At 49.5% G+C, this 57,671-nt stretch carries 33 protein-coding genes (2 of these 33 only partly in view); 18 read left to right on the top strand and 15 right to left on the bottom strand.

All coding sequences use genetic code 11. The features are described from left to right. From pruA to CXL14_RS01705, 4 genes are all read left to right on the top strand, one after another. Nucleotides 1-1,135 carry the 3' portion of an L-glutamate gamma-semialdehyde dehydrogenase gene (gene pruA, locus CXL14_RS01720; RefSeq protein ID WP_101287641.1) on the top strand. It extends 413 nt beyond the left edge of the window, so 1,135 of the gene's 1,548 nt are visible here — the last part of the coding sequence; the start codon falls outside the window, past its left edge; the stop codon is at nt 1,133-1,135. 124 nt (nt 1,136-1,259) lie between these two features. Continuing rightward, nucleotides 1,260-2,681 (top strand): sodium/proline symporter PutP, encoded by a 1,422-nt coding sequence (gene putP / locus CXL14_RS01715; protein WP_230113424.1) that lies wholly within the window; start codon nt 1,260-1,262, stop codon nt 2,679-2,681. 157 nt (nt 2,682-2,838) lie between these two features. Continuing rightward, on the top strand, nt 2,839-4,074 hold the full coding sequence (locus CXL14_RS01710) for a proline utilization transcriptional regulator PutR (RefSeq protein WP_003156600.1): 1,236 nt from the start codon (nt 2,839-2,841) through the stop codon (nt 4,072-4,074). 198 nt (nt 4,075-4,272) lie between these two features. After that, entirely contained in the window at nt 4,273-5,283 is a 1,011-nt protein-coding gene (locus tag CXL14_RS01705) for an NAD(P)/FAD-dependent oxidoreductase (RefSeq protein ID WP_014416863.1), read from the top strand. A gap of 54 nt (nt 5,284-5,337) precedes the next feature. On the opposite strand, the gene cobA is transcribed toward CXL14_RS01705, so the two are convergent. The 5 genes from cobA to nirB all read right to left on the bottom strand — a co-directional run bounded on the left by cobA (nt 5,338) and on the right by nirB (nt 14,174). Next, the gene (cobA, locus tag CXL14_RS01700) at nt 5,338-6,777 is read right to left on the bottom strand and encodes a uroporphyrinogen-III C-methyltransferase (protein ID WP_014416864.1); all 1,440 of its coding nucleotides are present in this window, start codon (nt 6,775-6,777) and stop codon (nt 5,338-5,340) included. Nucleotides 6,778-6,843: 66 nt separating this feature from the next. Further along, complete coding sequence (nirD, locus tag CXL14_RS01695; RefSeq protein ID WP_014416865.1) at nt 6,844-7,164, bottom strand: nitrite reductase small subunit NirD; 321 nt, start codon at nt 7,162-7,164, stop codon at nt 6,844-6,846. Between the two features lie 20 nt (nt 7,165-7,184). After that, the gene (gene nasD, locus CXL14_RS01690) at nt 7,185-9,602 is read right to left on the bottom strand and encodes an NADPH-nitrite reductase (RefSeq protein ID WP_014416866.1); all 2,418 of its coding nucleotides are present in this window, start codon (nt 9,600-9,602) and stop codon (nt 7,185-7,187) included. A gap of 119 nt (nt 9,603-9,721) precedes the next feature. Next, nucleotides 9,722-11,854, bottom strand: coding sequence for an assimilatory nitrate reductase catalytic subunit NasC (nasC, locus tag CXL14_RS01685; protein WP_014416867.1), 2,133 nt, complete (start codon nt 11,852-11,854; stop codon nt 9,722-9,724). Continuing rightward, on the bottom strand, nt 11,847-14,174 hold the full coding sequence (nirB, locus tag CXL14_RS01680; protein WP_014416868.1) for a nitrite reductase large subunit NirB: 2,328 nt from the start codon (nt 14,172-14,174) through the stop codon (nt 11,847-11,849). The genes nasC and nirB overlap by 8 nt, the downstream gene beginning before the upstream one ends. A 181-nt stretch (nt 14,175-14,355) precedes the next feature. Here nirB and CXL14_RS01675 point away from each other — a divergent pair, with 181 nt between their 5' ends. The 6 genes from CXL14_RS01675 (at nt 14,356) to CXL14_RS01650 (ending at nt 20,538) form a co-directional block, all read left to right on the top strand. Then, on the top strand, nt 14,356-15,561 hold the full coding sequence (locus CXL14_RS01675; protein WP_014416869.1) for an MFS transporter: 1,206 nt from the start codon (nt 14,356-14,358) through the stop codon (nt 15,559-15,561). A gap of 189 nt (nt 15,562-15,750) precedes the next feature. After that, nucleotides 15,751-16,953: a GTP-binding protein gene (locus tag CXL14_RS01670; RefSeq protein ID WP_014416870.1), complete on the top strand. Its 1,203-nt coding sequence runs from the start codon at nt 15,751-15,753 to the stop codon at nt 16,951-16,953. A gap of 64 nt (nt 16,954-17,017) precedes the next feature. Beyond that, complete coding sequence (locus CXL14_RS01665; protein WP_007609290.1) at nt 17,018-18,154, top strand: zinc-dependent alcohol dehydrogenase; 1,137 nt, start codon at nt 17,018-17,020, stop codon at nt 18,152-18,154. Between the two features lie 14 nt (nt 18,155-18,168). Beyond that, the gene (locus tag CXL14_RS01660; protein WP_014416871.1) at nt 18,169-18,603 is read left to right on the top strand and encodes an RDD family protein; all 435 of its coding nucleotides are present in this window, start codon (nt 18,169-18,171) and stop codon (nt 18,601-18,603) included. A gap of 116 nt (nt 18,604-18,719) precedes the next feature. Continuing rightward, nucleotides 18,720-18,998, top strand: coding sequence for a YckD family protein (locus tag CXL14_RS01655; RefSeq protein ID WP_263612330.1), 279 nt, complete (start codon nt 18,720-18,722; stop codon nt 18,996-18,998). Nucleotides 18,999-19,101: 103 nt separating this feature from the next. Beyond that, nucleotides 19,102-20,538 carry a glycoside hydrolase family 1 protein gene (locus CXL14_RS01650; protein ID WP_014416872.1) on the top strand — a complete coding sequence of 479 codons (1,437 nt, stop codon included), beginning with the start codon at nt 19,102-19,104 and terminating at the stop codon, nt 20,536-20,538. A 40-nt stretch (nt 20,539-20,578) separates the two neighbouring features. On the opposite strand, the gene CXL14_RS01645 is transcribed toward CXL14_RS01650, so the two are convergent. The 4 genes from CXL14_RS01645 to hxlA form a co-directional block, all read right to left on the bottom strand. Continuing rightward, complete coding sequence (locus tag CXL14_RS01645; protein WP_014416873.1) at nt 20,579-20,977, bottom strand: competence protein ComJ; 399 nt, start codon at nt 20,975-20,977, stop codon at nt 20,579-20,581. Between the two features lie 20 nt (nt 20,978-20,997). Then, nucleotides 20,998-21,435, bottom strand: a complete 438-nt coding sequence (locus CXL14_RS01640; RefSeq protein ID WP_003156588.1) for a NucA/NucB deoxyribonuclease domain-containing protein — start codon at nt 21,433-21,435, stop codon at nt 20,998-21,000. 330 nt (nt 21,436-21,765) lie between these two features. Beyond that, entirely contained in the window at nt 21,766-22,323 is a 558-nt protein-coding gene (gene hxlB, locus CXL14_RS01635) for a 6-phospho-3-hexuloisomerase (protein ID WP_014416874.1), read from the bottom strand. After that, the gene (gene hxlA, locus CXL14_RS01630; RefSeq protein WP_014416875.1) at nt 22,320-22,955 is read right to left on the bottom strand and encodes a 3-hexulose-6-phosphate synthase; all 636 of its coding nucleotides are present in this window, start codon (nt 22,953-22,955) and stop codon (nt 22,320-22,322) included. The genes hxlB and hxlA overlap by 4 nt, the downstream gene beginning before the upstream one ends. Before the next feature lie 231 nt (nt 22,956-23,186). On the opposite strand from hxlA, the gene CXL14_RS01625 reads away from it, so the two are divergent. The 6 genes from CXL14_RS01625 (at nt 23,187) to CXL14_RS01595 (ending at nt 51,731) form a co-directional block, all read left to right on the top strand. Next, nucleotides 23,187-23,549 (top strand): transcriptional activator HxlR, encoded by a 363-nt coding sequence (locus tag CXL14_RS01625; RefSeq protein WP_007409352.1) that lies wholly within the window; start codon nt 23,187-23,189, stop codon nt 23,547-23,549. A gap of 591 nt (nt 23,550-24,140) precedes the next feature. Further along, entirely contained in the window at nt 24,141-34,895 is a 10,755-nt protein-coding gene (gene srfAA / locus CXL14_RS01615) for a surfactin non-ribosomal peptide synthetase SrfAA (protein WP_101287640.1), read from the top strand. Between the two features lie 21 nt (nt 34,896-34,916). Then, nucleotides 34,917-45,677 carry a surfactin non-ribosomal peptide synthetase SrfAB gene (gene srfAB, locus CXL14_RS20490; RefSeq protein ID WP_101287638.1) on the top strand — a complete coding sequence of 3,587 codons (10,761 nt, stop codon included), beginning with the start codon at nt 34,917-34,919 and terminating at the stop codon, nt 45,675-45,677. A gap of 34 nt (nt 45,678-45,711) precedes the next feature. Beyond that, the gene (gene srfAC / locus CXL14_RS01605; protein WP_094296371.1) at nt 45,712-49,548 is read left to right on the top strand and encodes a surfactin non-ribosomal peptide synthetase SrfAC; all 3,837 of its coding nucleotides are present in this window, start codon (nt 45,712-45,714) and stop codon (nt 49,546-49,548) included. Nucleotides 49,549-49,567: 19 nt separating this feature from the next. Further along, nucleotides 49,568-50,299: a surfactin biosynthesis thioesterase SrfAD gene (gene srfAD, locus CXL14_RS01600; RefSeq protein ID WP_014416878.1), complete on the top strand. Its 732-nt coding sequence runs from the start codon at nt 49,568-49,570 to the stop codon at nt 50,297-50,299. A 121-nt stretch (nt 50,300-50,420) separates the two neighbouring features. Next, entirely contained in the window at nt 50,421-51,731 is a 1,311-nt protein-coding gene (locus CXL14_RS01595; protein ID WP_014416879.1) for an aminotransferase class I/II-fold pyridoxal phosphate-dependent enzyme, read from the top strand. Between the two features lie 35 nt (nt 51,732-51,766). On the opposite strand, the gene CXL14_RS01590 is transcribed toward CXL14_RS01595, so the two are convergent. The 6 genes from CXL14_RS01590 to CXL14_RS01565 form a co-directional block, all read right to left on the bottom strand. Continuing rightward, a complete protein-coding gene (locus CXL14_RS01590) occupies nt 51,767-52,441 on the bottom strand; it encodes a 4'-phosphopantetheinyl transferase family protein (protein WP_014416880.1) in 675 nt (224 codons plus the stop codon). A 98-nt stretch (nt 52,442-52,539) separates the two neighbouring features. Next, on the bottom strand, nt 52,540-53,169 hold the full coding sequence (locus CXL14_RS01585; protein WP_017419384.1) for a YczE/YyaS/YitT family protein: 630 nt from the start codon (nt 53,167-53,169) through the stop codon (nt 52,540-52,542). 99 nt (nt 53,170-53,268) lie between these two features. Continuing rightward, the gene (gene tcyC, locus CXL14_RS01580; RefSeq protein ID WP_014416882.1) at nt 53,269-54,012 is read right to left on the bottom strand and encodes a cystine ABC transporter ATP-binding protein TcyC; all 744 of its coding nucleotides are present in this window, start codon (nt 54,010-54,012) and stop codon (nt 53,269-53,271) included. 12 nt (nt 54,013-54,024) lie between these two features. Beyond that, nucleotides 54,025-54,729 (bottom strand): amino acid ABC transporter permease, encoded by a 705-nt coding sequence (locus CXL14_RS01575; RefSeq protein WP_003156375.1) that lies wholly within the window; start codon nt 54,727-54,729, stop codon nt 54,025-54,027. After that, the gene (gene tcyA, locus CXL14_RS01570; RefSeq protein ID WP_014416883.1) at nt 54,716-55,513 is read right to left on the bottom strand and encodes a cystine ABC transporter substrate-binding lipoprotein TcyA; all 798 of its coding nucleotides are present in this window, start codon (nt 55,511-55,513) and stop codon (nt 54,716-54,718) included. Before tcyA ends, CXL14_RS01575 begins: the two co-directional genes overlap by 14 nt. Before the next feature lie 129 nt (nt 55,514-55,642). Next, the gene (locus tag CXL14_RS01565; protein ID WP_014416884.1) at nt 55,643-56,515 is read right to left on the bottom strand and encodes a LysR family transcriptional regulator; all 873 of its coding nucleotides are present in this window, start codon (nt 56,513-56,515) and stop codon (nt 55,643-55,645) included. Nucleotides 56,516-56,606: 91 nt separating this feature from the next. On the opposite strand from CXL14_RS01565, the gene CXL14_RS01560 reads away from it, so the two are divergent. Together CXL14_RS01560 and bsdC are read left to right on the top strand one after the other, a co-directional pair. After that, nucleotides 56,607-57,221, top strand: a complete 615-nt coding sequence (locus tag CXL14_RS01560; RefSeq protein ID WP_088005476.1) for a non-oxidative hydroxyarylic acid decarboxylases subunit B — start codon at nt 56,607-56,609, stop codon at nt 57,219-57,221. A 2-nt stretch (nt 57,222-57,223) separates the two neighbouring features. Next, on the top strand, nt 57,224-57,671 hold the beginning of the coding sequence (bsdC, locus tag CXL14_RS01555) for a phenolic acid decarboxylase BsdC (protein WP_003156369.1). The gene runs 974 nt beyond the window's last position; 448 of the gene's 1,422 nt are visible here — the first part of the coding sequence; its start codon is at nt 57,224-57,226; its stop codon lies beyond the right edge, outside the window.

Raw genomic sequence — 57,671 nt, 5'->3', positions numbered from 1 at the left:
CGACTTTATGGAATACTACGCGCGCCAAATGGTTGAATTGGCAAAAGGCAAGCCGGTCAACAGCCGCGAAGGCGAGAAAAACCAATATGTATACACGCCGACTGGAGTGACAGTTGTTATTCCGCCGTGGAACTTCTTGTTTGCGATCATGGCAGGAACAACAGTGGCGCCGATCGTTACTGGAAACACAGTGGTTCTAAAACCTGCGAGTGCTACACCTGTTATTGCAGCAAAATTTGTTGAGGTGCTTGAAGAGTCCGGATTGCCAAAAGGCGTAGTCAACTTTGTGCCGGGAAGCGGAGCAGAAGTAGGCGATTATCTTGTTGACCATCCGAAAACAAGCCTTATCACATTTACGGGATCACGTGAAGTCGGTACGAGAATTTTCGAACGCGCGGCGAAAGTGCAGCCGGGACAGCAGCATCTGAAACGCGTCATTGCAGAAATGGGCGGTAAAGATACGGTTGTCGTTGACGAAGATGCGGACATTGAATTGGCGGCTCAATCCATCTTTACATCAGCATTCGGCTTCGCGGGACAAAAATGTTCTGCAGGTTCACGTGCAGTTGTCCATGAAAAAGTGTATGATCAAGTATTAGAGCGCGTCATCGAAATCACTGAATCAAAAGTGACGGCAAGCCCTGACAGCGCTGACGTGTATATGGGACCTGTCATCGACCAAGGTTCTTACGACAAGATCATGAGCTACATTGAAATCGGAAAAGAAGAAGGCCGTTTAGTAAGCGGCGGCACCGGAGATGATTCAAAAGGCTACTTTATTAAGCCGACGATCTTCGCTGACCTTGATCCGAAAGCCAGACTCATGCAGGAAGAAATTTTCGGGCCTGTCGTTGCATTTTCTAAAGTGTCAAACTTTGATGAAGCTTTAGAAGTGGCAAATAATACTGAATATGGTCTGACAGGCGCGGTCATTACAAACAACCGCAAACATATTGAACGGGCGAAACAGGAATTCCATGTCGGCAACCTGTACTTCAACCGCAATTGTACGGGAGCGATTGTCGGCTACCATCCGTTCGGAGGCTTCAAAATGTCCGGTACTGATTCAAAAGCGGGCGGCCCGGATTATTTGGCCCTCCACATGCAGGCGAAAACAATCAGTGAAACGTTTTAAGAGGGACTGAATGGGCATCCTCCTCGCGGGGGGTGTCCATTTCACCATAAACATATAAAGCGGAGGAGGAAATGCCATAGCAAACATTCAGTTGATTATTTCCATTTGTATTTATATGGCGGGCATGCTGTTTATCGGTTATTTCGCCTACAGACGGACGTCAAATCTGACGGATTACATGCTCGGGGGGCGTTCTTTAGGCCCTGCCGTCACAGCGCTCAGCGCGGGAGCGGCGGATATGAGCGGATGGCTCTTGATGGGGCTTCCGGGTGCTATGTTCTCGACAGGATTAAGCGGCGCTTGGATTGTGCTCGGGCTTGTGCTCGGGGCGTGGGCGAACTGGCTTTTCGTGGCGCCGAGACTGAGAACGTATACCGAAAAAGCGGGGAATTCCATCACCATTCCGGGTTTCCTTGAAAATCGTTTCGGTGATCATACGAAGCTTCTCAGACTGTTTTCGGGTCTTGTCATTCTCGTCTTTTTCACATTTTACGTATCATCCGGCATGGTCTCAGGAGGCGTCTTATTCAACAGCATTTTAGGGTTGAATTACCACACGGGACTGTGGGTCGTGACAGGCGTCGTTGTCGCCTACACCTTGTTCGGGGGCTTTTTGGCGGTAAGCTGGACGGACTTTGTTCAAGGGATCATTATGTTTGCGGCGCTTATTCTCGTGCCGATTGTGACGATTTTCCATACGGGCGGCCCGGGGGAAACCGTTGCCGATATCCGTTCCGTCAACCCGGAACTGTTTAACATGTTCAAAGGGACGACCGTCCTTGGCATTATTTCTTTATTTGCGTGGGGGCTCGGCTATTTCGGGCAGCCGCATATTATTGTGCGCTTTATGGCGATCACATCTGTGAAAGAAATCAAACGCGCCAGACGGATCGGAATGGGATGGATGATTTTGTCTGCACTAGGCGCGCTGTTTACGGGTCTTGCGGGAATCGCGTATTACCACCAGCACGGACTGAAGCTGGCTGATCCGGAAACCATTTTTATTCAGCTCGGCAACATTCTGTTCCACCCGATTATTACGGGATTTCTCATTTCTGCGATTTTAGCGGCCATTATGAGTACGATTTCGTCTCAGCTGCTCGTTACGTCCAGTTCTTTAGTGGAGGACTTGTATAAGTCCATGTTCAGGCGTTCGGCTTCTGATAAGGAACTCGTATTTCTGGGGAGAATGGCAGTGCTTGCGGTGTCAATCATCGCTTTGGTGCTCGCCTGGGAGAAAAACAACACGATACTTGGTCTTGTCAGCTATGCATGGGCGGGATTCGGCGCGTCATTCGGGCCGGTCGTACTGCTCAGTTTATTTTGGAAACGGATGACGAAATGGGGGGCACTCGCCGGCATGATTGCGGGAGCGATTACCGTAATCATTTGGGCGAATGCCGGTCTTTCAGACTTTTTGTACGAAATCATTCCGGGCTTTGCTGTAAGCCTTGCCGCTGTATTTGTCGTCAGCTTATTGACACAGGCTCCGTCAAAAGATGTCACAGATCAGTTTCATGATTACCGTGATACACTTTCTCAATAAAAGCAAGGAACGAGAGGAAGAAGGGACCGCCCTTTTTCCTCTTTTCACGATACAGGCTTTCGGATCGTTCCGTTTTGGGAATATGTGAATTTTTTTCTATACAAAAAGTCACCCCGCAGAGTATGATAAAGATAAAAAGAGCATAGGAGAAATAGGTATGGAAGAGCTTTTAGAGAGAGTTTTTTCATTTACGGACATTGATAAATTAATTGATTTCATCAGTTATGAATTGCAGAAGCCCGTTATTCTGGAAAGCGCGGATTTCTTTTTGCTTGCCTATAATTCTTATTACATTAATCACTTCGACTCCGCCAACCAGCAGACGATATTTTCAAAAAAATGCCCCGTGCAGATTTTTGAAAGGTTTCTGAAAGACGGGGTGATCGAAAAGCTGAAAACCGTTCCTGAACCGTTCCGTGTCGAAAAAATAGACAGTATCGGACTGAATCAGAGAGTGGTTGTAAGCGCAAAACATAAAGGGGAAGTGATGGGCTACATCTGGATTCAGGAGCTCGACCGAAACTTGACGGACGAGGAGCTCGATTTTTTATATGAAACTTCATTCCATGTCGGAAAAATCATCTATAAAACGAACCGGCTGAAACAGGAAAAAGAAGAGAGAGCGGAAGACCTGGTGAAACGGGCGATCTTTCAGCAATTCTCCTCTGAAAAGGAGTTCAGGCGGGAAGCGGAAAAGATGAACGCCGTGCTGCCGTCGGTTTTTTCAGTAGTCGTCCTGCACGCCGCAAATGGGGATGGGGAGGCAGTCGAAGATGTGAAGGAAAATATCAAATCGTACTTGAATTTGCGGGATAAAGTCAGTCACGTCTTAACCATTGATTCCAATATTGTCATCGTCGTCGCAAGCTTCTCGCAAAAAAGCTCCGGCACTTCGGCAGCATCTGAATTCATCCACAAACTGCTGACTCATTTTCACTTTCAGAAGATCCCCACTCCCATCTATATCGGAATCGGCAATGAATACAGCAGCATCCTGAAGCTCGGCAAAAGTTATATAGAGGCCCTTGAAGTCATAAAGGCCGCCGAAATTACCGGAAACCAGGAAAATATCCCGTATGAATACAGTAAGCTCGGGATTTACCGCTATCTTGAAAGCATCGAAGAAAAAAACGCCTCACTGGAATATGTAAACGATGATTTAGCGTTATTAAAAGCCAAAGACAGAGAAAGCAGTACCGAACTGCTGAAAACGTTAGAAATCTATCTCCTCAATAACTGCAAAACAAAACCAGCCGCAGAACAGCTTTTTATTCATCAAAACACATTGAACTACCGTATCAAACAGATTCTTGACATGACATCAATTAATTTAAACGACTTCAGGACAAGGTGCCAGCTGTATCTCGATATTATGCTGATGAAAAAGAGATAAAAAAGAAACCAGTCGCCGTACTGGTTTCAGTTTTAATACCTTCCCGCTTATCAATCTCAGAACCTCACTTCTGAATCACTCCTTTCCCGCAAGATGAGAAATGAATAAACACTGCTCCTCAATATGTGTTATACTTTCATTGATATTGATTCTCAATTAAAAATTTATGAAGTATAGATATAAACGGGAGGCACAACGATGGCGGAAAATCATGAGGTGTACGACGTCACGATTATAGGCGGAGGCCCGATCGGCCTGTTTGCGGCTTTTTATTGCGGGATGCGCGAGCTGAAAACGAAAGTGATCGAGTTTTTACCGCGGCTCGGGGGGAAGGTGTCTATGTTTTTCCCTGAAAAAATCATCCGTGATATCGGCGGAATACCCGGGATTGCCGGGGAACAGCTGATTAAGCAGCTGAAGGAACAGGCTGCGACATTTGAGCCGGATATCGTGTTGAATCAGCGGGTGACCGGATTTGAACGGCTGGATGACGGAACCATTGTGCTGGAAAGTTCCGAAGGGGAAAAGCACTATACACGCACGGTGATTTTGGCCGTCGGCATGGGGACGCTTGAGGTCAATGAACTTGACAGCGCGGATGCGAGCCGTTATTCGGGAAAGAACCTTCATTATAAGGTGGAGAAGCTTGATGCGTTTCAGGGGAAGCATGTCGTGATTTCCGGAGGGGGAGATACCGCGGTTGACTGGGCGAATGAGCTGGAACCGATTGCGGCGTCTGTTACCGTCTTGCACCGCAGGGAGGAGTTCGGCGGTTTGGAAAGCAGCGTGGCGAAAATGAAGCGGTCTTCCGTGCGGGTGCTTGCGCCGTATCGTCTGAAGCATCTCAACGGCACCGGAGAACGAATCGAGAGCGTCACCATTTGCCAAACTGAGTCCGGACTTTCTGAAGTCATCAAGCTTGATGAGCTCATTATCAACCACGGGTTTAAAATTGATCTCGGTCCGATGAAGGACTGGGGGCTTGAGATAGAAGAAGGCAGGATTAAAGCTGACAGACATATGCGGACGAATCTTCCGGGCGTGTTTGTCGCCGGTGACGCCGCCCATTATGAAAGCAAGCTCAGATTGATTGCGGGCGGTTTCACGGAGGGGCCGACCGCCGTGAACAGCGCCAAAGCCTATTTGGACCCGCAGGCGGAACAGATGGCGATGTATTCGACTCACCATAAAAAATTGGTGACACAATAAAAAAGGCTGACCCCCGATGTTGAGTCTGGGGGGTCAGAAAAGCATTCCGGCGTATCAGCTGTGAACGAGCATGTCTTTCATTTCATTTCGTATAAACGCAAATAACTGCTCCTGGTTTTTCACAGCGGTAAACCCGCAGCCGGCGGGGACGTCTTCGCCCATGCAGATGACGGGAGGGCGGTTTGCCGACGGATCCGGTGATATGCCGATTTGTTTTCCGGCGCTGATCAAATGCTGAGCGGATTCTTTGCCCGTACAGATAATCATTTGCAGAGGAGACTCACTGATCGTGCGTTCGATCATGGAAGTGAACCGCTCATCTGCGATATGTTCATGGGTGATATAAAGCGGGCATGATTTTGAGTCTGACAAGTTTTCTGCTGCTTGACGGCTTCCTACAATGAGCGAATGCGGAGAATCAATTTGACATTCGGATAGGAGAAAGCCCCGTTTTGTCAGTTCCGTCTTTGCGGCCTCAGTTGCTGCATTCAGGCTTGCGGTCACCCGGCGGATGTCGATCTGCTTGAAAGCCAGTGTATCAAAGAATTCGCATACCGCAAGGCGCGATGTGAAAAATAGTTGTTCAAAGGTGCTGATCTGATTCAGGATGTTTTCGTTTGCGGGCATTTTTTTAACGATCCGCTTCGGCCATTCAATAACATCGGCGCCATACTCGCGCAGCTTGTCTGTCAATGTATGTTCTTCATCGCCATGAGTGACAACCATGATATGCCGCCCGATGAACGGTTTGCTTTCAAACCAGCTGTGTGTTTGAAAATTGACAATATCACCGATGACGATAATGGCAGGGTTGGTGATGTTTTGGCTTTGAACTTTTTCATGGATGTCCTGAAGCGTTCCTTTAACGCTCCGCTGCCGCCCCCACGTCCCCCATTGAATGACGAGTACGGGAACGGAAGGGGATTTTCCGTACTCCGTAAGCTGCCGGCATATAAATGACAGATTTTTAACGCCCATGTAAAACACAAGCGTTTGAACGCTTCGGGCAAGCCCTTCCCAGTCGAGATTCGGCCTGCCTTGCAATGATGTATCATGAGCGGTGATCATCGCGAAGGACGAAGCGAAATCACGATGGGTGACGGGGACTCCCGCATACAGCGGCGCTGCGATACCCGAGGTGATGCCGGGCACCATTTCGTAGCGGATGCCGTGCCGATGAAGCGCCTCTGCTTCTTCGCCGACTCTGCCGAACACACTTGGGTCTCCGCCTTTCAAGCGGACGACGGTGCAGCCCTCCGCCGCTTTTTCAATCAGCAGGGCATTTATCTCAGACTGTTTCATAAAATGGCGGTCGGGCAGCTTTCCGCAATAAATGAACCGGCAGTCCGGTGAGGCATATTCAAGAAACTTTGGGTTTGCGAGCCGGTCATACAAAATGATATCCGCTTTCTCCAGAGCCTGTTTTCCTTTTACGGTGATCAGCCCCGGGTCTCCTGGGCCGGCACCGACAAAATATACGATTCCGTTTTTCATGATGGCGTCATCCCTTCAGCAATTTAAAAAATGAAGGACCACTTGAAAAAGTGATCCGGTCTTTGCTCAATACAGGAGGTATACATTCTCTCCTTCAATCAGTGTTTCGTATGTTTTGACACAGCCATGATCCGGCTCTTGGACTTTTCCGTCTTCTAAGGAGATTTTCCAGTCATGCATCGGGCAGAAGACGTATTCTCCGCTGACGATGCCTTCAGCCAGGACGCCCCCTTTATGGGGACAGCGGTTTTCGACGGCGCGGACGCTCCCGTCAGAAAGCTTAAATACGGCAAGCTCTTTATCTTCTATATATACGGTTTTTCCTAACTCCTCGGGTAATTCGTTTACTTTGCCTATGCAAATCTTTGTCATATCTTTATTAACCATGTCCGTTCCCCCTTATTGTTTTATGAAGTCGTGACGACATTCTCGAATAGATCTTTAGATGCTTTTTTATCTTTAAGGAAGTATTGCCACGGATCTTTGTGAACAGAGAGTGTTTCATTCATTCTGTCGTTGAGCTCCTGCCGTTTTTCCGGATCGTTTAATACGGATTGGACATGAGATAAACCGACGCGCTCAAGCCATGCGGATGTCCGCTCCAGATAGTTTGCCGTTTCTCTGTAGTACTGAAGGTAAGCCCCCGCATATTCTAAGACTTCTTCATTCGTTTTTACTTTCATCAGCAAATCACCGGCGCGCAAATGGGTTCCGCCGTTTCCGCCGACATAAAGCTCCCAGCCTCCGTCGATGCCGACAACGCCAAGGTCCTTAATGCCTGATTCCGCACAGTTCCGAGGGCAGGCGGACACGGCCATTTTGACCTTATGAGGCGTATTGAGCCCTTCGAATTTTTTCTCAAGCGCAATGCCCAGTGCCATGGAGTCTTGCGTGCCGAAGCGGCAGAATTGTTCGCCTACGCACGTTTTTACCGTGCGGAGTGTTTTTCCGTACGCGTAGCCTGACGGCATATCAAGCTCGGCCCATACTTTCGGCAGGTCTTCTTTTTTGACGCCGATGAGATCAATCCGCTGGCCGCCGGTCATTTTAACGAGCGGGATCTCATATTTGTCGACGACATCGGCGATCTTGCGGAGATCCTGAGAGTTGGTTACGCCGCCGTACATCCGGGGAACGACTGAGTATGTTCCGTCTTTTTGAATATTGGCGTGCATCCGTTCGTTCACAAAACGGGATGTTCTGTCATCCTCGTATGTAGCCGGATTAATCATGCCTAAGTAGTAGTTGAGGGCAGGACGGCATTTGGAGCAGCCCTCCGGCGTTTTCCAGCCGAGCACGTTCATGATTTCTCTTGTATGGGACAGCCCTTTGGTCCTGATTTCTTCTACGACTTCATCTCTCGACAGTGATGTGCAGCCGCAAATCGCTTCTTTTTGCGCGGACGCGTCAAATTCTGAGCCCAGTGTATATTGAAGAATGTCTTCCACGAGCGGTTTACAGCCTCCGCAGGAACGGGATGCCCCGGTGCATGCTTTGATTTCGTCCGTTGATGTGCAGCCTTTTTCCTGAATGGCTTGAATAATCGCGCCTTTTGAAACGCCGTTGCATCCGCAGATGATTTCATCGTCGCTCATCGCCGCGGTCATGCTTGCGCCTGCTTCCTGATCAAGAGGCTGTAAGATTGATATTTTGGAGGTTTCAGAGATATCGGCTTCTTTTTGAATCATTGAAAACAGGCGGCTGCCCTCGCTGCTGTCTCCGAACAAAACAGCGCCGACAATTTGATTGCCCCTCAGGACGATTTTTTTATAAATGCCGTCCTGCTCATCGAACACTTTAATCGCTTTTTTGTCCTCTGATTCGTTAAAGTCACCGGCAGAGAAGACTTCGACGCCTGATACCTTTAATTGAGTGGAGAGAACGGAGCCTTCATACGGTTTTGTTTCAATGCCGCAAATATGCTTTGCGAGCACTTTTGCCTGTTCATAGAGCGGCGCCACAAGACCGTATGCGATTCCGCGGTGCTCGGCACATTCACCGACCGCGTAAATGTGCGGAATGTCAGTCTGCATATAATCATTAACAATGATTCCGCGGTTTACCGGAATGCCGCTTTCTGTGCCAAGCTGTGTATTCGGGCGGATGCCGACCGCCATGACGACCAGGTCAGCTTCGATGCTTGTGCCGTCTTTGAAGCGTACCCCTTCGACACGGTCAGTACCGAGAATTTCTTCTGTTTGCTTTTCAAGGAAAAAGGTCATGCCTTGTTTTTCTAATTCGTTTTGCAGCAGGCGTCCCGCCGCTGCGTCAAGCTGGCGCTCCATCAGGAATGGGGCGAGGTGGATGACAGACACGTCCATTCCGAGATTCAGCAGTCCGCGTGCGGCTTCCAAACCCAGCAGTCCTCCGCCGATGACGGCTGCTTTTTTATATTGTTTTGACGCGGCGAGCATCGTGTCGGTATCTTTTATGTCCCGGAATGCCGTGACGCCTTGTTTGTCTGCGCCCGGAATCGGAAGGATAAAAGGGACAGAGCCTGTCGCCAGGATGAGTTCATCGTAAGGCTGGATTCTGTCTGCATCGGTGATGACGGTTTTGTTTTCCGTGTCGACTTTGATGACTGTTTCACCGGTATACAGCTGAATGTTGTTTTCTTTGTACCAGTTCCAATCGTTTAACGTAATGTCTTGAATGTCGGTATCGCCTTGCAGCACTTTTGACAGAAGGATTCGGTTATAGTTGGGATGAGGTTCGGCCCCGAATATTGTAATCTCAAATTCGTCTTTTGAAACACGCAGTATTTCTTCAATCGCTCTTACCCCGGCCATTCCATTTCCAACAAGGACTAGCTGTTTTTTTCCCATCAGATGATCCGCTCCTTATCTTTGTTTTTTTTAGCGTAGCACAGCAAAAACAAATATTTAAGATGCATGTTATGAAATGTAACAAAAAATACTAAAAAATCTAAAAATTTTATGAAAAATTATATAGGGCTGATTCGTACCGCGCACATCTTAAAACCGGGCATTTTACAGTCCGGGTCCAAGGCTTCACCAATTAAATCGTTGACGTTTTGCGTGTCAGACCAATGGATGGGGACAAACAACGTGTCTTTTCGTACGTTCTCCGACCATCTGCTCCGGACCGTGATGCTGCCCCGGGGGGATTCTATCTTCACGAGAACACGGTCTTCGATATGATAGTCGGCCGCCGTTTTTGGGTGGATTTCCACAAAGGATTCGAAATGTCTTGCAGCCAAGGCAGAGCTTTTTCTCGTTTGGACGCCTGTTAAGTAGTGAGACATGACTCTGCCTGTCGTTAAATAAAGCGGATAATCGGCTGTCGGCTTCTCTTTCGGGATGGCCGGTTCGTTTGGAATCACACTTAATGCCGCTTTTTGATCCGGATGAGCAAATGATTCTGTAAACAAGCGCCCGGTTCCGGGATGATCAGATTCCGGACACGGCCAATGAATGCCGCCTTCACGTCTGAGCCTGTCGTATGAGATGCCTGAATAATCGGCAATCCCGCCTCGGCTCGCTTCTCTCAATTCATTAAAAATATCCTCCGCTGACGTATAAGAAAAGTAGCGGCCCTTGCCGAGAGCGGATGCGAGATCACAAATGATCTGCCAATCATGCTTTGCTTCGCCGGGACATGGCCGGCTCGCTTCTCTTAATGTCACGCGGCCTTCTACATTTGTCATCGTGCCTTCATCTTCTAAGTAAGAGGAGGCGGGTAAAATCACATCCGCGAATGCCGCGGTCTCAGAAATAAATAAGTCAACTGCGACAAAAAATCTCAGTTTCTTGATTGCCTGCTTGACGAAATTCGCATTTGGGCCGGAAACAGCCGGATTGGAACACATGAGAAACAGTCCTTTGATGTCGCCGCTATCTATTTTTTCTATCATTTCATAGGCTGAGACGCCTTTTCGCGGCAGCTCATCCTGATGAATCCCCCACACCTTCGCAATATGCGCCCGGTGTTCTTCAATTTCGATAGAACGGTAGCCCGGAAGCTGATCCGCTTTTTGGCCGTGTTCTCTCGCGCCTTGTCCGTTGCCTTGACCGGTAATCGCCCCGTAACCTGAGAAGGGCTTGCCGATTTTTCCGGTGATCAGCACCATATTTAAGAAAGCTTTCACCGCCGCGGTACCGTCAGTCTGCTGTTCGATCCCCCGCGCTGTAAACAGCATGCCGGATGTTTCCTTGGCAAACTTCACGGCGGCCTTTCGCATATGCTCCAAAGGCACACTTGTCTGCTCGGAAATCTCTTTCAGATCCAAAGCGTCGGTATGCCGTTTGAGCTTATTGAATCCGTTTGTGCGTGTGCGGATAAAGTCTTTGTCTGTAAGCTGTTCGTCAATGCAGATTTTGACGAGTCCGTTTGCCAGGGCGGCGTCTGTGCCGGGCTTGATTTTCAGGTGAAGATCGGCTATTTTGGTCGTCGCCGTTTCCCGGGGATCAATGGCGATAATGTAAGCCCCGTTTTCTTTCGCTTTATCAAAATACGGCATGATCGTCGGCTGGCATTCCGCGATATTGGTGCCTGCCAGGATGATGACACGTGTATGCGGAATGTCCGATAATGGATTCGTCAGGCCCCTGTCCGCGCCGAATGTCTGGCCGGCCGCCGTTGCTGCGGCAGACATACAGAGCCGCCCGTTGTAATCGATGTATTTCGTCTGTAAGCCGACCCGTGCGAACTTTCCAAGCAGATAGGCTTCTTCATTTGTAATTGAGGCGCTCCCATAGACGGCCATCGCATCATTGCCGTGTTCGGTTTGGATCAGATTGATTTGTTCCTTTATGCGATTCAGTGCTTCAGCCCAAGAGACAGGCACAAATTCACCGTTTTTTTTAAGCAGGGGGCGTGTAATGCGGGAAGAGTGCACGGCATGCTGATGGGCATTCATGCCTTTTGTACATAAACGGCCATGTGTCGTCGGATTATCAATGCCGATTGCAGTGTATTTCTTCCGTGCCGCGAAGGTTTGTTCCGTAAGCTGCATTTTGCATTGCATGCTGCAGAACGGGCATTGCGTCTCATATGTTTTTTCCGATTGGACATCTTGCAGTTTGTCACGGAAATAACGGAGCATCGGTTCAGTCAAAAAGCTTCATCCTTTCGTATGGCGTTTTCCCGGCAGACAGGTTTTGCAGCAGGGATATGTCTGAACGGAGATTTTTCAGAAGCTGTGTCCGCATATCTTCTTCAAACAGCATTTCTCTGATATGGACGAGGCCGAGTCTGTCAACCCATTGATAAATCGCTTCGTTGTAGTGAGCCGTTTCGCGATAATATTGAATAAGGCCTTTCATCATAGCGGCGGTACTGTCTTCGTTATTCGTCACACAAAAAAGGATGCCGGCGCGGGCTTGTTTTCCGCGGACGCCCCCGATATAAATTTCCCAGCAAGTTTGTGTCTGAAGCACGCCGATATCCTGAATGTAAGCATCGCTGCAATTGTTTTCACATGACAAGCTGACGGATACATAAGCGGGGACGGCAAGTGTGTCGGTATCTCGTTCAATCCTGCTTGCCAGCTCTTGAAAGGAGCGATGCTGTCCGCACGTACATGCTTTGATTTGAATCGTCCAGCGGTGCCGGGGGGAGAAAACCGGCATGTTCAGTGCTTTTCTGATGCTTGCAAGGTCATTTGGCCTGATTCCGGAAAGCTTCAGCCGGTGACTGTCAGTAATTGAAACGCCGGGGATGCCGTATGTTTCAATGACGTTTGCGATGTTTTTGAGCTCTCCCGCACTTGTCAGTCCGCCGTACATTTGCGGAATCAGGGTGCATGTCTCTTCTGCCGATATTTCATTGAACTGCATAAAATCAGGCCGCATCCTTTCCAGGTAGTAGTGAAGCGCCGGAATACAAATGCGGCAGCCGTTTTCTGTTTTCCAGCCGATCACTTCCATCACCTCGGCGGTATCAGTGAATGGACGGCGCCGAAGTTCGGCGATGACTTCTTCTTCCGTCAAATCGGTGCAGCCGCAAAACGAAGGCTGGCGGGAAGGTTTTGTGTAATCATCGCTTGCCATATACTTCAGCAAGTCTTCGACGAGCGGTCTGCATCCCCCGCAAGACCCGGACGCTTTTGTCATGTGCTTCACTTCCTCCGCGGTTTTTAAGCCATATTTGTTCACCGCTTCTTCAATGGAGCCCTTGGTCACTGAGCTGCATTGGCAAATGGTTTCATGGAGAGGCATGGATTCAAAGGATATACCGCCTTGATCGGGTTCCATGAGCTGTTTTTTCACGATGGAAATGTCCCTTTGCTTCACAAGACTGTCGAGAAGCCGATGTTTACCGCGCGTGTCCCCGAATAAAATAAAGCCGGCCGGTTTATCGTCCTCAAAGAGCGCTTTTTTGTAGATGCCTGCATGCTCGTCATGGAGCAATATGCCGGCTGTGTGTTCATCCTCGTGCACCTTTCCTGCCGACCATACATCAATACCGGCTATTTTTAAGGCCGCAGATTGTGCAAAGCCTTGAAACCCTTCGCACGGAACGCCGCATAGATGCTGTGCGAGCACTTTTCCCTGTTCATAAAGCGGTGCAGCCAATCCGTATACAATCCCGTCATGCTCCGCGCATTCACCGACGGCATACACATTCGGTTTGTTCGTCTGCATGAATTGATTGACGATGATTCCTCGGTTCACTGAAAGTCCGGCAGATGCAGCCAATCGGATATTGGGCCTCACACCGGCGGCCATGACAATCAGGTCTGCTTCTATGGAAGAACCGTCTTTGAAACGGATGCCTTCCGCCCGTGAGTTTCCTGTAATGGATGCCGTGTCTTTCTCTAAAAGAAAGACTAAGCCTTTTCGCTCCAGTTCTTTCTGCAGCAGATGGGATGCCGTTTGATCAAGCTGTTTTTGCATAATGGCGGAAGAGTGGTGAATGACGCTGACGTCCATGCCGAGCTGCCGTAAGCCGACGGCCGCTTCAAGACCTAATAAACCGGCGCCGATGACCGCCGCCTTTTGATACCGGCCGGCCGCATTGATAAGGGATTGGCAGTCTTCTATTGTCCGAAAGCCGTACACACCTTCTTTCTCTGCTCCGGGTATGGGGAGAATATAAGGAGAGGAGCCAGTTGCCGCGATGAAATGATCGTAAGTCATGCTGCGCTTCCGATCCGTTGTGACAACCTGCCGTTCTGTATCAATGTGTACAACCGTTTCTCCCGTGTAAAGCGTAATTCCGTTTTTTTCGTACCATTCGCGGCTATTCAGCGTAATGTCATCAAGCGAAACCTCACCTTGTAAAACGGAGGATAAGAGAATGCGATTGTAATTGGGATGAGGTTCGGTTCCGAAAATAACAATCTCAAACATGTCACGGTTCATCTTTAAAATGTGTTCAATACAGCGGATTCCGGCCATTCCGTTCCCTGCAACAATTAATCGTTGTTTCTTCATTCGGCAAACCTCCTTTGCAGCTGCCTGTAAGTTTTGCTTCTCTATGAGAAATTATGGCACATTGCCTGATTAACGCATTAAATGTGTCGCATTATCTTACACATGTCTTTTCCGGTGAATGCCGGTCATATATTCTTGATTCAGCAATTTGAAATGATAGAAGACCGGAAAGGAGAATGTTATGAAGCTGTCGGAATTAAAAACAAGCGGCCATCCGCTCACTCTGCTCTGTTCCTTCTTATATTTTGATGTGAGTTTTATGATTTGGGTCATGCTGGGGGCGCTCGGCGTTTATATTTCTCAGGATTTCGGGTTATCTTCTTTTGAAAAAGGATTTGTCGTGGCTCTTCCGATCTTATCAGGATCTGTGTTTCGGATCATTTTAGGTGTGTTAACGGACAGGATCGGTCCGAAGAAAACAGCCGTGATCGGGATGCTGATTACAATGATCCCGCTGCTTTGGGGGGCATTCGGCGGCCGTTCTTTGACTGAGCTGTATGCGATCGGCATTCTGCTGGGCGTGGCGGGCGCAAGTTTTGCTGTCGCGCTTCCGATGGCGAGCCGGTGGTATCCGCCTCACTTGCAGGGGCTTGCGATGGGGATAGCAGGTGCCGGCAACAGCGGCACTTTGTTTGCGACATTGTTCGGTCCCCGCCTCGCAGAACAGTTTGGGTGGCACAGTGTAATGGGAATTGCGCTTCTTCCGTTGATGATCGTTTTTATACTGTTTATCGTCATGGCGAAGGACTCTCCTGCACAGCCCGCACCGCAGCCGCTTAAAAACTATCTTCACGTTTTCAGGCAGAAGGAGACATGGTGTTTCTGTCTTTTGTACGGCGTCACTTTCGGAGGTTTTGTGGGATTATCAAGTTTTTTGGCGATTTTTTTCGTTGATCAATATCAATTGTCAAAAATCCATGCCGGTGATTTCGTCACAATATGTGTTGCAGCGGGCAGTTTCTTTCGCCCTGCAGGAGGCTGGATTTCAGACCGTGCGGGAGGTGCGAAAGTTCTCGCTGTACTGTTTGTCATCGCGGCTCTGTGTATGGCGGGAGTCAGCAGCCTGCCTCCGCTTTCAACGGTGATCGTTCTGTTGTTTATCGGAATGATGGCGCTCGGTATGGGCAACGGAGCAGTATTTCAGCTTGTCCCTCAGCACTTTGCAAAAGAAATCGGAATGGTGACGGGAATCGTCGGAGCGGCCGGCGGCATAGGAGGTTTTTTCCTTCCCAATATTTTAGGATCATTGAAGCAGATGACGGGAACTTATGCGATCGGTTTTATCTCTTTTTCATGTATCGCATTGCTCGCATTTGTGCTTGTTCTGGCCGCAGGCTATTTTTGGAGAAAAAGCTATGGCACTGAAAACAGTCCTGCGGATGTTTAAGTTTGGGCGGAAGACACGTATGACAGCGTGTCTTTTTTATGATTGATTATTTTTCACTTGATTTTAAACGGAGAATATATCAGAATAAATAGTAACGGTTACGATTTATAACAATGTACATCATGATGAAAAAGGGGCAGGTGCGGGATATAAATCGTAATCATTCTATTTTGTCAGGAGGCTATTTATATGAAAAAAATTCCGGTTACAGTATTGAGCGGCTATCTTGGTGCCGGAAAGACGACCGTTTTGAATCATATTTTACAAAACCGCAACGGTTTAAAAATTGCCGTCATCGTCAATGACATGAGCGAAGTAAATATAGACGCGGGATTGGTGAAGCAGGGAGGCGGCTTGTCAAGGACGGATGAGAAACTCGTAGAATTATCCAACGGCTGTATCTGCTGCACGCTGCGTGAGGATCTATTAGTCGAAGTTGAGAAACTCGCGAAAGACGGCAGATTTGATTATATTGTGATTGAATCAACAGGGATCAGCGAACCGATTCCCGTTGCCCAGACATTTTCTTATATAGATGAAGAAATGGGCATTGATCTGACAACATTCTGCAGGCTGGACACAATGGTGACCGTGGTGGATGCAAACCGCTTCTGGCATGATTTCCAGTCCGGTGACAGCCTTCTTGACCGGAAGGAAGCGGCGGGAGAAGAGGATGAACGGGTGATTGCCGATTTATTAATTGACCAAATCGAGTTTTGTGATGTGCTCATTTTAAATAAATGCGACATGGTGGGCGAAAAAGAGCTTGAACAGCTGGAAACGGTCCTTCGCGCATTACAGCCCCGTGCCAGACTGATCCGGTCCGTCCGCGGAGAAGTGCCCGCCGAATACATATTGAATACCGGTTTATTTGAGTTTGAGGAAGCGAGTTCATCAGCAGGATGGATAAAGGAACTGACGGCAGGTCATGAAGCGCACACTCCGGAAACGGAAGAGTACGGCATCACTTCGTTTGTGTACTCGCGGCGTCTGCCGTTTCATACCGCTCGTTTTGACAGCTGGCTGCATCAATCAATCCCTGACAACATTGTGCGCGCAAAAGGAATTGCTTGGTGCGCAACCCGCAACAGCCTTGCGCTGCTGATGTCTCAGGCGGGTCCGGCGGTTTCGATTGAGCCTGTTTCTTATTGGGTGGCGGCAATGCCGAAACTTGAGCAGGAGCAGATCAAACAGCAGGAACCGGAGATTCTGGAAGATTGGGACGACCAATTCGGAGACCGTCATACGAACCTGGTGTTTATCGGAACAGATTTAGATGAAGCAGCCATTACAAAGGAATTGGATCAGTGCCTGCTCACGCCGTCTGAGTTCGATTCCGATTGGTCGCAGCTTGAAGATCCTTTTCAATGGGATATTCAGCGGGCCGAATAACATACCGGCCAAGTTTAGAAGCAGGTGAAAAGGGAAGGAGTGATGAAAAAGGAGCTGACCAAGTGTGAAAGCACTGACATACCAAGGAAAAGAACATATGGAAGTGAAAGAAGTCCCGGCACCCGCCATTCAAGATGAGAGAGATGTCATCGTTCGAATCACCGCAACCGGGATATGCGGTTCAGACCTTCATTTATATAAAAACGGAATACCCGCCGATCCGGGTTATATCGTCGGGCATGAGCCGATGGGAATCGTTGAAGAAACGGGCAGTCAAGTCAAAAAGCTGAAAAAAGGCGACCGGGTCGTGATTCCTTTTAACATCGGCTGCGGAGAATGTCATTATTGCAAGCACCAGATGGAAAGCCAGTGTGATGAATCAAATCCAAACCCTCATACAGATGCCGGCGGCTTATTCGGTTTCTCGGAGTTTAACGGTAATTATCCCGGCGGGCAGGCTGAATATTTACGTGTTCCTTATGCTGATTTCTCTTCTTTTCTGGTTCCGGCAGACAGTGAGCTTGAAGATGAGCAGGTGCTGCTTCTGTCAGATGTCATGCCGACCGCCTTTTGGAGCGTCCAGCACAGCGGAGTGAAAAAAGGGGATACAGTCGTTATTCTGGGATCAGGCCCGATCGGCTTAATGGCGCAAAAATTCGCGTGGAAAAAAGGAGCTAAACGGGTTATCGCAGTTGATCAAGTCCCGCACCGCCTTGAACATGCGAGACGCATAAACGGAGCAGAGACCTTCAATTTTTCAGAACATGATGAGATCGGGAAACTGCTGCATGAACAAACGTCAGGGGGCGCGGATGTAGTGATTGATTGTGTCGGAATGGACGGCACGCCGCTTTCAAAAGAAAAAACAGAGCAAAAACCGAATCAGTTCGGAACGATCAGTCCGATTCTTACAGCATCAGAAGCCGTTAAGAAGTTCGGAACCGTGCAGCTCACGGGCGCATACATTTCTGAAGCGGACGGCTTTCCGCTCGGCGATTTTTTCACACGCAACGTTTCTTTAAAAATGGGCCAGGCACCCGTTATTCATCTGATGCCGATGCTGTATCAAATGATCGAACAAAATGAAATTGATCCGACGGATATCATTACACACAAAATGAGTCTTGCGGAAGCTCCTGCTGCATATGATATATTTGACAAAAAAGAAGATGGCAACATTAAAGTGATTTTGAAGCCATAGCGAGGAGAAACACGATGAATATTTACAGACCGGCGGGATTTTGGATCAGATTGGGAGCCGTGGTACTCGACTATTTAATTACTTCAGTGCCTTTGGCGATTATTTTTATGCTGGCAACAGGAAAAGATCCGAATGAGAGCGCAATGATCAGCATTATTTTGACTCTTTATGGTATTTTGCTCCCTGTATACTGGAACGGTTATGTTATCGGCAAAAAGATCTGCGGTATCCGCATCGTCAAAAAAGACGGAACTCAGGTAGGCTTTCTCACTATGATTTTGAGAGTGCTTGTGGGCGGCCTGATATATGGCGTGACGTTTGGAATCGGTGTGATCGTGAGCGCATTCATGGTCGGAATGAGAGAAGACAGACGGTCAATCCACGATTTTGTAGCAGGAACGTATGTCACATACGCGCTGCCGGACGAATCGATTGAAAAGAGCGAATAATTTCGCTCTTTTTTTGCATAAAAAATGGATGGGGGAGCAACATATAACAAACGTTAAAGGAGGAAAGAGTCATGAAAAAAGCTGCATTGTCTTTAGCTGCGTTTTTCATTACAGCAATGGTTTTCACAATGCCGGCACACGCCGCCGGAACAAAAATGCCTTCAACAATGTCACTCACGGAACAGCAGAAAAAAGAAATTGAATCACTTGAAAAAGAAGTGCTCGAAAAACGAAAACATGTCATATCCAAATATGTTGAGTACGGGGTCCTGCCGAAAGAAAAAGCAGAACATATTAAACAGCATATGGACAGGCGCTTTAACATGATGAAACAAAATGGGTTTGTCCCGAAGCCTCCGCCTCATAAATTGGAAAAGCGGCATCATCATTCTTAAGCATCCGGCAAGCCGGATGCTTTTTTGTTTTTATCGGGATTGCTCTGAAACGCGTTTCATAACGTATGATATCAATATCATACGCATCAGGAGGATGAAACACATGATACATAAAAAACAGGGCCTGTTCCCTGATACATTTCTATGGGGGTCAGCCTCGGCTGCCTATCAGGTTGAAGGAGCCTGGAATAAAGACGGTAAAGGACCTTCAGTATGGGACTTATTCACGAAAATACCGGGTAAAACGTTTAAAGGCTCAAATGGCGATACAGCAGTCGGCCATTATGAGCGCTATAAAGAAGATATCGCCTTGATGGCAGAAATGGGTTTGAAAGCTTACCGATTTTCTGTCAGCTGGCCGAGAATTTTTCCGAATGGCAGAGGGGAAATTAACGAATCAGGGATCGCATTTTACGAAGACCTGATCGATGAATTGATTTCTAACGATATTGAGCCGGTGCTGACTCTTTATCATTGGGACTTGCCTCAGGCGCTGATGGATGAATACGGCGGCTTTGAATCAAGAAAAATTATTGATGATTTTAATGATTACTGCATTGCGTTATACAAAAGATTTGCCGGCAAGGTGAAATACTGGGTCACGTTAAATGAGCAGAATTATAATTTTCATAACGGGTTTATAACAGCTGCACATCCGCCCGGCGTAAAGGACAGAAAACGATTTTATGCAGCGAATCATATCGCATTTTTAGCTAATGCCAAAGCGATTGAATCCTTCAGACAATATGTTCCTGACGGTTTGATCGGCCCGAGCTTCGCTTATTCACCGGCTTATCCGCTTACAAGTCACCCTGAAGACATAACTGCATTTGAAAACGCAGAGGAATTTATGAACCATTGGTGGCTTGATATGTATTGCCGGGGGACTTATCCGCAAATTCCTTTCAATTATTTAAAGGAAAAGGGCTGGGCGCCCGCCATTGAAGCCGGGGATATGGAATTGCTTGCGAAAGGCAAGCCGGATTTTATCGGTGTTAATTATTATCAGACGATTACGTACGAAAGAAATCCTCTTGATGGTGTATCGGAGGGGAAAATGAACACGACTGGTCAGAAAGGGACAAACCAGGATACCGGTATACCGGGGCTGTTTAAAACGAAAAAGAATCCTAACCTCGTGACGAGTAATTGGGATTGGACGATTGACCCGATAGGTCTGCGCATCGGCCTTCGGCGTATAACGAGCCGCTATGAGCTGCCGGTTTTTATAACAGAAAACGGGCTGGGGGAATTCGATAAAATAGAAGAAGACGGCTCAATTCAGGATGACTACAGAATTGACTATTTACGCTCCCATCTTGAACAGTGCAGAGAGGCCATTAGTGATGGAGTTCATCTCATCGGCTACTGCAGCTGGTCATTCACGGATCTGTTAAGCTGGCTGAACGGCTATCAAAAACGCTACGGTTTTGTCTATATCAATCGAGATGAAGAAGATGAAAAAGATTTGAAACGGATCAGGAAAAAAAGTTTTTATTGGTATCAGAATGTAATTGAAACAAACGGTAAAAGTTTATAAAAGTTCCCTGAGAGAAATATGATTCTCTCAGGGATTTCTTTTACATTGCGGCTGCATCAATAATATACGTATCCGCATGAAGATCGGATATTTCGGCAGGCACTGAATAACAGGTAAGGCTGTATCGGCCTTTCGGAATATTAAAAGAAAGCCGCTTTGACATCACGCTTTCAATCTCAATTCCATCTTTTACAGCCTCAAAGGGAACAGTCGCTTTTTTCTCATAGGATGGTACCGGTTCACTTGTGTTAAGCCTGAGGACGATAAATGCCCTCGTATTTCTCCTTGCTTCAAATGAAACAGCTCCGTCAGCTTCCGCATATCCTTTTTCAATAGCTTCATCGGTCCAATCGATAACAGGCGGTTCTGAATCTTTTTGGAAGATTGTAAATTGATGATAAGAAATGGCCAGTTCTTGCGGTTTCCATGATTTAATCAATGCGCTGTTCCTCCTGTTTTTTACTTGATTTTAAATAATACTCTCGTTCCGTCGGGATCATTGGTAAGCTGGTGTCCGACCCAAGAGCCGGCTCCGCGGTTGTCTGCCGGAGAAATATATTCTACGGAGGCATTATTTCCGCCCTGTTTACAAACCGCCATCGGCCATTCATCCCTATCGTATCCCGTTTTGACAGGCACATGTTTAAGAGATTGCTCACGCCGCTTATGTACTCCGTCTCTGTCAATGGTGCATATGCTGGAATGTCCTTCTTTTATCGCGTCCTTAATATGCTTTGCTGTTTCCGGATATCGATCGGACGGAAATAGGATTACCTTGTCGTAATCACTCTTCTGAACGGTCTGCTCGTTATCTGAGAAAAGATCACCCTTGATCAGGGCCGCGACTGCTCCGGCAATGATGATAAGAACAAGCAGCAGTGCTTTTAATGTTTTCAAGAGTATCAATCACCTCCAGTTTTAAATTGCTGTTAAGCTGGTCCAAGAATAAAGCAGAATCGGCCGGCTGTAAAGCTGTTAAAATATATTTCTCAGCCGCAATTCAGCTGAATATCTGTAAAACCATCCGCACAAATCAACTTTATTCATTAAAAATTCGATCAGAAAGTGTTTTTTGCCGTTTCCTTATTCAGAAATGAACGGTTGCGGCCGTATCGTCAATTGACTTATTATAGCGATAAGCTCACCGGCGAGGTATCTTCGTCTGCGAGTGTCGTGCGAAACAGGACGATAAAAAGACGGCCATCTGATAAGAAGGCCGTCAGCAAATCATTCCAGATTCGCATGCTTTGTAAACATGTCTGCTGAATTCAATTCTTTTTTCTCCATGATTTTTAGAATAACCGCATCGTAGAACAGCAGAAGAGTTTGTTCGAATAAAGAACCCATCGGCTGAATCGTCTTTCTGTCTCCGCCGGTCTCTTCTTTAGGAGAGCCGGGAATCGTTATTGTAAGATCCGCAAGTTTGCCGAGACTTGAAGCGGGGTTAATCGTTAATGCAGTGATGATGCCGTTAAGGTTTTTGGCTTTTTCAGCCGTATGAAGCAGACTTTTTGTTTCGCCTGAGCCTGAGCCGATGATGACGAGACCGCCTTCTTGGAGGGGAGGGGTAAGCGTCTCACCGACGATGTAAGCGTTCAGGCCGATGTGCATCATCCTCATGGCGAACGCTTTAGCCATAAAGCCGGAACGTCCCGCTCCGGACGTGAAGATTTGATCTGCCGATAAAATCAGATCCGCAAGCTTGTCAGCTTCACTGTCGGCTATTAATGCTGCGGTGCGGGATATTTCATTTAGTATTTCATGTAAGTATTCAGTCGTTTTCATGATCCTTGTGTGATCAGCTGTTTCATTTTAGCAGCAGCATCCGCTTTATTGTCAGCTCCCGTAATGCCTCCGCCGACAATGATTAAATCTGGGTTTTGTTTGATGGCTTCAGGAAGCGTATCAAGTTTAATGCCTCCGGCAATTGCGGTTTTAGCGCTCTTGACCGCTTTTTTAATCGCCGTCAGTTCCTCGAATGAATTTTTTCCTTCTGCTTGAAGATCATAACCTGTGTGAACACAAATATAATCAACACCGAGTTGGTCAATTTCTTTTGCCCGTGTTTCAAGGTTTTTTACGTTAATCATGTCGACGAGGATTTTTTTCTGCTGTTTTTTTGCTTCGGCAACCGCCCCTTTGATTGTTGAGTCGTCTGTCGCCCCTAAAACGGTGATGATGTCGGCTCCCGCTTCTGCCGCTTTCATGATCTCGTAACCGCCTGCATCCATGATTTTAAGATCGGCAAGCACTTTCAAGTGAGGAAAGGCTGTTTTCATTTCCTGCACGGCTTTCAGTCCTTCATTAATGACAACGGGAGTGCCGATTTCTACAACATCTATATATTGTTCGACCTCTTTCACAAGTTCAATTGCTTCCGGGATATTTACTAAGTCTAATGCCAGCTGTAATTCCACTTTATATCCACTCCTCTTTTTCATGTATTTCCATTCTATAGAGTGCCCCGCATGTTGAGAAGTACGCACTTTGAAGTCTAATAGTTACTTTGAGGATACTGTCCCCGCAGGCAATGCGCTTTGTTTCAGCAAAACTGCGTGGTAGTATAAACTGACGAAAGTTGTGTGAAAAAGTAAGCGTGTATGAATAGATGATAACCGTACAAAAAGTAAGAGGAAGGAGAATTGTCCGTGAGCCGAATGGATGAGAAAACGTTTAATTGCGAAAAGGAATTGACGCTTGCCGTGATAGGCGGGAAGTGGAAAATGCTGATTATGTGGCACTTGGGAAAAGAAGGGACGAAGCGGTTTAATGAGCTGAAAGCTTTAATTCCGGATATTACGCACAAAATTCTTGTGAATCAGCTCAGGGAGCTGGAGCAGGATCTGATCGTTCACAGGGAAGTTTACCCTGTCGTCCCTCCGAAAGTGGAGTATTCTTTAACGGCGCAAGGAGAAAGCCTTATGCCGATTCTGGACGCCATGTATAAGTGGGGAAAAGATTATATGGAATTAATCAACATTGATAAAACTGCAATAAAGGAATCTTTTTGAAGTGCTCTATATAAAATAGAGTGCTTTTTTTGCGGTTTAATGAAATCATATTGCGAACATTCGGACTGTCTGTTTCGGTTCTTGCGCTGTTTTTCCGGGTCAGATTACGTACATAAATTTTTTTTATTTCTGCCATAACTGGATATTCGACAGATTTTCATTATAGTTTAAAGATTTTTAATTTTACGTAAATAATATTTTTGAAAATAAATTGCGGGATGCCGCAAAATACCCTCTGGATTTGTCGGATTTTTTTTCGGTGTGCCGCATGAAACTTTTCACCCATTTTTCGGTGATAAAAACAATATTTTCATATAAAGTGAACGTAAGTAGATATATAGAAATACATGCAGAAATAGGTAAACCTTTCGTGCTTACAATCAATGGCTTTTTGTCTTGATTTCTCATAAATTTGATGCCGTATTTCGGACTGCGCGGGTGAACGGATGACGGATTTCGGCGGTGATTGAATCGGGATCGTTTTTGGAGGTAAGTGGTTCTTTTGGCTTGAGAATGAGTTAGGGACATAGAGGGAGGCTGTTTCTAAGGGAGAATTGACAACTTTATCTTAAAAAGGGGAGGCGCACACATATGGAAATAACTTTTTATCCTTTAACAAATGCTCAAAAACGTATCTGGTATACAGAAAAATTCTATCCGAACACAAGCATTTCAAATCTAGCCGGTTTCGGGAAACTCATTTCTGAAGACGGCGTACAGGCTCATTACGTTGAGAAAGCGATACAGGAATTCGTCCGGCGGTATGAGTCGATGAGAATCCGTCTGCGGCTTGATGATGAGGGGGAGCCCGTTCAATATGTGAGCGAATACCGTCCGCTCTCTATCGGGCACACGGATATCAGGCAAGCCGGCTGCTCTGCGGACGAGCTGTCCAAATGGGGGCGTGAAGAAGCTGGCAAGCCTCTGGCGTTATATGATCAGGATTTATTCCGTTTTTCCGTGCACACGATCAGTGAAAATGAGGTCTGGTTTTACGCTAATGTGCATCACATTATTTCAGACGGGATTTCCATGACAATTCTGGGCAATGCGATTACTGATATTTATTTGGAGCTTTCAGGCGGGACAAGTGAGGAACAGACGGAGATTCCTTCTTTTATTGAGCACGTGCTGACAGAGCAGGAATATGTGCAGTCGAAGCGGTTTAAAAAGGATCGGGATTTTTGGAACGGGCAGTTTGAGACCGTGCCGGAGCTTGTGTCCCTGAAACGGAGCCAGGCAGATGCGGGTCTTAATGCGAAACGGTTTTCTCAAGAAATTCCTCACGACTTATATGGCCGCATTCATTCATTCTGCGAGGAGCATAAAGTCAGCGTACTGTCTCTGTTCCAGTCAGCTCTGATCACTTATCTCTACAAAGTGACCGGCCGTGATGACGTTGTCACGGGTACGTTTATGGGAAACCGGACGAATGCGAAAGAAAAGCAGATGCTCGGGATGTTCGTATCTACGGTGCCTGTGCGGACAAGCGTTGACGGAGGACAGTCGTTCTTGGAATTCGTTAAAGGCCGGATGAAGGATCTGATGAAAATTCTCCGCCACCAAAAGTATCCGTATAACCTGCTTGTCAATGATTTGCGCGCTTCGAAAAGTTCGCTGAGCAGATTGTTTACGGTGGCTCTGGAGTACCAGGTGATGCAGTGGCAGAAAAAAGAGAATCTGTCCTTCCTGACAGACCCTATTTTCAGCGGAAGCGGTACAAATGATATTTCAATTCATGTGAAGGAACGATGGGACACCGGGAAATTGACAATTGATTTTGACTATCGCAGCGACATTTTCAAGGGGGAAGAGATTGAATCTGTTTCTGAACGTTTGATCACGCTGATTGAAGATGCGATTTCATCTCCTGATCGCATAATTGATGAACTTACTCTTCTTTCTGAATCCGAGAAAGAGCGGCTGCTGAAACGGGCCTCCGGTAATCCGGTGAATTACCGCAAGGAGATGACGATTCCGGGGCTGTTTGAAGAGAAAGTGAAGTCACTGTCTGACAAACCCGCGGTTGTGTATGAAGGTCGAACATTGTCCTATCGCACATTGCATGAACAGTCAGGACGTATTGCCGGACGTCTTCTTCAAGCCGGGATATCAGCCGATTCTCCTGTCGCGGTGCTGCTTGGCCGTTCTGAGCGTGTCATTGCGGCAATATTGGGAATTTTGAAAGCGGGCGGCGCCTATGTGCCGATAGATCCTGACTTTCCGGCGGATCGGATTCAGTACATTTTGGAGGACAGCGGAGCGAAGGCTGTTCTGACGGAAGCCGGAATACAGGCGCCTGCAGCGGATGCCGAACGGATTGATTTTGACGAGGCTGTTCAGTATGAGACGGCTGCGGACGGTGTCAGCACACAATCAGACCGGCTGGCTTACATCATCTACACGTCAGGTACAACGGGGCGGCCGAAAGGCGTGATGATTGAGCACCGGCAAGTTCATCATCTGGTGCAATCACTGCAGCAGGAGATTTATCAATGCGGTGAGCAGACGTTAAGAATGGCGCTTTTGGCTCCGTTTCATTTTGATGCGTCCGTCAAACAGATATTCGCTTCGCTTCTTTTGGGACAGACGCTTTATATCGTGCCGAAAACGACTGTGACGAATGGCTCGGCACTGCTGGACTATTATCGTCAAAACCGGATTGAAGCCACTGACGGAACGCCTGCACATCTGCAGATGATGGTTGCGGCCGGAGATGTCAGCGGAATTGAACTCAGCCACATGCTCATTGGGGGAGAGGGCCTGTCCGCGGCTGTTGCTGAACAGCTGATGACGCTCTTTCATCAATCGGGCAGGACGCCGCGTCTGACGAATGTCTACGGGCCGACAGAAACGTGCGTAGATGCGTCCGTGCATCAGATGTCAGCCGATAACGGAATGAATCAACAGGCGGCGTACGTTCCGATCGGAAAACCGCTCGGCAACGCCCGTCTGTATATATTGGATAAGCACCAGCGGCTTCAGCCCGACGGCACGGCCGGTGAGCTGTATATCGCGGGTGATGGTGTAGGCCGCGGCTATTTAAATCTTCCGGATTTGACCGCAGAGAAGTTTTTGCAGGACCCGTTTAACGGAAGCGGCCGCATGTACCGCACGGGTGATATGGCGCGCTGGCTGCCGGACGGGACGATCGAATATATCGGCCGTGAAGATGATCAGGTGAAAGTCCGCGGCTACCGTATTGAGCTGGGAGAAATTGAAACGGTGCTCAGAAAAGCTCCGGGCGCGGCGCAGGCCGTCGTGCTGGCACGGCCGGATCAGCAGGGCAGCTTAGATGTCTGCGCATATATCGTTCAGGAAAAAGGAACCGAGTTTCACCCTGCCGAGTACAGGGAGTATGTGTCCAAGCACCTTCCTGATTACATGGTGCCCGCTTACTTTACAAAAACGGACGAAATTCCGCTCACGCCGAGCGGGAAGGCGGACCGCAAAAAGCTGTTTGCGCTTGATGTGCAGGCTGTCAGCTCATCCGAATATGCCGCGCCGAGAAATGAAACGGAGGAAATGCTCACCGTCATCTGGCAGGAAGTCCTCGGAATGGACAAGGCGGGCATTTATGATCATTTCTTCGAGTCAGGCGGTCATTCATTAAAGGCAATGACGCTTCTGACGAAAATTCATAAGCAAATGGGCGTTGAAATTCCGCTGCAATACTTGTTTGAGCATCCGACGATTGCGGCGCTTGCCGATTATGCGGAAAACCGAAACGAAGGACCGGCATTCAATGCAATTGAGCCGGCTGAGAAGCAGGCGAGCTATCCGCTTTCGCTCGCTCAGCAGCGGACTTATATCGCAAGCCAATTTGAAGACGCGGGAGTCGGATATAACATGCCGGCTGCGGCCATGATTGAGGGCGCTTTAGACCGTGAAAAGCTTGAGCGTGCATTTTCTGCCTTAATCAGCAGGCATGAAGCGCTCAGAACATCGTTTCAATCAGAGGACGGCACGCCGAGACAAGTGATTGGCGAGCATGTTCCGTTTCATATTGAAATGATCGAAGCGCGCGGAAGAACGAATGAACAGGTCATGAAGGACTTTGTGCGCCGTTTTGATTTATCTGAGGCGCCGCTGTTCAGAATCGGCCTGCAAACGCTCGGTCACAATCGTCATCTGCTGCTGTTTGATATGCATCACCTGATTTCTGACGGGGTGTCTATTTCCATCATGCTGAAGGAACTGGCTGACATCTACGGGGGAAATCAGCTGCCTGAATTGCGCATTCAATATAAAGATTATGCCGTATGGCAGGCGGAACGGGCGAAAGAAGGCTACAAGAAGGAGCGGGCGTACTGGAAAGAAGTCTTCAGCGGGGAACTGCCGGTGCTTCAGCTGCTCCCTGATTATCCGCGGCCGCAGGTGCAAAGCTTTGAAGGTGACCGCGTGTCCGTCAAGCTGTCGAAAATGCTGCGGGAACGGCTGCAGAAGCTTGCCGAGAAAAACGGAGCCACCCTTTACATGGTGCTGTTATCGGCATACTATACGCTGCTTTCTAAGTATTCAGGACAGGAAGACATCATTGTGGGAACACCATCAGCGGGAAGAAACCACTCTGATACCGAGGGGCTTATCGGGATGTTTGTCAACACGCTTGCGCTGCGAAGCTCCGTGAAGCAGGGTCAGACATTTGCCGGCTTGTTAGGTCATGTGCGCAAGCAGGTGCTGGATGCGTTTTCCCACCAGGATTATCCGTTTGAGTGGCTGACCGAGGAGCTGAACGTACCCCGGGACATGAGCAGGCATCCGATATTTGACACGATGTTCAGTCTGCAAAATGCTTCGGACGGAATTCCGGAGATCGGTAATCTGACGCTGGCTCTTTATGAAACAAACTTCAATATCGCCAAATTCGACCTGACCATGCAGGCCCGGGAAACAGCGGAAGGCATTGCGCTTGATTTGGATTATTGCACGAAGCTGTTTAAGCGCTCAACTGCGGATCGCATGCTTGCGCACTATGTCCGTCTGCTGGAGAGAGCGGCAGCTCAGCCGGATGCGAAAATCAGCGAATATGATCTGCTTTCTGAACGGGAGGCTTTGACTCAATTACAGCGGTTCAACCCGGAACGCACGGCATACCCGAAAGAGCAAACGATCGTGCAGATCTTTGAAGAACAAGCCCGAAAGAACCCTGACCGGACGGCTCTTCAGTTCGAAGGGGAAACCCTGTCGTATCAGCAGCTGAATGAACGCGCCAACAGGCTTGCGCGGCATATTCTTTCGGTCGGAGGCGGCGGAAAAACCGCGGCTGTTCTGTGTGAACGGTCAATGGATATGATTGTTTCCATTATGGCTGTGTTAAAAGCGGGGTCCGCCTATGTGCCGATTGATCCTGAGCATCCGGTTCAGCGGATTCAGCATTTCTTCCGCGACAGCGGGGCGAATGTGCTCATGACTCAGCAAAGCCTCAAGCCGCTTGCGGAAAAGGCCGGTTTTCAAGGCGTCATTGTGCTTGCTGATGATGAGGCGAGCTATGAAAAGGACTCTCGCAATCCAGCATTGCCGTTTGATTCCAAAACGATTGCCAATCTCACTTATACATCAGGCACGACGGGAACGCCGAAAGGAAACATCGTCACACATGCCAACATTTTGCGGACGGTAAAAAACACGAACTATTTGACTGTTTCTGAAGAGGACACAGTGCTCGGTCTGTCAAACTACGTCTTTGACGCTTTTATGTTTGATATGTTCGGTTCGCTGTTAAACGGTGCAAAGCTTGTGATCGTCCCGAAAGATACGGTGCTGGATATGTCACGCCTGTCCCGTGTGATCAAACGGGAGAACGTCAGCATTCTGATGATTACGACGGCCCTGTTCCACCTGCTTGTTGATATGGAGCCGTCCTGTCTGACGACGCTTCGGAAAATCATGTTCGGGGGCGAAAGAGCGTCTGTAGAACATGTCAAAAAAGCGCTGGCGGCAGTCGGAAAAGGAAGACTGCTTCATATGTACGGCCCGTCGGAAAGCACGGTGTTTGCGACATACCATCCGGTGGATGTCATTGAAGAGGATACGCTCTCCGTTCCGATCGGGAAACCGGTCAGCAATACGGAAGTCTTTATTATGAACTCAGCCGGACGCATTCAGCCGGCGGGTATCGCGGGAGAGCTGTGCGTCAGCGGGGAAGGTCTCGTAGAAGGGTACTACAACCGTCCTGAACTGACGGAAGAAAAATTTGTAGAGCATCCGTTTAAGGAAGGTGAACGGATGTATAAAACGGGCGACTTGGCCAGATGGCTTCCGAATGGCGATATCGAGTTTATCGGACGTATCGATCATCAGGTGAAAATCCGCGGTCAGCGGATTGAGCTTGGCGAAATTGAGCATCAGCTCCAAAGCCATGACCAGATTCAGGAATGCATTGTGCTCGCTGTGGATCAGGGCGCGGGTGACAAACTTCTTTGCGCGTATGTTGTCGGCCTCCGAGAAATCTCTTCCCGGGAGCTGAGGGAGCATACGGCGAAGGATCTTCCGGCTTATATGATTCCGTCCGTCTTTATTCAATTGGATGAACTGCCTCTTACAGGGAACGGAAAAATCGACAGACGGGCGCTGCCGATGCCGGATGTGACCGCAGCGAATGCCGTGTCTTATACGGCGCCGCGCAACGAAACAGAACAAAAACTGGCGGATATTTGGGCTGAGGTGCTGCAAATGGAACGTGTCGGCGTCCATGATCAGTTCTTTGAGATCGGGGGCCACTCGTTAGCGGGGATGAAACTGCTGGCCCTTATCCAGAAGACATTCGGCGTGCAGCTTACCTTAAAGGATCTGTTCACTTCTCCGACGGCTGCGGGGCTGGCGCAGCTGATTGAAGGGGCTGAGCGGAAGGCGGCTGAGAGCATCACACCGGCGGCCGAGCGGGAAACGTATCCGGTTTCTTCACCGCAGAAGCGGATGTTCGTGCTTCAGCAGCTGGAAGGCGCTGAAACAAGCTATAACATGCCGTCTGTGCTCCGCTTAAAAGGAAAGCTTGATGCAGAAAAGCTGAAATCCGTCATGAAACAGCTGACAGAACGCCATGAAGCCTTCAGAACGACATTTGACATAAAGGATGGAGAAACGGTTCAGCGCATATGGGCGGAAGCTGATATCGACATGGAATATTATGAAGCCTCTGAAGAAGATGCTGAACGGATTATTCAGAGCTTTATCCGGCCGTTCCGCCTGGATCAGCTTCCTCTCGTCAGAACGGGACTGGTCAAGCTGGCTGAACATGACCACCTGCTGCTGTTTGATATGCACCATATCATTTCGGACGGCGCTTCAGTCGGCGTGCTGATAGATGAACTGTCCCGATTGTATGGCGGCGAAACGCTTGAGCCGCTGCGGATTCATTATAAAGACTATGCGGTATGGCAGCAGAAATTTATTCAATCAGAGCAGTACCGCAAGCAGGAGGAGCATTGGCTTCGGGAGCTTGACGGCGAGCTTCCGGTATTGACGCTGCCGGCTGATTACAGCCGTCCGGCCGTGCAAACCTTTGAAGGAGACAAGCTGGTCTTTTCTCTGACTGAGGAACAGACGTCGGCTCTTCGCAGTCTTGCGAAACAAACGGATTCTACCATGTACATGGTGCTGCTGGCGTCATACAGCGCCTTTCTCTCAAAACTGAGCGGACAGCATGACATCATTGTCGGCTCGCCGGTTGCGGGACGGTCACATGCGGATCTCACAAACGTCATCGGTGTTTTTGTGAATACACTCGCGCTTCGTACGTATCCGGAAGCGGACAAAACGTTCACGGACTATCTTAAAGAAGTGAAACAAACCGCTTTACATGCATTTGACGCGCAGGATTATCCGCTTGAAGACCTTCTGCAAAAGGTTGAGGTGCAGCGTGATACGAGCAGAAATCCGCTGTTTGATGCGGTATTCTCAATGCAAAATGCAAATGCGGAAAATCTGGTCATGGAAGGAATTGAGCTGAAGCACCATCCGTTTGACAGAAAAACAGCCAAGTTTGACCTGACAATGACGGCTGAGGACACAGACGAAGGCTTAACGTTTGTGCTTGAATATAACACCGCGCTGTTTAAACCGGAAACGGCAGAGACATGGAAGCATTACTGGCTTCAACTGTTAGAAGCCGCAGCGGAAAATCCGGCCGCGAAGCTTTCTGAGCTTTCATTGGTGAATAAAACAGAAAAACAAGCCCTCCTTGACGCATGGAAAGGAAAAACAATTTCTGTGCCGCGGGACAAAACGGTTCACCGTCTCTTTGAAGAAACGGCCGCCCGCTACGCGGACCGGCCGGCCGCGGCATACAACGGCGCGAAATGGACGTACGGCGAGCTGAACGCAAGGGCGAATCGCATCGCGCGCATTCTCATGGACTGCGGCGTCACGGCTGACGAGCGTGTCGGCATCCTGACGAAACCGTCCTTGGAAATGGCCGCGGGCGTACTCGGCGTCCTGAAAGCGGGCGCGGCATTTGTGCCGATTGACCCCGACTACCCGGAAGAGCGGATCAGCTACATTCTGCAGGACAGCGGCGCGAAGCTTCTTCTCACACAGGAAGCGCTGGGCGTGCCGGACAGCTACAAAGGAGAAACGATCCTGCTTGACGGCGGACGCTCCATTCTGAGCCTGCCGCTTGATGAAAATGATGAAGCGAACCCGCAGACGGAAACAACGGCGGATCATCTCGCTTATATGATTTACACGTCAGGAACGACCGGACAGCCGAAAGGTGTCATGGTCGAACACCATGCGCTGGTGAACCTGTGCTTCTGGCATCACGACGCATTCGCCATGACGGCGGATGATAAAAGCGCCAAATACGCGGGCTTCGGTTTTGACGCCTCCATCTGGGAGATGTTCCCGACATGGACCATCGGCGCGGAACTTCACGTCATTGACGAAGCGATCCGGCTGGATATCACCCGCTTAAATCACTATTTCGAAGAGCACGGCGTGACCATCACCTTCCTGCCTACGCAGCTCGCCGAACAATTTATGGAGCTGGAAAATACCTCTCTCCGCATGCTTCTCGTCGGCGGCGATAAGCTGAAGCGGGCGGTGAAACAGCCGTACACGATCGTCAACAACTACGGCCCGACGGAAAACACCGTCGTCGCGACAAGCGGCGTCATCAATCCGGAGGAAGGGTCGCTTTCGATCGGACGGGCGATTGCCAATACGAGAGCTTATATTCTCGGCGACGGCGATCAGGTGCAGCCGGAAGGCATTGCCGGTGAATTATGCGTGGCAGGCCGCGGACTTGCGCGCGGATACCTGAACCGTGAAGAAGAAACGGCGAAGCGGTTTACCGCCGATCCGTTCGTGCCCGGCGAGCGCATGTACCGGACCGGCGACCTCGTCAAATGGAACGCGCAGTGCGGCATCGAATACATCGGGCGTATCGACCAGCAGGTCAAAGTGCGGGGCTACCGGATCGAGCTTTCAGAAATCGAAGTCCGCCTCGCCCAGCTTGCGGACGTTCATGACGCAGCGGTGACGGCGGTGGAAGACAAAGCGGGCAATACCGCGCTTTGCGCCTATGTCGCGCCTCAGCAGGACGATATCGAAACGCTCAAAGCCGCGCTGAAAGACACGCTGCCTGACTACATGGTGCCGGCGTTCTGGGTGGAGATGGACGAGCTTCCGGTCACCGCAAACGGAAAGATTGACAAAAAAGCCCTGCCGGAACCGGACATTGAAGCGGGAAGCGCCGCGTACAAAGCGCCGGAAACGGAGATGGAGACGCTGCTTTCTGACATTTGGCAGGAAGTGCTCGGTCTTGACCAGATCGGCGTAAGCGATAATTTCTTCACGCTCGGCGGCGACTCGATCAAAGGCATCCAAATGGCGAGCCGCCTGAACCAGCACGGGTATAAATTGGAGATGAAAGACCTCTTCCAGCACCCGACCATCGAAGAACTCGTCTCTTATGTGGAGCGGACGGAAGGCAAGCAGGCCGACCAGGGCCCTGTCGAAGGTGAAGCGGACTTAACGCCGATCCAGCGCTGGTTCTTTGAGAAAAACTTCACGGACAAACACCACTGGAATCAATCCGTCATGCTTCACGCGAAAGACGGCTTTGATCCGGAGATAACAGAAAAAACATTACATGTCCTGACGGTGCACCATGATGCGCTCCGGATGATTTATCGTGAACAAAAACCGTATTACAGAGGACTTGAGGATGTGTCTGTTGAACTGAACGTCTTTGAGCTGAACGGACCTGCTGAAGACCATGAGGACCGTATCGAAAGGGAAGCAGACCGTCTTCAAAGCAGTATTTCACTGGAAACAGGACATCTGCTGAAGGCCGGGCTCTTCCGGGCTGAAGATGGAGACCACCTTCTTCTCGCAATCCATCACTTAGTCGTGGATGGTGTATCTTGGCGGATTTTACTGGAGGACTTCACGTCCGTTTATACGCAGCTGAAGCAAGGCAATGAACCGGCGCTGCCGCCGAAAACACATTCATTCGCCGAATTTGCCGAGAGAATCAAAGAATACGCAAATACGAAGGCGTTTCTGAAAGAAGCGGATTACTGGAGAGAGCTTGAGGAAAAAGAGGTGTGCACTCAGCTTCCGAAAGACAGGCAGTCTGGTGATCAGCGCATGAAACATACGAGAACGGTCAGCTTCTCTCTGACGCCTGAACAAACTGAACAGCTGACGACAAACGTACATGAAGCCTATCACACCGAAATGAACGACATCCTGCTCACGGCGCTCGGATTGGCGCTGAAAGAGTGGACGGGTGAAAACACGATCGGCGTTCATTTGGAAGGCCACGGGCGCGAAGACATTCTTGACGGCTTGAATATCACCCGGACGGTCGGATGGTTTACGAGCATGTATCCGATGATCCTTGAGATGAAGCACGCCGACGATCTTTCATATCAGCTGAAACAAATGAAAGAAGACATCAGACACATTCCGAACAAAGGAGTCGGCTACGGCATTCTGCGTTATGTAACGGCGCCCGAGCATAAAGAGAATCTTTCATTTGAGATTGATCCGGATATCAGCTTTAACTACTTAGGCCAGTTTAATGAGATGTCGGATTCCGGCTTATTTACAAGATCCGGGATGCCGTCAGGACAATCGCTGAGCCCTGACACAGAGAAGCCGAATGCGCTTGATATTGTCGGATTTATAGAAAATGGGAAGATGACGATGACGTTTGCCTATCATTCTCTCGAATTTCATGAAAAAACCATTCAATCGTTCAGTGACAGCTTTAAAGGGCACCTCTTGAAAATCATAGATCACTGCCTGGCCCAAGACGGACCTGAGCTTACGCCTAGTGATCTTGGCGATGATGATCTGACGCTTGATGAACTTGATAAATTAATGGAAATTCTCTAACAGAAAAGACAGAGGTGACATATGAGCAAAAAATCGATTCAAAAGGTGTATGCACTCACACCGATGCAGGAGGGAATGCTGTATCATGCGCTGCTTGATCCGCATTCTTCCTCCTACTTCACACAATTAGAGCTTAGGATCCACGGAAGCTTTCAGCTGGAGCTTTTTGAAAAAAGCGTCAATGAGCTGATCCGGACATATGACATCCTGCGTACGGTATTCGTGCACCAGCAGCTTCAAAAACCGCGCCAAGTCGTATTGGCGGAGCGGAAGACGAAGGTGCACTATGAAGATATCAGTCAATTAGATGAAGCGCGCCAAACTGAGTATATTGAACGCTATAAACGCGGCGTGCAGCAGCAGGGCTTTCATCTGGCGAAGGATATTCTCTTTAAAGCGGCGGTGTTCAGACTCAGTGAGAAGGAGCTGTATCTCGTCTGGAGCAATCATCATATCGTCATGGACGGCTGGAGTATGGGCGTTTTGATGAAAAGCCTGTTTCAAAACTATGAAGCGCTTCGTGCCGGCCGGCCCGCCGGGGGAAGCCAGGGCAAACCTTACTCTGACTATATCAAATGGCTCGGAGGCCGGGATTATGAGGAGGCGGAACAATATTGGAGCAGCCGCCTGGCGGATTTCGAACAGCCGAGCCTGCTCCCGGGCCGTCTGGCAGCAGAAAAGAAAGACTACCAAAATGAAGAATATTCTTTTGTCTGGGATGAGGAGCTGGTCGCGCAGATTCAGCAGACCGCCAACCGGCATCAAGTCACGGGGCCTAACCTGTTTCAGGCCGTTTGGGGTGCGGTGCTCAGCAAATACAATTATACAGACGATGTGGTGTTCGGCACCGTTGTATCAGGCCGTCCTTCAGAAATCAACGGCATTGAAACGATGGCGGGGCTGTTCATCAATACGATTCCCGTCAGAATCAAGATTGACAAAGATGCAGCCTTTTCGGACGTGATGGCGGCAGTTCAGAAAAACGCCGTGGAAGCCGAGCGCTATGATTATGTGCCGCTCTATGACATTCAAAAGCGCTCCGCCCTGGACGGCAGCCTCTTGAATCATTTGGTCGCGTTTGAAAACTATCCGCTGGACAAAGAGCTGGAAAACGGGGGCATGGAGGAAAGACTCGGCTTTTCCATTAAAGTGGAGCATGCTTTTGAGCAGACGAGCTTTGATTTCAATCTCATCGTGTATCCGGGAAAAACGTGGACTGTCAAAATCAAATACAACGGAGCGGCTTTTGCTCATGATGCCATCGAACGAACGGCGCACCATCTGACCCGCATGATGAAAGCCGCGGTCGGAACGCCTGACGCGCCCGTGGGGGAACTCGGCCTTGTTTCAGGCGAAGAAGAGCGGCAGATTGTTGAGGTATTCAATGATACGAAAACGGCGCTTCCGGAAGAGGAGGCCGTTCACCGTTTGTTTGAAGCACAGGCAAACCGGACGCCTGCAAGTATCGCGATAAAAGAAGCGGGACGCGAATGGACCTACCGTGAAGTGAACGAAGCGGCCAACTGCCTGGCGAGGCGCCTTGTGAAGAGCGGGCTGGAAAAAGGCCGGACCGCCGCTATTATGAACGACCGGTCTGCGGAAACCGTTATCGGAATGCTTGCCGTCCTAAAAGCAGGCGGCGCATATGTGCCGATTGATCCGGCTTTTCCGGAGGACCGTCTCCGCTTTATGGCGGAAGACAGCTCGATTCGGCTCGTGCTGACAGTTCAGGACTATCAAGAACAAGCGGGCACATTGCAAGTCCCGGTCGTCATGCTGGATGAAAGCGCGGATGAAACGGTAAGCGGAACAGACTTGAATCTTCCGGCCGGCGGCAACGACTTGGCGTATATCATGTATACATCCGGATCGACCGGCAAACCGAAAGGCGTCATGATTGAACACAGAAATATCATCAGGCTCGTCAAACATTCGAATTACGTGCCGGTTCATGAAGAAGACCGGATGGCGCAAACGGGAGCCGTCAGCTTTGATGCCGGAACCTTCGAAGTCTTCGGCGCATTGCTGAACGGAGCGTCATTGCACCCGGTGAAAAAAGAGACGCTGCTTGACGCCGGACAATTCGCCCAATTTCTGAAAGAGCAGCGGATCACGACCATGTGGCTGACGTCTCCGCTGTTTAATCAGCTTGCCCAAAAGGATGCCGGCATGTTTAACACGCTCCGGCACCTCATCATCGGCGGTGATGCGCTTGTGCCGCATATCGTCAGCAAAGTGAGGAAGGCATCACCGGAGCTGTCGCTTTGGAACGGCTACGGGCCGACGGAGAATACGACGTTTTCGACGAGTTTTCTCATTGATCAGGATTATGACGGTTCGATCCCGATCGGGAAGCCGATCGGAAATTCCACTGCGTACATTATGGATGAAAACCGCAACCTCCAGCCGATCGGCGCGCCGGGTGAGCTGTGCGTCGGCGGAAGCGGAGTGGCAAGAGGCTATGTGAATCTGCCTGAATTAACGGAGAAGCAGTTTGTACGCGATCCGTTCAGACCGGATGAAATGATATACCGGACGGGGGACTTGGCGAAATGGCTTCCGGACGGCACGATCGAGTTTCTCGGCAGAATTGACAACCAAGTAAAGGTCCGCGGTTTCAGAATCGAGCTCGGCGAAATCGAGGCGAAAATCAGCCAGGCGGAGAATGTGACGGAATCTGCGGCTGTGATCCGGAAAAATAAAGCGGATGAAAATGAAATCTGCGCTTACTTTACCGCAGACCAAGCCCTTTCGCCGGAAGACCTGCGCAAAACGCTTTCGGAATCACTTCCGGAATACATGATTCCGGCGCACTTCATCCAGATGAATCAGTTTCCGCTGACGGCGAACGGAAAGATTGATAAAAAAGCGCTGCCTGAGCCTCAGGCTGAAGCCGTTCAAAAAGAATACGTAGCGCCGAAAACGGAAGCGGAGCAGAAACTCGCGGACATTTGGGAAGGCATTCTCGGTGTAAAAGCGGGTGTGACTGACAATTTCTTCACGATTGGCGGACATTCTTTAAAAGCCATGATGATGACCGCTAAAATCCAGGAGCACTTTCAAAAAGAAGTGCCGATTAAAGTGTTATTTGAAAAGCCGACCATTCAGGAGCTTGCGCATTATTTGCAGCATGAGAGCGAGGAGGAGCAGCAGTTTGAACCGATCCGACAAGCGCCTTATCAGAAGCATTATCCTGTTTCCTCAGCACAGCGCAGGATGTATATCCTTAATCAGCTCGGACAGGCCAGCACGAGCTACAACGTCCCTGCTGTACTTCTGCTGGAAGGATCAGTAGACAAAAAGCGTCTTGAGGAGGCCATGCAGGCATTAATCAACCGTCATGAGACCTTGCGTACGTCGTTTGACATGGCAGATGGAGAAGTCGTGCAGACCATTCATAAAAATGTGTCGTTTGAGCTTGAAACCGCCGAGGGCCGGGAAGAAGATGCAGAAGAGCTGACAAAAGCCTTTATCAGACCGTTTGTGCTCAACCGCGCGCCGCTTGTCCGTTCGAAGCTGATCCGGCTTGAAGAAGACCGGCATCTTCTGCTGATTGACATGCACCACATTATTACGGACGGAAGCTCAATGGGCATTTTCATCGGTGATCTTGCGAAGCTTTATCAAGGCACGGAGCTTGCGCTGCCAAAGATTCATTATAAGGATTTTTCAGTCTGGCAGCGTGAAAAAGCAAATCTCGATCAGCACGAAGCCTACTGGCTTGATACGTTCAAAGGCGATCTGCCGGTGCTGGATCTGCCGCTTGATTTCCCGCGTCCTGCCGAGCGCAGTTTTGAAGGGGAACGCGTCATCTTCGGGCTTGATAAACAGGTGACGGCGCAGATTAAGAAACTGCTGGCTGATACGGATACGACGATGTACATGTTCTTGTTAGCCGCTTTTCAAGTGCTGCTGTCCAAATATTCGGGGCAGGAAGACATCGTAGTCGGGTCTCCGGCGGCCGGAAGACAGCATCCTGATCTCCAAGACGTGCCGGGCATGTTTGTCAACACAGTTGCGCTTCGGTCGCATCCTATCGGCAAAAAAACGTTCAAACAATTTCTGGATGAGGTGAAAACAGCGAGCCTTCAAGCTTTTGAGCATCAAAGCTATCCGCTTGAAGAATTAATTGAAAAACTGCCGTTAACGAGGGACACAAGCCGGAGTCCGCTGTTCAGCGTGTTATTTAATATGCAGAACATGGAGATCCCGGCCCTGCGGCTCGGAGATTTGGAGATTTCTTCATACTCCATGCATCATCATGTCGCTAAATTTGATCTTTCCTTAGAAGCGGCTGAACGCGGAGAAGAGGTCGGATTGAGCTTTGATTACGCGAAAGCCTTATTTGCGGACGAAACCATCCGCAGCTGGAGCGCTCATTTTGTCAATCTGATTAAAGCCTGCGCTGAAAATCCGGATATTCAGCTGGCCGACGCAAGCCTGCTGTCCGCTCCTGAACGGGAAGCGCTCCTTTCTGATGAAAAACGTACGGAAGCGGATCTGCCTGAGGGCACTTTTGTTTCGCTGTTTGAACGGCAAGCGCAAAAAACGCCTGATCTCACGGCGGTTGCGGGCGGAACAAGTCTGACATATCGTGAGCTTGATGAACGCTCGAACCGGTTTGCCCGCCACCTTCAGGCTTGCGGAACGGGCAGTGAGGACATCGTGGCCATTATGATGGATCGTTCGGCCGACTTGATTACCGCGATTCTCGGCGTCATGAAAGCCGGAGCGGCATTTCTCCCGATTGATCCGGAGACTCCTGAAGAGAGAATCCGCTACTCTCTTGAAGACAGCGGAACGAAGCTTCTGGTCGTCAATGAGAGAAACATGACCGCGGCCGCCGTTTATAAAGGAAAAACGGTCGTAATGGAAGACGGAGAATGGCAGAACGAAAGCGCCGATCGGCTTGAAACGGAGCCCGGCGCCGACCAGCTTGCATATATCATTTATACCTCGGGAACAACGGGCAAACCGAAAGGCGTCCAGCTGGAGCACCGCAATCTAATCAATTATGTCACATGGTTCAGCCGTGAAGCCGGTTTGACCGAAGCTGACAAATCTGTGCTGCTGTCTTCTTACGCATTTGATCTCGGCTATACGGCTATATTCCCGATTCTTCAGGCGGGCGGAGAGCTGCACATTGTGCCGAAAGAGACGTACACCGCGCCTGATCAGCTTGGTGAGTATATACAGAAAAACGGCATTACGTATATGAAACTGACGCCGTCATTGTTCCATATGATCGTCAATACAGCCCGCTTTGCGGCAGAACGCCGTTTCAGCCCGCTTCGTTTAGTGGTGCTCGGCGGAGAAAAGATCATCACGTCCGATGTCCGCAAGTTTCATGACGTATACGCCCATACCGACTTCATCAATCACTACGGGCCGACGGAAACGACGATCGGCGCCATTGCGGGACGGATCAATATGGAGCGCCTTGATCAATATGAGCAGCGTCCCGTCATCGGCCGCCCGATCGCGAATACCGGCGCGCTTGTATTGGACGGAGCAATGCAGCTCGTTCCTCCGGGCGCAAGCGGCGAGCTTTATATTACCGGGAAGGGGCTTGCCAGAGGATATCTTCACCGTCCGCAGCTGACGGCGGAGAAATTTCTCTCAAATCCTTTTTCACCGGACAGCCTCATGTACAAAACGGGAGATGTCGTCCGCAGGCTTCCTGACGGGACGATTGAATTTATCGGCCGTGCGGATGATCAGGTGAAAATCCGGGGCTACCGCATTGAATTAAAAGAGGTTGAAACCGTGCTGTTAAGCGTAAACGGCATTCAGGAGGCGGTCGTTCTCGCAGTCAGCGAAGGCGGGCTGCCGGAACTGTGCGCGTACTATAAAGCCGGCAGCGAGCTGAAAGGCTCTGAGCTTCGCAAACGGCTTTCCGAAACACTGCCGTCTCATATGCTCCCGGCCTATTTCGTGCAAGTAGACCGCATTCCGCTCACAGCCAACGGAAAAACCGATAAAAACGCCCTCCCGAAACCGGGCGTCAGCCAAACGGCGCAAACAGCTTCAGCCTTGCCGGAAACGGAATTGGAGGAAAAACTGTGCCGCATTTGGAAACAGACACTCGGTACGGATACGCTCGGCATCGACGATAATTTCTTCGATTACGGCGGGCACTCTTTAAAAGGCATGATGCTCCTCGCCAATATTCAGGCTGAACTGGACAAAACGGTTCCGTTAAAAGCGCTGTTCGAACAGCCGACTGTCCGCCTGCTTGCCGCATATATCGAAAAATCAGCGGTATCTGAGGGATATCGGATGATCTCACCGGCAGACAGTGCAGACGCGTACCCGTTATCATCCGCCCAAAAACGGATGTACGTCCTGAACCAGCTTGACCGGGAGACAATCAGCTATAATATGCCGTCCGTTCTTCTGATGGAAGGAGAAGTCAATATTTCAAGGCTTCAGGAAGCGCTCAATCAGATGATCAATCGCCACGAGTCTTTGCGGACGTCCTTTATCGATCAAAACGGCCGCCCGATGCAGCAGATCGCAGAACAGGCTGACATCGACCTGCACATCTTTGAAGCAGCAGACGAGGAGAAAGCGGATCTTATCATTCAGGCATTCATTAAGCCGTTTGATCTGAGCGCGGCTCCGCTCATTCGGGCCGCTCTTGTCAGACTGAATGAAAAGAAACACCTGCTGCTGCTGGATATGCATCATATTATTGCCGACGGCGTATCCAGAAGCATGCTGGTCAAAGAGCTCGCTCATCTTTACAAAGGCGGGAGCCTGCCGTCGCCGAACCTGCACTATAAAGACTTCGCCGTCTGGCAGAATGAACCTGAGCAGGCCGAACGGATGAAAGACCATGAGCGTTATTGGCTCTCCGCATTTTCCGGCGAGCTTCCTGAATTGAATCTGCCGACCGATTTCCCCCGTCCGCCGGTTCAAAGTTTTAAAGGACAATCCGTCCGTTTCAGAGCGGGGCGTGAAACGGAAAAAGCGGTGCGTGAATTAATGGAATCATCGGGAGCGACTCTTCATATGGTGCTTCACGCCGCGTTCCATGTCTTTTTGAGCAAAATCACGGGGCAGCGCGATATCATTATCGGCTCGGTGACCGCCGGAAGAACGAGCGCCGAAGTTCAGGAAATGCCGGGGATGTTTGTCAATACGCTTGCGCTTCGCAATGAAACGCGCAAAGAGCAAACCTTCGCCGGGCTGCTCGAACAGGTGAAACAAACCAATCTCGACGCGCTGGCGCATCAGGATTATCCGTTTGAGGATCTGATCGGAAAGCTTGACCTGCCGAGAGATATGAGCCGAAATCCGTTGTTCCAAGTCATGGTGACGACAGAAGATCCGGATAAAGAAACACTGGAACTGGAGAACCTGCGCATCACTCCGTATGAGTCGAACCAAGGCACGGCGAAATTCGATCTGACACTCGGCGGCTTTACGGATCAAGAAGGTCTCGGCCTTCAGTTTGAATATGCGGCTGATCTGTTTAAAAAAGAAACAATTGAAAAGTGGAGCGCCGGGTTCCTGCGGATTCTGAAGCAAGCGGCAGAAAGTCCGGACAGAAAGCTGCCTGAGATTTCACTGATCAGCGATGCTGAAAAACAAGCCCTCCTTGACGAATGGAAAGGAAAAACAATTTCTGTGCCGCGGGACAAAACGGTTCACCGTCTCTTTGAAGAAACGGCCGCCCGCTACGCGGACCGGCCGGCCGCGGCATACAACGGCGCGAAATGGACGTACGGCGAGCTGAACGCAAGGGCGAATCGCATCGCGCGCATTCTCATGGACTGCGGCGTCACGGCTGACGAGCGTGTCGGCATCCTGACGAAACCGTCCTTGGAAATGGCCGCGGGCGTACTCGGCGTCCTGAAAGCGGGCGCGGCATTTGTGCCGATTGACCCCGACTACCCGGAAGAGCGGATCAGCTACATTCTGCAGGACAGCGGCGCGAAGCTTCTTCTCACACAGGAAGCGCTGGGCGTGCCGGACAGCTACAAAGGAGAAACGATCCTGCTTGACGGCGGACGCTCCATTCTGAGCCTGCCGCTTGATGAAAATGATGAAGCGAACCCGCAGACGGAAACAACGGCGGATCATCTCGCTTATATGATTTACACGTCAGGAACGACCGGACAGCCGAAAGGTGTCATGGTCGAACACCATGCGCTGGTGAACCTGTGCTTCTGGCATCACGACGCATTCGCCATGACGGCGGATGATAAAAGCGCCAAATACGCGGGCTTCGGTTTTGACGCCTCCATCTGGGAAATGTTCCCGACATGGACCATCGGCGCGGAGCTTCACGTCATTGACGAAGCGATCCGGCTGGATATCACCCGCTTAAATCACTATTTCGAAGAGCACGGCGTGACCATCACCTTCCTGCCGACGCAGCTCGCCGAACAATTTATGGAGCTGGAAAATACTTCTCTCCGCATGCTTCTCGTCGGCGGCGACAAGCTGAAGCGGGCGGTGAAACAGCCGTACACGATCGTCAACAACTACGGCCCGACGGAAAACACCGTCGTCGCGACAAGCGGCGTCATCAATCCGGAGGAAGGATCGCTTTCGATCGGACGGGCGATTGCCAATACGAGAGTTTATATTCTTGGCGACGGCGATCAGGTGCAGCCGGAAGGCATTGCCGGTGAATTGTGCGTGGCCGGCCGCGGTCTGGCGCGCGGATACCTGAACCGTGAAGAAGAAACGGCGAAGCGGTTTACTGCAGATCCGTTCGTGCCCGGCGAGCGCATGTACCGGACCGGCGACCTCGTCAAATGGAACGCGCAGTGCGGGATCGAATACATCGGGCGTATTGACCAGCAGGTCAAAGTGCGGGGCTACCGGATCGAGCTTTCAGAAATCGAAGTCCGCCTCGCCCGGCTTGCGGACGTTCATGACGCAGCGGTGACGACGGTGGAAGACAAAGCGGGCAATACCGCGCTTTGCGCCTATGTCGCGCCTCAGCAGGACGATATTGAAGCGCTCAAAGCCGCGCTGAAAGACACGCTGCCTGACTACATGGTGCCGGCGTTCTGGGTGGAGATGGACGAGCTTCCGGTCACCGCAAACGGCAAGATTGACAAAAAAGCCCTGCCGGCGCCTGACATTGAAGCGGGAAGCGCCGCGTACAAAGCGCCGGAAACGGAGATGGAGACGCTGCTTTCTGACATTTGGCAGGAAGTGCTCGGTCTTGACCAGATCGGCGTAAGCGATAATTTCTTCACGCTCGGCGGGGACTCGATCAAAGGCATCCAAATGGCAAGCCGTCTGAACCAGCACGGCTACAAGCTGGAGATGAAAGACCTCTTCCAGCACCCGACCATTGAAGAGCTCGTCTCCTATGTGGAGCGAACGGAAGGCAAGCAGGCCGACCAGGGACCTGTCGAAGGCGAAGCGGAGTTAACGCCGATCCAGCGCTGGTTCTTTGAGAAAAACTTCACGGACAAACACCACTGGAATCAATCCGTCATGCTTCACGCGAAAGACGGCTTTGATCCGGACCTGGTGGAAAAAACCCTGCAAGCATTGATTGAACACCATGATGCGCTCCGCATGGTGTACCGTGAAGAAAGGGAAGGCATCATTCAGACATACCTCCCTGTCACAGAATGCAAGGCAAGCTTTGACATCGTTGATCTGTACGGAACTGACGAGGATATGCTGAAAAGCCAGATTCAGCGGCTTGCCGATCATCTTCAGGGAAGTCTGGATCTGGAGAACGGCCCGCTGTTAAAAGCGGAGCAATACCGGACAGAACAAGGCGATCATCTGTTAATCGCGGTTCACCATCTCGTCGTGGACGGGGTTTCATGGAGAATTCTGCTTGAGGATTTCGCTTCAGGTTATAAACAGGCGCAGCAGCAAAACAGCATCGTCCTCCCGCAAAAAACCCACTCCTTTAAAGATTGGGCGGAGGCGCTGAACACATTTGCGCAATCAGAAGAGCTGAAAAAGCAGGCGGATTATTGGGCGCAGGCAGATGCGGAAGAACTCCGGCCGCTGCCGAAAGACCATGATCCGAACAAACGGCTCGTCAAACATACGGCGGCCGTGAAATGTGAATTAACTGAGGAAGAAACGGCACAGCTGCTTACAGATGTTCATCATCCGTACGGAACGGAAATCAACGACATTCTGCTCAGCGCGCTCGGCTTAACGATCGGTGAATGGACGGAAAACGGCAAAGTCGGCATCAACTTAGAAGGACACGGCCGGGAAGAAATCATACCGAATGTCAATATTTCACGGACGGTCGGCTGGTTTACGGCCCAATATCCTTTGATTCTGCAAATCAGCAAGGAAGACGGCATCTCTTCCGTCATTAAAACGGTAAAAGAGACGGTGCGGCGCGTTCCTGATAAAGGTGTAGGATACGGGATTCTCCGGTATCTGTCATCCGATGAAACAGAACAAGGCGCCGCGCCTGAAATCAGTTTTAACTACTTAGGGCAGTTTGACAATGAAGTGAAAACGGAATGGTTTGAGCCGTCTCCATATGATATGGGACGTCAAGTCAGCGAAGAGTCAGAGGCGTTATACGCACTGAGCTTCAGCGGGATGGTTACAGGCGGCCGCTTCGTCATTTCCTGCTCATACAATCAGGAAGAATATGAAAGAAGCACCGTCGAAACACAGATGCAGCGGTTTAAAGACAATCTCTTAATGATCATCCGCCATTGCACGGCCAAAGAGGAGAAAGAATTTACGCCGAGCGATTTCAGCGCGCAGGATCTTGAGATGGATGAAATGGGAGACATCTTTGACATGCTTGAGGAGAATTTAACGTGACAAAAACAGATCACAGAAGGGGGGAGCGGAGCAGATGAGCCAATTCAGCAAAGATCAGGTTCAGGACATGTATTATTTGTCGCCGATGCAGGAGGGAATGCTGTTTCATACTCTCCTGAATCCCGGCCAAAGCTTTTACATCGAACAAATGACAATGAAAGTAAAAGGCAGCTTGAATATCAAATGCCTTGAAGAAAGCATGAATGTGATCATGGACCGGTACGATGTATTTCGTACCGTGTTCATTCACGAAAAAGTAAAAAGGCCGGTCCAAGTCGTATTGAAAAAACGGCAGTTTCAGATCGAAGAAATCGATCTGACACATGTAACGGACAGCGAGCAAACAGCCAAAATCAATGAATACAAAGAACAGGATAAGATCAAGGGCTTTGATTTGACGCGGGATATTCCGATGCGGGCAGCCATTTTCAAAAAATCGGAAGAAAGCTTTGAATGGGTGTGGAGCTACCACCACATCATTTTGGACGGCTGGTGCTTCGGCATCGTCGTGCAGGATCTGTTTAAGGTATACAATGCCCTGCGCGAACAAAAGCCGTACAGCCTGCCGCCGGTCAAACCGTATAAAGACTATATCAAGTGGCTTGAAAAGCAGGATAAACAAGCATCACTGCATTACTGGCGCGAGTACTTAGAAGATTTTGAAGGACAAACGACATTTGCGGAGCAAAGAAAGAAACAAAAGGACGGCTATGAGCCGAAAGAGCTGCTCTTCTCACTGCCGGAGGAGGAAACAAAAGCATTTACCGAGCTTGCAAAATCGCAGCATACCACTTTGAGTACGGCGCTGCAGGCGGTTTGGAGTGTATTAATCAGCCGCTACCAGCAGTCCGGCGATTTGATCTTCGGCACAGTCGTTTCCGGGCGCCCCGCAGAAATCAAAGGCGTTGAACATATGGTCGGGCTGTTTATCAATGCTGTTCCGAGGCGGGTGAAGCTGTCTGGGGATACCACATTTAACGGCTTGCTCAAGCAGCTGCAGGAGCAATCGCTGCAGTCTGAGCCGCATCAATATGTGCCGCTCTATGACATCCAAAGCCAGGCCGATCAGCCAAAGCTGATTGACCACATCATTGTGTTTGAAAATTATCCGCTTCAGGATGCAAAAAATGAAGAGAACAGTGAAAACGGCTTTGATATGGAGGATGTACACGTTTTTGAGAAATCGAATTATGATCTCAACCTGATGGCTTCTCCAGGTGATGAGATGCTGATTAAGCTTGCCTATAACGGGAATGTGTTTGATGAGGCGTTTATCCTGCGCTTAAAATCTCAGCTTCTCACAGCGATTCAGCAGCTCATCCAGAAGCCGGATCAGCCTGTCAATACGATCAGACTTGTTGATGAAAAGGAAAGAGAGCTTCTGCTTACCGGCTTAAACCCGCCGGCTCAGACTCATCAGGCGAAGCCTCTGACGGATTGGTTCAAGGAAGCGGTGAATGTAAATCCTGATGCGCCGGCGCTTACGTATTCCGGCCAGACTCTTTCCTATCGTGAATTAGATGAGGAAGCGAACCGTCTTGCGCGCCGTTTGCAAAAGCAAGGTGCGGGCAAAGGCTCCGTTGTCGCGTTGTACACGAAGCGCTCGCTTGAGCTGGTGATCGGCATTCTCGGTGTATTAAAAGCAGGAGCGGCTTATCTGCCGGTTGATCCGAAGCTGCCGGAGGACCGAATCTCGTACATGCTGGCTGACAGTGCGGCAGCCTGTCTGCTGACACATCAGGAGATGAAAGAAAAAGCGGCTCAGCTGCCGTATACAGGAACAACACTTATCATCGATGATCGGGCACGGTTTGAGGAACAGGCAAGCGATCCTGCAGCCGCAGTTGATCCCGATGATCCTGCGTATATTATGTATACGTCCGGCACAACCGGAAAGCCGAAGGGCAATATCACCACTCATGCCAATATTCAAGGATTGGTCAAGCATGTAGATTACATGGCATTTTCTGAACAAGATACGTTCTTATCTGTTTCCAATTACGCCTTTGACGCATTTACCTTTGATTTCTACGCATCAATACTGAATGCGGCACGGCTCATTATCGCAGATGAACATACACTGCTTGATACAGAACGGCTCACTGATCTGATCCGGCAGGAGAATGTCAATGTCATGTTTGCGACAACCGCACTTTTTAATCTTCTCACCGATGCGGGAGAGGAGTGGCTGAAGGGGCTTCGCTGTGTGTTATTCGGGGGTGAGCGCGCGTCAGTGCCTCACGTCAGAAAGGCGCTTGAGATCATGGGGCCTGGCAAGCTGATTAATTGCTACGGGCCGACCGAGGGAACGGTGTTTGCGACAGCTCACGTCGTGCATGATATCCCGGATTCCATTTCCTCATTGCCGATCGGAAAGCCGATCAGCAATGCCAGTGTTTATATTCTGAACGGGCAAAATCAGCTTCAGCCGTTCGGAGCTGTCGGTGAACTGTGCATCAGCGGAATGGGTGTATCAAAAGGGTATCTGAACCGTCATGACCTGACGAAGCAAACGTTTATCCCAAATCCGTTCAAGCCGGGAGAAACGCTTTACCGCACAGGGGATTTAGCACGCTGGCTGCCGGATGGAACAATTGAATACGCCGGGCGTATTGACGACCAGGTCAAAATACGCGGACACCGGATTGAGCTTGAAGAAATCGAAAAGCAGCTGCAGGAATACCCGGGTGTGAAAGATGCGGTCGTTGTTGCAGACCGCCATGAGTCCGGAGATGCATCAATCAATGCCTACCTCGTGAACCGGACGCCGCTTTCAGCTGATGACGTAAAGAGGCACTTGAAAAAACAGCTTCCTGCTTACATGGTGCCGCAAACCTTTACTTTCTTAGAGGAGCTTCCGTTAACGACAAACGGGAAGGTCAATAAACGGCAGCTGCCGAAACCGGATCAGGCTCAGCCGGCGAAAGAATGGATCGGGCCTCGAAACGCGACGGAAGAAACAATTGCGCACATCTGGTCCGACATCCTCGGCAGACAGCAGATCGGGATTCATGATGATTTCTTCGCGCTCGGAGGCCATTCCTTAAAAGCGATGACGGCAGCGTCACGCATTAAAAAAGAGCTCGGTGCGGACATTCCGGTGCAGCTGTTATTCGAAGCGACGACAATCGCAGACATTGCCGGTTATCTGCTTCACGGTGAAGAAAAAGGAATGAAAGATCTCACCATCATGAATAAAAATCAGTCTGACACACTGTTTGCGTTCCCGCCGGTTCTCGGTTACGGGCTGATGTACCAGCCGCTGGCAAAACAGCTGTCCGGCTATAAAATCTGTGCGTTTGATTTTATCGAGGAAGACAACCGCATCGAACGCTACACAGAGCTGATCAATCAGCTCCAGCCGGAAGGACCGGTCAAGCTGTTCGGATACTCGGCAGGCTGCACGCTCGCCTTTGAAACGGCCAAACAGCTTGAAGCCGAAGGACGTAAAGTGGAGCGGCTGATCATGGTCGATTCCTATAAAAAACAAGGCGTCAGCGACTTAGAAGGCCGCACCGTAGAAAGTGATGTCCAGGCGCTGATGAAGGTAAACCGGGACAATGAAGCGCTGAATAACGAAGCCGTCAAAGAAGGTCTCGCCAAAAAAACAAACGCGTTTTATTCTTATTTCGTGCATACCGTCAGTACCGGCACGGTTAATGCGGATATAGATCTATTAACGTCAGAACCGGACTTTGCGATGCCGCCGTGGCTCGCTGCGTGGGAGGAAGCCACGACAGGTGAATGCCGTGTGAAAAAAGGCTGCGGCACGCACGCAGAAATGCTTCAGGGAGAATGTCTCGAAAGGAATGCGGCATATTTGCTCGAATTCCTAAGGAAGGAACATCCGAAGCTGACAACTTCACGATAGAAAAGGAGGAAGCCCGCCAATGGTCCAGCTCTTTAAATCGTTCGATACCACGGAAAAAACGCAGCTTATCTGTTTTCCGTTCGCAGGAGGCTATTCCGCATCATTCCGCCCGCTCCACACCTATCTTCAAGGTGAGTGTGAGATGCTTGCCGCGGAACCGCCGGGACACGGAACAAATCAAATGTCCCCCGTTGAGGATTTTGAACAGCTTGTCAGTTTATACAAGCAGGAGTTGAATCTCCATCCTGACCGCCCGTTTGTGCTGTTCGGCCACAGTATGGGAGGCATGGTCGCTTTCAGGCTGGCGCAAAAGCTGGAGCGGGAGGGCATTTACCCGCAGGCCGTGATCATCTCAGCCATTCAGCCGCCGCATGTGGAAAGGAAAAAAGTGTCTCATCTTGATGATGAAAAATTTCTCGCCCATATTATCGAGCTTGGCGGAATGCCGCAGGAGTTAGTGGAGAATAAGGAGGTCATGTCATTTTTCCTGCCTTCTTTCAGATCCGACTACCGCGCGCTTGAAAGCTTCCGTCCGTCTGATTCTCACATCATTCAATCACCCGTCCATATTTTTAACGGGCGGAAGGATAAAAAATGTATCAAAGATGCGGACGGATGGAAAAAATGGGCCGGCAATCCCGTATTTCATGAGTTTTCGGACGGCCACATGTTCATATTAAGTGAAACTGAAAAAGTGGCGGAACGAATATATGAGATTATTAACAGGAGCACTGCAGGCCAATTGTTATAGGATATGACAGACAGCATTCGCTGTCTGTTTTTTGTAACAAAATCCGCCCGTGAGTTTTCTCATTTATCAAAAATTTTATGTTATGATTTGATGGAATATAATTTTGAAGGGATTGTCGTACATGAATGATGCAGCAAAAGAGCTGAACAGAACATTATCTGAAGAAAACCCGTACGTGCTTCATATGCTTTCTGATTTGGGCAGAGAGTTGTTTTATCCGAAAGGGGTGCTGACACAATCGGCGGAAGCGAAAGCCAAGGCCGGAAAGTATAATGCCACGATCGGGATTGCCACCTCACAAGGCGAGTCCATGCATTTTTCCCATATTCAAGAGACACTGTCCGCCTATAACCCCGATGATATCTACGATTATGCTCCGCCGCAGGGAAAAGAGCCGCTCAGACAGGAATGGCTGAAAAAAATGCGTCTCGAAAATCCTTCATTAGCCGGCAAAGACATCAGCACGCCGATCGTGACAAACGCTTTAACACACGGACTGAGCATTGCTGCCGACTTGTTCGTCAATGAAGGGGATGCGCTGCTTCTGCCTGATAAATATTGGGGAAATTACAATTTCATTTTCGGTGTCCGGCGCAAGGCATCCATTGAGACGTACCCGCTTTTTCAGCAGGATGGGCGTTTTAATGCGGCGGGGCTGTCCGAGCTGCTGAAAAAGCAGGAAGAAAAGGCGATTGTCGTGCTGAATTTCCCGAATAATCCGACAGGCTACACGCCGGGAGAAGAGGAAGCGGCAGAAATCGTCAGCGTGATCTTGGAGGCGGCAGAAGCCGGCAAAGAGATTGTCGTGCTCGTAGACGATGCGTATTACAATCTGTTTTACGATGAAACGGCCATTCAGGAATCCATCTTCAGCAAACTCGCCCAAGTGCACGACCGGGTGCTTTGCGTGAAAATAGACGGCGCGACGAAGGAAAATTACGCATGGGGCTTCCGCGTCGGTTTTATTACGTACAGCACAAAAAGCGAAAAAGCGCTGCGCGTGCTCGAGGAAAAAACGAAAGGGATTATCAGGGGAACGATTTCAAGCGCCCCGCACCCGTCCCAAACATTCATGCTTCGGGCGATGCAGTCACCGGAATACGAGAAAGAAAAATCGCTGAAATATAACATCATGAAAAAACGGGCTGACAAAGTGAAAGCCGTTCTTGCAGAAAACAAGCATTATGAAGACGTATGGACGCCTTATCCGTTTAACTCGGGTTATTTCATGTGTGTCCGGCTGAAAGACATAAACGCCGGCGAATTGAGAGTGTCGTTGCTTGAAAAGAGAGGAATCGGAACGATATCCATTAATGAAACCGATTTGCGAATCGCATTTTCATGTGTTGAAGAAGAACACATCGCGGATCTGTTCGAAGAAATTTATCAAGAAGCAAAGCAGCTGCAGAAACAGGCGGAAATATCAGGCTGACAAAAAAGGAGGGGGCCACCCTCCTTTTTCTATGCTTACAGCAGCTCTTCATACGTTTTCATCTCAATCCCGTCACAAAAATCGGGATGCGCCGCACAAACGGCCAGCTTATACTCCTCGTCCGCATCATATGTGCGGATGAAACAAGGTTCATGTCCGTCCGGGAGCTCAATGGACACATGGCCGTCGTCTTTAAGGCGGACGCTGAATGAATCAAGCGGCAGGGAAAGCCCTTTTCCGGCCTGTTTGATAAAGCTTTCTTTCATCGACCACAGGTGGTAAAAATAATCGGTCTGCTGATCGGGGTGTTTCGCTTGCAGATCACTGTATTCCGTCGGCGAAAAAAAACGTTTGGCGATATCAATTGTGCCGGGCTTCATTTTTTCAATATCAATGCCGATCGGTTTTGAATCAACGGCACACACGATCCAGCGCCCGGAATGGGAAATGTTAAAGTGCATGTCCGGAAGCGCGGGGATGTACGGCTTTCCGTATTCCTGGACGCTGAATGAAATCCCGGCCGGATCAAGTCCGTAAGCCTTCGCCGCAGCGGTGCGGATCAGCATGTCGCCGATCAAGGTGCGGTGAGCATCCTCCTTATGGTAAAAGCGCCGGCATTTTTCCCGCTTTTCGGCGGACACGGCCGCCATCATCCGATCCTCTTCCTCTGCAGAAAGCGGGCGGTCCATATATACTCCGTAAATCTTCATGTCCAGATCCTCCGTCTGAAAATATTGTCAAAACCATCCTATCATATCAGACGAAAGCTGTCCGAAAATAAAAAAACAAAACCGTTTCGGCTTTGTTTTTAATGAACGGACGTTGCCCGCCCGGAGATCGCGTATGTTAACAGTTTAGAGGACTGCGGCAAAGAAAAACGCAGAATCAGCCCCGTCAAAACAGCCGTAATAATGGTTCCGGCGCCGATCGGCCCGCCCATCATCCAGGCTGCGGCAAGAATCGTCAGCTCAATGCCGTTCCGCACCCATTGCACGTTCCAGCCCGTTTTTTCAGATATCAGCATCATCAGAGAGTCCCGGGGGCCCGCGCCGAGCCCTGCTGATACGTAAATACCGACGCCGCAGCCGATTAGCAGCAATCCGATCGAAAAAAACACGGCCGCTAAGGAAAAAGCGTGCGCCTCAGGAAGCAGAAACGAAAAGAAATCAATAAACATTCCCATCAGCACCATATTTAAGATAGCGCCGATTTTCGGGAGCGTCCTCGTGAACAGGCAGGTTAAAGCCACGATGACCGCGCCGACCACGATGGACCATTGTCCGACAGAAAGCCCGAAATGCTGAAAAAGCCCATAATGAAAGGCATCCCAAGGGCTGATGCCGAGAGCTTTTCCTTTAATGGTTAACGATACCCCGAAAGACAAAATCAACAGACCGGCAAAATAAAACGTCCAGCGCATCACGAATTCCCGCTTCAAAGAGGTCCCTTCTTTCATAAAATTTCATTAATTGTCATTGTAGCATAACCGCCAAAAAAAAGAAGAAGCGAAATCAGTGTTTCGCTTCTTCTCCCGCTCCTACAAAGGATTCAGTATACGATTTAAAAACCGCTGCGTGCGTTCTTCTTTCGGCGCGGAAAAAATGTGGGACGGCGGTCCTTGTTCCACAATGACGCCGCCGTCAATGAAAATGACTTCATCGGCCACTTCCTGCGCGAATTTGATTTCATGGGTGACGACGACCATCGTCCAGCCTTCGTTTGCCAAATCCTTAATCACTTTGAGCACCTCGCCGACCAGCTCCGGATCAAGCGCTGACGTCGGTTCGTCAAACAGCATCAGCTCGGGCTGAATCGCAAGCGCGCGGGCGATGCCGACACGCTGCTGCTGACCGCCGGAAAGCTGGAACGGATATAAATCCATTTTGTCTTTCAGTCCGACTTTTTCCAGAAGCTCCATCGCTTCTTTTCTGACTTGCTCCTTGTCGCGCTTTTGCACTTGAACGGGTCCTTCCATGACGTTTTCAAGCGCCGTGCGGTGAGGAAACAGATGATACGCCTGAAAGACCATGCCTGATTTGCGGCGGAGGCGAAGAATATCAGCCTGCTTCACTTTTTTGGAGAAATCTATTGCAAAATCTGAGAATGCCAGCTCGCCGCGATTGGGGATCTCAAGCGCGTTCAGACAGCGCAGAAGCGTCGTTTTTCCTGAACCGGACGGCCCCAGAATGGCGATGACTTTCCCTTTTTCTATCTCCATATCTATCTTTTTTAAAATTTCATTCTGTCCGAATGATTTATTTAATCCTTTGACGGAAAGCATATCGAAACCTCCTTATTTGGCCACATAACGGTCGAGACGCCGTTCGATCACATGCTGTACGATTGACAGCAAGAAGCAGATGATCCAATAAATAAAGGCGGCTTCAATATAGATGACCAAGATTTGATCAAGGTTTTGCGCGCCGATTTCCTGCGCTTTTCTGAACAGCTCCGCGACGAGAATCTGTGACGCGAGAGATGTATCCTTGATCAGGCTGATAAATGTATTTGATAATGGCGGAATGGACACGCGAAACGCCTGCGGCAGGATCACGCGGAACAATGTCTTGCGATAGGTCATGCCGATCGTATAACCGGCTTCCCATTGCCCTTTCGGCACGGATGAAATAGATGCCCGGATGATTTCAGAAGCGTAGGCGCCCACGTTTAATGAAAACGCGATGACTGCGCTTGGGAAAGGGTCCAGCGTAATATTAAATGTCGGGAACAGATAAAAAATGATGAACAATTGAACGAGAAGAGGAGTGCCGCGCACCGCTGATACGTATACGCTGAACACCCATCTCAATGGTTTCATATTTGACATTCTGGCGAGCGCCGTAATCAGCGCGATGATCATTCCGAAAATAAAGGAAAGAATGGTAAGGGGGATCGAGTAATAGATTCCCCCGGAAAGAATCGGCCAGAATGACTGCTGCACCAAATCCCATGGAATGGCTGTTGCAATCACGGGTTCCGGCATGTTACTTAGAAACATCTTCGCCGAACCATTTTTTCGCTATTTTAGAAAGAGTCCCGTCCTCTTTCATTTCTTTTAACGCTTTGTTGACGTGAGTCACAAGTTCGCCGCTTCCTTTTCGGAATGCGAAATACGTCTGCTGCGGCTGGCCTGCTTCAAACGCGATTTTCACGTTTTTATTGCCGGACGTTTTTAAGTAGTTCAGTACGGCAAGCTTATCGTTGTAAGTCAGATCAGCGCGGCCCTGCTGAATGAGCTGAAGGGATTGAGCCATGCCTTCAACGCCTTCAATTTTCGCGCCGGCTTCTTTCGCTAATTTATTGTAATTGCTTGTTAATGACTGAGCCGCTGTTTTTCCTTTGACATCAGCCTCTTTCGCAATCGTGCTGTCTTTTTTCGTCACGACGACTGCATTTGACGTTGTGTATTTATCAGAAAAATCATATTGGTTTTCACGGCCTGTTTTGCCGACTTGGTTGGCGACGACGTCAAACCGTTTCGCGTTTAATCCGGCAAACATGCTGTCCCATTGCGTTTCTTTGAAGTCAGCTTTCAGACCGAGGCGTTTCGCGACTTCTTGAATCACTTCAACATCATATCCGGTCAGTTTGTCACTCTTTTTATCATGGAAGGTAAACGGTTCGTACGTTCCTTCTGTGCCGACGGTCAGTACGCCTTTTTTCTTGACAGAAGCCCAAAGATCGCCGTCTTTTGACTTAGATCCGCTGTCCTGTGAGTTTCCGCAGGCTGCAAGCACCGCGATGCTGACCATCATGAACAAAGCGAATAATGCTTTTTTCATCTTCTTTATTCCCCACTTTTCTGAGTAGTTTTATTGAGAAAAAATAGCTCCCAATTGTAAAGGATAACTTTTTTTTAGTATGAGTCAAGTAATTGGTTTTCATAAGCGGGAATTCTTCGTGTTCTGAGATCAAAATAATTCCAAAAACTGTCTGACAGGCTTCGGCAGGTAGCTGTCTTTCCTCCAGATGACGGCCGGTGTCATGACAAACGGGTTGTCTTCGATGATAACCGTTTTGACATGCGAGCGCATATGGACGGGAATCATCGTCAAAGGCAGAATCGTGGCGCCGAACCCTGACGATACGAGGCTCAAAAGCGTCGCGGAGTCATGACATTCACAGACAACCTGAAGGTCGAGACCGTACTGTTCACAAACTTGGAGGACTTGGTCATACACACCTCTTCCATTGACGGTACGCAAAAGGATCAGAGGCAAAGAGGCGATGTCATTCAGTTTAATCGTTTCACCGCACAGTCGTTTTGAATGCTCGGACAGCACCAATACACACGGAATGTCTTCAAGCTCCTTCGATTCAATGCCGTCGTTTTTAATCAAGGTGGTGGTCACGGCGGCGTCAATCTGCCGGGTTTCCAGAAGCTCGAGCAGTGAGACGGGTTCATCTTCCCAAATGTTAAAGGTGAGATGCGGAAACCGCTCTTTCATCTGTGACACTTTCTCAAGCATGAACGCTGCGCAGTAAATGGTTGACCCGACGGCAAGTGTGCCGGCCACTTCTTCCTTCAGCTCTTGTACCTCGATTATGGCATCCTCAAACTTATGAAGAATCTCTTTCGCTCTTTTCAAAAAGACATTTCCTTCATATGTAAGGGTCATTTGTTTCTTTTTATGGCGGTCAAACAGAATGACGCCCAATTCTTCTTCGAGCTGTTTCAGCTGTCTGCTTAAAGGCGGCTGTGCCATATGAAGCTTTTTGGCGGCCGTCGTGATTTTCTGCTCTTGGGCAATGGTGATGAAATAACGCAATTGCCGGATATCCATGAGAACGCGCTCCTTTCTTTTATACCTTTAAGGTATGATACATAGATTTAACGAATATTTTTCATATGGATATATCAGGAGTATGATGGTTTTGACACCACATTTCAAGCGTAAAGGAGGGGTCAATATGAAGCTCGTCATCGGAATGACCGGGGCAACGGGAGCCATATTCGGGATCAGGCTTTTAGAATATTTAAAAGCCGCGGAGATCGAAACCCATCTTGTCGTGTCTCCTTGGGCAAATGTCACCATTACACATGAAACCGATTATACGTTAAAAGATGTCGAGAAACTCGCATCCTATACGTATTCTCACAAAGACCAGGCAGCGGCGATTTCAAGCGGCTCGTTTGAAACGGACGGGATGATCATCGCTCCGTGCAGCATGAAATCACTGGCAAGCATCCGCACCGGAATGGCTGACAATCTGCTGACCAGAGCGGCTGACGTCATTCTGAAGGAGCGGAAAAAACTTGTACTGCTGACAAGAGAAACGCCGCTCAGCCAAATCCATTTAGAAAATATGCTAGCGCTTACAAAAATGGGTTCCGTCATTCTTCCGCCGATGCCGGCATTTTATAACAAGCCGGCTGACATGGATGAATTGATCGACCATATTGTGTTCCGGACGCTCGATCAGTTCGGCATCCGTCTGCCGGAAGCGAAACGGTGGTACGGAATTGAAAAACAAAAAGGAGGAATCTGATAATGGCCTATCAGGATTTTAGGGAATTTCTCGCCGCTCTTGAAAAAGAAGGGCAGCTCTTAACAGTCAACGAAGAGGTAAAACCGGAGCCGGATCTGGGCGCCGCCGCGCGTGCAGCCAGCAATCTCGGGGATAAAACCCCTGCGCTTTTGTTTAACAATATTTACGGACATCACGATGCGCAGGTGGCTCTGAATGTCATCGGCTCGTGGCCGAATCACGCGATGATGCTCGGCATGCCGAAAGATACGCCTGTAAAAGAACAATTCTTTGAGTTTGCCAAACGGTACGATGCATTTCCGGTGCCGGTCAAACGGGAAGAAACCGCGCCGTTTCATGAAAATGAAATAACGGAAGATATCAATCTATTTGACATCCTTCCGCTATTCAGAATCAACCAGGGGGACGGCGGCTACTATTTGGATAAAGCGTGTGTCATTTCCCGCGATC

The sequence above is a fragment of the Bacillus sp. SJ-10 genome (assembly GCF_002843505.1).
Taxonomy (GTDB): Bacteria; Bacillota; Bacilli; order Bacillales; family Bacillaceae; genus Bacillus; species Bacillus velezensis.
Note: the sequence above shows the minus strand (reverse complement) of the source record. Positions and strands in the feature narration are given on the sequence as shown.

Excerpts from the sequence above, each read along its gene's own strand:
- putP (WP_230113424.1), top strand. The coding sequence starts at position 1,260 with ATGCTGTTTATCGGTTATTTCGCCTACAGACGGACGTCAAATCTGACG.
- CXL14_RS01710 (WP_003156600.1), top strand. The coding sequence starts at position 2,839 with ATGGAAGAGCTTTTAGAGAGAGTTTTTTCATTTACGGACATTGATAAA.
- CXL14_RS01705 (WP_014416863.1), top strand. The coding sequence starts at position 4,273 with ATGGCGGAAAATCATGAGGTGTACGACGTCACGATTATAGGCGGAGGC.
- cobA (WP_014416864.1), bottom strand. The coding sequence starts at position 6,777 with ATGAAAAACGGAATCGTATATTTTGTCGGTGCCGGCCCAGGAGACCCG.
- nirD (WP_014416865.1), bottom strand. The coding sequence starts at position 7,164 with ATGGTTAATAAAGATATGACAAAGATTTGCATAGGCAAAGTAAACGAA.
- nasD (WP_014416866.1), bottom strand. The coding sequence starts at position 9,602 with ATGGGAAAAAAACAGCTAGTCCTTGTTGGAAATGGAATGGCCGGGGTA.
- nirB (WP_014416868.1), bottom strand. The coding sequence starts at position 14,174 with ATGAAGAAACAACGATTAATTGTTGCAGGGAACGGAATGGCCGGAATC.
- CXL14_RS01675 (WP_014416869.1), top strand. The coding sequence starts at position 14,356 with ATGAAGCTGTCGGAATTAAAAACAAGCGGCCATCCGCTCACTCTGCTC.
- CXL14_RS01670 (WP_014416870.1), top strand. The coding sequence starts at position 15,751 with ATGAAAAAAATTCCGGTTACAGTATTGAGCGGCTATCTTGGTGCCGGA.
- CXL14_RS01660 (WP_014416871.1), top strand. The coding sequence starts at position 18,169 with ATGAATATTTACAGACCGGCGGGATTTTGGATCAGATTGGGAGCCGTG.
- CXL14_RS01655 (WP_263612330.1), top strand. The coding sequence starts at position 18,720 with ATGGTTTTCACAATGCCGGCACACGCCGCCGGAACAAAAATGCCTTCA.
- CXL14_RS01650 (WP_014416872.1), top strand. The coding sequence starts at position 19,102 with ATGATACATAAAAAACAGGGCCTGTTCCCTGATACATTTCTATGGGGG.
- hxlB (WP_014416874.1), bottom strand. The coding sequence starts at position 22,323 with ATGAAAACGACTGAATACTTACATGAAATACTAAATGAAATATCCCGC.
- srfAA (WP_101287640.1), top strand. The coding sequence starts at position 24,141 with ATGGAAATAACTTTTTATCCTTTAACAAATGCTCAAAAACGTATCTGG.
- srfAB (WP_101287638.1), top strand. The coding sequence starts at position 34,917 with ATGAGCAAAAAATCGATTCAAAAGGTGTATGCACTCACACCGATGCAG.
- srfAC (WP_094296371.1), top strand. The coding sequence starts at position 45,712 with ATGAGCCAATTCAGCAAAGATCAGGTTCAGGACATGTATTATTTGTCG.
- srfAD (WP_014416878.1), top strand. The coding sequence starts at position 49,568 with ATGGTCCAGCTCTTTAAATCGTTCGATACCACGGAAAAAACGCAGCTT.
- CXL14_RS01595 (WP_014416879.1), top strand. The coding sequence starts at position 50,421 with ATGAATGATGCAGCAAAAGAGCTGAACAGAACATTATCTGAAGAAAAC.
- CXL14_RS01590 (WP_014416880.1), bottom strand. The coding sequence starts at position 52,441 with ATGAAGATTTACGGAGTATATATGGACCGCCCGCTTTCTGCAGAGGAA.
- tcyC (WP_014416882.1), bottom strand. The coding sequence starts at position 54,012 with ATGCTTTCCGTCAAAGGATTAAATAAATCATTCGGACAGAATGAAATT.
- CXL14_RS01575 (WP_003156375.1), bottom strand. The coding sequence starts at position 54,729 with ATGTTTCTAAGTAACATGCCGGAACCCGTGATTGCAACAGCCATTCCA.
- tcyA (WP_014416883.1), bottom strand. The coding sequence starts at position 55,513 with ATGAAAAAAGCATTATTCGCTTTGTTCATGATGGTCAGCATCGCGGTG.
- CXL14_RS01565 (WP_014416884.1), bottom strand. The coding sequence starts at position 56,515 with ATGGATATCCGGCAATTGCGTTATTTCATCACCATTGCCCAAGAGCAG.